Origin of the sequence: Paenibacillus cellulosilyticus (assembly GCF_003182255.1) — a bacterium.
Classification (GTDB): Bacteria; Bacillota; Bacilli; order Paenibacillales; family Paenibacillaceae; genus Paenibacillus_T; species Paenibacillus_T cellulosilyticus.
This window is the reverse complement of sequence record NZ_QGTQ01000011.1, coordinates 1-57,671: the sequence shown is the minus strand read 5'-3', so window position 1 is coordinate 57,671 and position 57,671 is coordinate 1. Positions and strand designations below refer to the sequence as shown.

Genomic DNA, 57,671 nt, shown 5'->3' with positions numbered 1-57,671 from the left:
TTACAAATAGTCATTTACATGGGAACGAATGTGCGGTAATATTTGAATGTTACCCAGACGGGGTAGAGAGGAGAAAGCACGATGAGCGAGCAAGTTGTCGAGAAGAAGCAGCCTTTTCTTATGGATTTAATGACGTTGTATCTTCCAGCGAAAGACCCTTATACGACTGCGAAGTGGTATGTCGACATCTTTGGATTTGATCCGAATGCATCTCATCATTCACCACTCCAAGAAGGAGCGGGTTTAGTTGTGCTCCATACGGCGTCTGATCTGACATTGTTCTTCGTTCGATCCGAGGATAAGCTGCCACTTAGCTTCAATAACGATGAAGGGCATAATCACGCCGTACTGTTGTTCCGAGTGAAGGACGCTGAGATCGAGGAGCTGTATGCGCGATTGATTGAGCATGGAGTACCGCTGGCCACCGAAGAAATCGTGGACCGTGGCGGCTGCGGCAGAGAGCTCGCGTTCTATGATCCAGACGGACGTAAGATCGAGATCAACACATTCGATACTTAGTAGATGAAAAGGCTGGTCGTCGGTGGACTTTAATCCACGGATGACCAGCCTTCTTTTGTACGTTAGACAAATAAGAATGCTACTTCTCCGCCGCCGCTCGGCTCAGCGTCTCCATCGTCACATCGGTCATGCCGGTGTCCGAGAAGGCAGGGAGCTTGTGGCCTCCAGCGGCTTGGATCAGCCTCGATACGATCTGCGCGCCCCATTCCTGCTCATATTGGGAGACGGTGGCGGTCAGCTGGCCGTTGCGGATCGCGTCCTCGATCTCGGGCATCATGCCGAAGGTGAGGGCGTGGCGGTTCAGGCCCATCGCTTTCCAGACGAGTACAGCGGCCGACACGGACAACGGATCCAGCGCGATAAACGCGTCAAAATGCGGATGGTCATCGATCATCTGCTCCAAGTCGGTCTGCGCCGTCGCTTCACTGCCCTCGTTGTAGCGGACATCGAGTATTTGAATCTCGGTATAGGTCTCAAGGTAATAGCGCAGCCCCTCGAGCCGCTTGTTCAAGCTGTCCATATGAGAAGCGCCTGTCTCGACCAAAATCATGCCGCGTCCGCCAAGCAGTCCGTCGAGCAATCCGCCCATCCGCTGCCCGGCGAGCCGGTTGTCGGCGCCGATGAACGACAGCCGCTGGCTGCCCGGCGCATCGGACTCGAAGCAGATAACGGGGATGCCCGCGGCAATGGCTTTGTCGATTACCGGCTGCATCGCTGTGGCATCGATCGGATCGACGGCGATGCCGTCGACATGGCGGTTGATCATATTTTCCATCATCCGAATTTGCTGCTCCGCATTCGCCTCATCCGGCGCCTGGACGAGCAGTGAGACCTGCTGCGGTCCGGCCGCCGCCTTGGCTTGTTCTGTGATCGTCTCGTAGAACATATGGGCGAAAGGATACAAAATGCCGAACGTCAACGTTCGTCCATTATGGCTAACCGCTTTGTCCTGAACGACGTTTGCTTTCACTTCTTTCGTAGAAACGCCGCCAATAGGATCGGTTAATCCACTAATCGTTGCCATGTCGCTGCCATCCTCATCGCTGTGCCCGCCCCAGCAGCCTGTCGTAAACAGCATAACGAGCATTACGGCAAGCAAACCATGCAAGCTGCGCCGCAGAGCAAGCCGATCAAGAACTCCACGCCGTTGCCTCCTGCGGCGATGCTCTACAGCCACAGCTCGCTGTCCTTCGTTAGCGTTCAACATGCTGCTCACGACCCGTCACGCCTCTCTTTCGGAAGTCGCGCGGCGTCATGCCGGTTGCTTTGCGGAACACGCCCGAGAAATAGTGGGCATCGTTATAGCCGACCTTGAACGCCACTTCGTACGTTTTATCGTTCGTCGACAGCAGCAGCTCCATCGCTTTGCGAATGCGCATCTGCATGACGTACTCGATAAATGTCTCGCCCGTTTCCTGCGCGAATACCTTGCTCAGATGGGAGGGGCTCATGCGAACATGCGCTGCCGCATCCTGAAGCGACAGCTTGTCATTGCCGATGTGCGCGTCGATGAATGATTTGATTTCCCGCAGCTGATCGCTGTAACGACCAGCCGCCTGGGAACGCCATGTCCAGAACTGTTCGGCTACGAGCAGCAGATACCGAACGGCATCCTCCGATGACCGAACTTCCGCCAGCGCTTGCGTGAACCGTTGGTTCTCCTCCGTCGTCAGCTCGGGGCTTCGCAGCAGCTCGCGAGCTGCCTGCCAGCATTCGACCGTCAGGTCGTTTAATACATAACGTCCGTAGCTTGCTGCTGACCAGTCGATGCGGTGAAGCGGGGAGAGGTATTCGCGGATGAATGAATCCGCCTCGGCCGGAACGCCGACTTTCAAGAAGGAGATGAACCGCTGGCGGTCCATATGCACATGAGAGGGAGCCACAACAGCTGCCGCGGTTCCGGCAACACCGGTCCCACCATCCATAGCAACCCCAGCGCTAACCGTCCGCTCAGCGCCTCCAGCCGAACCTCCTGACCCATCGCGCTGTGCAGCCAGCCGATTCGCCAGCTTCTCCAGCCGCTCGCGCTCTTGGCGCTGCCGATCGATCTTGCAGCTCACCTCGTGCAGCAGCTTTATAATGTCAGCGGCGCTGACCGGCTTCAGGCAGTAGTCCTCGACGCCAAGCCGGAGCGCCTCGCGCGCATATTCGAATTCATCGTGACCGCTCAAGATGATGATCTTCATCTCGGGGTATTTGTCCCGCACGATTCGGCTTAGCTCCAGGCCGTTCATGAACGGCATCTTAATATCGGTAATGAGGATGTCCGGCACATGCTGATCAATTAGCGGAAGTGCGACCTCGCCGTCCGGCGCGTCCCCGCAATAGGCGAATCCTTCTTGTTCCCACGGAATGCAGTCGCGGATGTTCTCGCGGATGAGAATCTCGTCATCAACCAGCATCACTTTTTTCATAAATCGATCCTCCCATGCGGTGCGGAATCTTCAGGATGACGCGGGTGCCAGCCTGCGCTTCGCTGTACAGCTCGACGCCGTATGCCTCGCCATAGTACAGCCGTATGCGCTGATGTACGTTATGGAGGCCGAAGCCTCCCGATACTTCTTCGCCGGTCTTCTCCGGCAGACGACCCTTCGCCAGCAGCTCGCGAAGCTCGACGAGCCGCTGTTCGCTCATACCGCTGCCGTCGTCTTCGACGGCAAGCAGCAGGTTGCCGCTCGCATCAACGGAAGCGGCGATCGTAATCGTGCCGCGTCCGCGTTTGTTCTTAATGCCGTGATACAACGCGTTCTCGACGAGCGGCTGGAGCGTCATTTTGAGCAGGCGAATGTTCAGCAGGGAATCTGGCACGACAATCTCGTAGTCGAGAATATCGCGGTAACGCATCTGTTGGATAATGAGATAGCTGCGCACATGATCGAGCTCCTCCTTCAGCGTCACCCATTCCATTCCCTTGTTCAAGCCGATTCGGAAGAACCGAGCCAGCGCCTGCACGAGCCGGATAACCTGCTCATTCTTGCCTGCCTCGGCCATCCAAATGATTGAATCGAGCGTGTTATAGAGGAAATGCGGATTGATCTGCGCCTGCAGGGCGCGGAGCTCCGCCTTCTGAATGTTCTCGCGTTCCTTGATGCTCTGATCGAGCAGCTCGCGGATTTTGCCAAGCATAATGTTAAAGCTGTTGCCAAGGTCCGCGATTTCATCCGAACCGGTTGGCTTTACCTTCGCTTCGAGGTAGCCGCCTGCAGCCTGCCGCATTTTGTTCATGAGCACTTGGACAGGGCGGGTGAGACGAGTCGTAACGAAGAAGTACAGCGATATCGTAAAAGCTAGACTAAGCGTAAAGCTTAATATAATGAGCTGCCGAATCTCATCGGCGTCCTTCATAATTTCTTGCAGCGGGACCTGGCCGACGATCTTCCAGCCGGTCATCTGAGAGGTGGAGTACATGACGAATAAAGGCTTGCCAACCCCTCGCTCGACGAAGCCTTCTCGATCGTCTGCGAGCCGTGGACCAAGGTCGGCTGGTTTGATCGGCAGGGCATCGGACTTCACCGCGGACGGCATGAAGATTGGATTGCCAGCGGAGCTGGCGACATAGAAGTAGCCGGACTTGCCGATCAGGCTGTCATCGCAAAACTTGCGGACGATGCTGTCATCCAGGTCGATGACGATGAAGCCGATCACTTCCTTCGTAATACGCTGCTTGATCGTTGCCATGATGGAGATGACGTTGCGGTCTTCATATTCGAAGCCGTCGACGCGATCCAGCAGCAGCGCTTCCGAAGGCGGTACATTGAGCACCTGATCGGGCTCGCTCAGCAGCTTTACAAAATGCGGATTGCGCAGCGGGTTGCGCTCCAGCTGGAACACGCCACGGCGTTCGCTGATGCCCCGCCCATATAAATTGACCATCGATATGTTCAATACGTCCTCATATTTGTACGTTTCGCGGTACAGCTCGAACGTTCGCAGTATCGATTTGGCATCCTCGTAGGTGTCGCTCTGAGTGAAGAGGAAGCGCAGCACCTGCGGGTTCTCCTCCAGCTCCAGCAGCTTGCCGGTATCCTGGAATAAGCCGTCGATATCTCGAGCGAGCCGATCGGCTTCGAGCAGGGCGGACGCTTTGCTGTGACCGGATATGGTCGCGAACGATTTCTGATAGGAGACGAGGCCGACTACAGTCATCGGAACCGACGAGATCAGAACGAACATGACGAGCAGCTTCGCGCGAAGACTGGACCATCGCCATCGGATCAGCTTCATAGATGGTGTCGTCCCTTCTGTATAGATCAGCCAACTAGAAAACTTTTTGAACTCGCACTAATGATAACAAATTTGGGTAGGATATAGGTTGTAAACGCAATCATTTTTACCTAAAATCACAAAAAATCCCCCATTCCGGTCCATTGACCGAATGTCCGAACAAGAAACTCAGGTTATTGCACAAAATAATCGGGTTTTTCTCTCCGAGTCGTCCGGTCAACTCCATAAAATAACGAACGAAACTCGCGTGAACCTCCGTATAATCCATTCGTGTAAGCGTTTTATAATGACCTCACACCGACAAGGTGATCGATATTTAAGGGGGATTATGAACGTGAAGAGAAGAACCAAAATGTGGACACTGCTTTCGCTGACGCTGCTCGTGCTGGTCGCTGCGGCGTGCGGCAAGAGCGAAGATAAGAAAACGTCGGGCAGCACAAGCGACATCTCGCTCGGCTTCGCGCAGGTAGGAGCAGAGAGCGGCTGGCGTACGGCGAACACGAACTCGATCAAGGATTCGGCTTCGGAGGCAGGCTTCGATCTGAAGTTCTCTGACGCGCAGCAGAAGCAGGAGAACCAAATCAAGGCGATCCGTACGTTCATTCAGCAAAAGGTCGACGTTATCGCATTCTCGCCAGTCGTCGAGTCTGGTTGGGATACGGTACTGAAGGAAGCGAAGGACGCTGGCATTCCGGTCATCCTGACGGACCGTGCGGTAGATTCGAAGGACGAATCGCTGTACGTAACGTTCATCGGCTCCGACTTCGTGGAAGAAGGCAAGAAAGCGGGCCAATGGCTCTCTGACCAATACAAGGACGCGTCGGCAGACGTGAACATCGTCGAGCTGCAAGGCACGACGGGCTCCGCTCCGGCGATCGACCGCAAAGCGGGCTTCGAAGAAGCGATCAAAGGCAACTCCCATCTGAAAATCATCGCTTCGCAAACGGGCGACTTCACGCGTGCGAAAGGCAAAGAGGTTATGCAGGCGTTCCTGAAAGCGAATCCGAAGATCGACGTGCTGTATGCACATAACGACGACATGGCGCTCGGCGCGATCCAAGCAATCGAAGCGGCTGGTCTGAAGCCAGGCGTGGATATCAAAATCATCTCCGTCGACGCTGTACATGACGGCATGCAAGCAGCAAGCGAAGGCAAAATCAACTACATCGTCGAGTGCAATCCGCTCCTCGGACCACAGCTGATGGACGCTGTGCGCGACGTCCTCGCCGGCAAAACGATCGAGAAACGGATCGTAACGAAGGAAGGCACGTTCACATCCGAAGAAGCGAAGGCCGCGCTGCCTGATCGCAAATACTAATCATTAACAGCCACATGCGCAAGCCGCTTCGGCACGAGCGATCGGACGAAGCGGCTTTTGTTTGCGGCAGAGGGGAGGAGCATGGATGGCACAGCAAACGGGAGCAGAGCCTGTTCTGAAGCTGACGAATATTCACAAGGGCTTTCCTGGCGTACGGGCGTTGTCCGGCGTTGATTTTCGATTATTTCCCGGGGAAGTACATGCGCTCATGGGCGAGAATGGGGCAGGCAAGTCCACGCTCATCAAGGTGCTGACCGGCGTTTATTCGATTGACGAGGGCACGGTCGAGATGGAAGGGAAGCGGCTTGTCGTGCACAGCCCGCAGGAGGCGCAGGGGGCTGGCATCAGCACCGTGTATCAAGAGGTCAATCTATGTACGAACCTGTCCGTTGCGGAAAATATCTATATCGGCCGCGAGCCGCGCCGCTTCGGCCGGATTCAGTGGAAGGAAATGAACCGCCGCGCCGCGCAGCTGCTCGAAGAGCGGCTTCATCTTCGCGTCGACGTGACGCTGCCGCTCAGCGAATACCCCGTCGCGATCCAGCAGCTTGTCGCGATCGCGAGAGCCATTGATATTAAGGCGAAGGTGCTCATTCTCGATGAGCCGACCTCCAGCCTCGATCGGGGCGAGGTTGCCCGGTTGTTCGAGGTCGTGCGCAAGCTTCGCGGCGAAGGGATGGCGATTCTGTTCGTGACGCACTTTATCGACCAAGTGTATGAAATCTCGGACCGAATTACGATTCTTCGCGGCGGAGAACTGATCGCAGAGTACAAGGCGTCGGAGCTGCCAAGGCTGGAGCTCGTCTCCCGCATGATCGGCAAGGAGCTGACGATGCTAGACGAGCTGCCGAAGACGGCTGGCGACTCGCGTATGTCGGATGATCATGCTGCGATCGTGGCAGCGAGCGGGCTTGGCCGCAAAGGCGCGATTGAGCCGTTCAATCTGTCGATCGGCCGCGGCGAAGTCATTGGACTCGCGGGGCTGCTTGGCTCTGGCCGGACGGAGCTTGCGCGTCTGCTGTACGGCGCGGATCGTGCCGACCAAGGCAAGCTGCACGTTGAGGGCGCAGGCAAGGGCGGCGTTCATTCGCCGCGTGGGGCGATTGATGCAGGCTTGGCCTTTTGCCCAGAGAACCGGAAGACGGAAGGCATTATCGAGGACCTCACCGTTCGCGAGAACATTGTCGTGGCGCTCCAGGCGACGCGGGGCTGGTTCAAGACGATTTCGCGCAAGCGGCAGAACGAGATTGCTGAGAAATACATTAAGACGCTCAACATTCACCCGCCGAACCCGGAACAGCTCGTGAAGAACTTGAGCGGCGGCAATCAGCAGAAGGTCATTCTCGGAAGGTGGCTGCTGACCCAGCCGAAGCTGCTCATTCTCGACGAGCCAACGCGCGGCATCGACATCGGCGCCAAGGCTGAGATTCAGCGGCTGGTCATGACGTTGTCGCGCGAGGAAGGGATGTCGGTGCTGTACGTATCGTCGGAGCTCGAAGAAGTGCTTCGCGTCAGCGATCGAATCGCGGTACTGCGCGATCGGGTGAAGGTCGAAGAGATCGGCAAGGAAGAGATGGATGAGCAGCGCATCATGAAGGCAATCGCAGGAGGTGGGGGAGCATGACGGGGGATACGAAGGGGCGCTACGCAACAGGCAAACCAACAAGCTGGCTGAACCGTACGTATAAGCATCATTTGTTCTGGCCGATGGCACTGTGGATGGCGCTGCTATTGTTCAATTTGTTTTATTCGCCATCGTTCTTCAAGGTCGTAGTCCGGGAAGGGCATCTGTATGGCAGCTTAATCGATATTCTGAACTTCGGGGCGCCGCTCATGCTAGTAGCGATCGGCATGACGACGGTTATCGCAACGCGGGGCATCGACTTATCGGTTGGTTCGGTCGTGGCGATCGCAGGTGCGCTTGCGTGCCAGATGATTAGCAAAGGAAGCGATCAGAACGCCGTATCCTTAGTCATCTACGCTGTTGTGATGGCGCTCGTGCTGTCGATAGCACTTGGCTTATGGAACGGGCTGCTCGTCTCCATTACCGGCATTCAGCCGATTATCGCAACGCTCATTCTGATGGTAGCGGGACGCGGCATTGCACAGCTCATAACAGACGGGCAAATCATTACGGTGTCGAGCACGCCGTATCAATATATCGGAGCGGGCTCGCTCGCGGGGCTGCCTTTCTCGATATTCCTCGTGGCGATCGTATTCGCGATCTCCGCGCTGCTGACTCGCCGTACGGCGCTTGGCCTGTATATCGAGTCGGTTGGCTGCAACCCGGAGGCGAGCCGTCTGGCCGGCATTCGGGCGAAAACCGTTATGATCATCGTCTATATGTTTTGCGGTCTGTGCGCAGGCGTTGCGGGATTGATCCTTAGCGGCAACGTTGCGAGCGCGGACGGCAATAACGCCGGTTTATGGATCGAGCTCGATGCGATTCTTGCCGTTGTTATCGGCGGCACCTCGTTGACAGGCGGACGTTTCTACTTGACGGGTACGATTGTTGGCGCACTGATGATCCAGACGTTGACAACGACGATCTATTCCGTTGGCGTAAAGCCGGAAGTGACGCTCGTCGTCAAGGCTGTCGTTGTAATGGCGGTATGCCTCATTCAGTCGGAGCCGTTCCGCAAGGCGATCATCAGCCGCTGGAAGACTCGCCGTTATCCAGCCGAGCGGGAGGTGACGCGTCATGCTTAAACGGCAGCATCTGCCGGTAGCGGCTACGATTGCGCTGTTCATTCTCATGTTTATGACGGGTTCATTCCGCTATACTGGCTTTTTCTCTGCACAAGTGTTGTTCAATCTGTTGATCGATAACGCATTCCTGCTTATCGTCGCGATCGGCATGACGTTCGTAATCGTGTCCGGCGGCATTGATCTGTCGGTCGGCTCGATGGTCGCTCTGACGACGATGCTGTCCGCAGGCTTATTGCAGCAGGGCGGATGGCCCGCATGGGCAGTTATTCCGTTCGTGCTCGCAGTCGGAGCACTGTTCGGAGCGGCGATGGGGGCGCTCATTCATTACTTCAAAATCCAGCCGTTCATCGTCACCTTAGCCGGAATGTTTCTTGCGCGCGGCTTATGCTACTTAATCAGCATCAACACGATTACGATCGATAACGGCTTCTACACGGATATGGCACAGACGAAAATTCGATTCGGCGACTACTTCGTCTCGCCAAGCGTCATTATCGCGCTCGTCGTGCTTGTGCTGGCCATCTACATCGCGCATTATACGCGCTTCGGCCGGACGACGTATGCGATTGGCGGCAGTGAGCAGTCGGCGCTGCTGATGGGTTTGCCGGTCGCTCGGACGAAAATCATGGTGTATATGTTCAGCGGCTTCTGCTCGGCGCTGGGCGGTGTCGTCTTCACGTTCTACATGCTGTCCGGTTACGGCCTTCACGCCGTTGGACTGGAGCTCGACGCGATTGCAGCTACGGTCATTGGCGGTACGCTGCTGACGGGCGGAGTCGGTTATGTATTCGGTACGTTCGCCGGCGTTATGATCTACGGCGTTATCCAGACGCTCATCGTCTTCCAGGGAACGCTTAGCTCGTGGTGGACGCGTATCATTATCGGCATTCTGCTGTTCGCGTTCATTGTGCTGCAGCGTTTGTTCACGATGCGCAGCGACCGCAAAACAGGCAGCGTCGAGAAGATGGCGTAAGTCCGAGAACCGAACTTTACGATCATGTAATAGAAGTGCAGGAATATACAGAGAGAGAAGCGAACGATATAGGCAGTGGTTATACGGCGGACGGTGCCTGGCATCGTCCGCCGCTGGAGTGTAATAGGATAGGTTTACGAAGCGGCAAATTGCTAAGCGAATGCTTACAAAGCAAGCAATTTGCCTTCAGGTAGTAGTATCGAAGATGAAGGCAAATTGCTAAGCGTATGCTTACGAAGCAAGCAATTTGCCTTCAGGTAGTAGTATCGAAGATGAAGGCAAATTGCTTTTAGGAGGATTCATCCGTGAGGGTCGGGTCGAAGCTTGCGCGGCGCGCGCATTTTTCTATAGGGATGATTATTACGTTGTTCCTTCTGCTGCCTGTGTTGGCGGGCTGCCAAGGAGGCGATCCGAAGGCCAGCACCGATACTGGTAGTGTAACTTCGGATACGGCTGTGCTGCAGACGGACGGTTTATCGGATACGGGAGATGCGACACCGCCGGCTGCACAGCGGCCGCTCGTGCTCGGCTTCTCGCAATTGGGGACGGAGAGCGATTGGCGGAATGCGAATACGAGGTCGATTAAGGAAGCGGCGACTGAGGCGGGCATTGATCTGCTGTTCGACAATGCGGACCAATCCCAACAGAAGCAGATCGAAGCCGTCCGCTCGTTCATCCAGCGCAAGGTGGATGTGATTGCGATTGCGCCGGTCATTGAGACGGGCTGGGAGCCGGTGCTGAAGGAAGCGAAGGACGCAGGCATTCCTGTCATCATCTCGGACCGTAGTGCGAATGTGAGTGACCCGTCCTTATATGTGTCGTTCATCGGCTCGGACTTCTATGAGGAAGGGCAGAAGGCTGGCAAATATCTCGTGGACAAAATACGCGGCATGTCCGGTCCCGTCGGTCTTGTGGAGCTGAGAGGGACAGAAGGCTCGTCCCCATCGATCGAGCGGGGCAAAGGCTTCCGCGATCAACTGGAGAAAAAGAAAGCGAATGTCGTCCTGCTGCGAAGCGAGGCGGCAGACTTTACGTTCGAGAAGGGCAAGGAGACGATGCGCCGCTTCCTCGAGGAGGAAGGCGCGAACATCAAGGTGCTGTACGCGCACAATGACGATATGGCGCTTGGCGCAGTCGAAGCGATCGAAGAGTATGGCCTTCGTCCTGGGAAGGACATCATTATTATATCGGTGGATGGTACGAAGGCGGGCTTCGAGATGATGGCCGCAGGCAAAATCAACTGCATCGTCGAATGCAACCCGCTGCTTGGTCCGATTCTGATGCAGGCCGTCAAGGAGCTGGCCGAAGGCCGGCAGCTGCCGAAGCGGATCTCGACGCCGGAGAGCGTCTACACCGAGACGATGGCCAAAGATGAAGTGGGAAAGCGGCAGTATTAGGTGTAATGCGGGAAATCGTAGAGGAGTGATTCCTATCATGAAGGAAATGATTCAAACCATCACAGCTCAGTGTGAAAAGCTTTCTGAGGATGAGATGAAATCTGTAGCCGATGCCCTGTCATCCTATTTTGAAAAACCAATACAAAGTTTAATTCCAGAACTCATAACATTTAATCGAGATGAGCTAGTTGTCATTAATAAAATTGTAGCAGGAGTGATTCTTACTAAAGAATATGTACCTGACATTAAGGGAGCTTATGAACGATTAGCGGGCACTGATTTGCCTAGCACAATCTCCTTTGGTAGGGCTAATGGTGAATAGTTATCTCCATTTTGTTTCGACCGGCTTGAGCGTTGATTACGGAGGAAGGTAACGTGGTTGCAGTGAGCCCGTTTAATATCGAGCGGATCATGTCCGAGTATATGGCGTACGGGTAAAATGATACCAAAAAGCCCAGCGCTCAGTCTGGCGTTCCCGACGCATTTGACCCGAGGGCGGAGACGGTTCCCGACTTAGGTCGGGTTTTGCCCTAGAAGCATTTACATGGTCAAGTGTCGGTGGTAACCTAGCGTCAGTGAAGTTCCATTCAACATTCAAGCGTCTGTTTACGTCAGGTAAGCAGAATACAGATGCAAGCAAATTACTTAGCGTATGCTTACGAAGCAAGCAATTTGCTCTCAGGAAGTAGTAAAGAAGAAGCAAGCAAATTACTTTAAGGGGGATATCTTCATGACGATGCGGCGCAATTACGGTGTGATCGCCGTTGCGGCGGGCATTATTTGGCTGCTCATTCAGGCGCAGTCTTCAGATGGCCGCTCATATGCCGACGGTGCCAGCATTATCACCTACTTCTGGCCGACGCTGTTCATTCTACCGCTGGGCATCTTCTTCCACGTGGCGTATTTGTACAAAAGATCAAAGCCCGCAGCAGGCCTCCTCATTCCGGGCGGCATTCTCCTCGTCACCGGCTTGACATGTCAAGCAGGCATGCTGTTTGACGCGTGGGCAACCGTATGGCCGGGCTTCCTGCTCGCAGTTGCCTTTGGTTTGTTCGAGTTCTACCTGTTCGGCTATCGCGGCTTCTGGCTGCTGCTTCCGGTATTCGTGCTCGGCGGCGCTGCGGTGATCTTCTTCGCTCTTCTGTCGATTACCGCGATCGCGCCGTTCAATGGTCTGCAAGGACTGACGGCTTCGCTTATCGTATTGGGCGGACTAATGGTATTGCTGCAGAGGTCGTCAGGCGACGAGGACGATTATCGCAAATATTAAGAAATGAAAACCCTGATGCCAATGCGGCGTCAGGGTTTTTGTTTGTCCATGTCAAATTATCAAAAGTAAATCCGCAACATCCCTATACCTTTTAACGTTTCACTTTATATACGAATGGATATTTTTCCCTTAAAATGAAAGCGAGGATTAATCATGAAACAAAGACAGCTTCTCTTTTCCTTAATCATTCTGATTTCTATCGTCTTAGTAAGCGGCTGCACGAACGATAATAAGGAATCGAACCAATCACCTACAACTGAGCAGTTCGATCCTTCCTTGTACTTTAACAATGAGACCACAGGTAAGTTGGACGATAACGATAATAAATTCTCATGGCGTTCGGATTCGGATGACATCATAGTAACTGCCGATAAACATAAAGAAGGCGAAGGACCAGACTCGCTATCTCTGCAAAATATTACGATTGCGGCAGGAGGCAAATCCTATTCGATCAAACCTGCTTTGAACGTCTCTAAAGTCCAATCCATCTCACTGTCCGCTGATAAAAAGATGTTAGCTGTCAGCTTCTTTTACGGTCCGGGATCTAATGTGTTTATGATTAATTTAAGCAATGGCGACAGTGTCGATCTGAATAAAGAAATTGAAGCGCAAGGTAATGGGTTTGTAGAATCCGTGCAGGCCTATAATTGGTCACCCAAAAATGCTTCTTTAGCTGTAGCTTACGGCGATACGAGCTCAAGCAAGATCGCAATTGTTAGTGGCAGCGATAACAAAGTACACAATCTTTCAACCGATAGCTATATATCCACAGCCTATGTGCTTTGGTCCCTTGATGGCAGCGCAATTGATTGCGTCAGCGAGAAACCATCCGACCAATATAAATTGTACCGTATGAATATAAACGAAAAATCAGCCCATGAAGTTGTAGAAATCTCGCGGGACGACTTATCTAAACTCACCGAATATGGCCCGACTTATTTTAAATCAAGTAACGATGCAACTTCTTAGTTGGCCAAGGTCAAGGGGGATGCTAATTGAAACAGAAGCTGCCATTGTTTATTGTGACAGGTGCAAGCGGATCAGGGAAAACGTATGTCATTGACGCGCTGCGTGAGATCCTGCCGGAGTTTGATATTTTTGACCTGGACGATCTTGTGGAGTTTATTGGCCACGATTGGGAGAAAATGCGGAACATTTGGCTTCGTGTTGCCCGAAATGTGGCGCAGAGCGGACGTATGACGATTCTATGCGGCACGATGATGCCTTGGGATATTGCGAAATGTGCCGACTATTCTTCGTTCGAGCATGTGTATTACTTAAACCTGCACTGTAATGCCGAGACGCGCGAGCAGCGTCTGCGTGCCCGGAATTGGTCCGAGGAGATGATTGAGACGCACAGGGACTTCGCGGAGAAGCTGCTTGAAATTTCACATACAGCGTATGATCCGCCGATGCCGACGATTGATACAACCGAAACGGATGTCACCGTTGTGGCGTCTCGGATTAAAGAGTGGATTCATCAATATGTTTGAACAGTAGAACATGATCGGTATGCACAAATAAACGTGGTTCATCCACGTTTATTTGTGTTTAACATCCACGCGGGGTCCATTAGGTGTGGGATATTCACATCTCATGACTCGCCAATGTTTCGTTAGCGCTCTCCATTCACATATAGGCGTGACTTAACCACACCTAACTGTGCGTAACCCTTGTTCATAGACCATTGAGTGTGTTGTCCACACTTAATAACTTCGCCATTCATCCGTTACTTCACCATACCCCGGCGCAGCGCGTTTACGACGACTTGCGTGCGGTCTTCGCAGCCGAACTTCTGCAGAATGCGATGGACATGAGATTTGACCGTACCCTCGCTGATGAACAACTTTTGTGCGATGCGGTCATTGCGCAGTCCGTAGGCCATCTCCTGCAAAATCTCCATCTCGCGTTCGGTCAACGGTTCCAGCAGCGGTGTGTCACTGCCTGCTGGATCGGAGATGATGTAGGTCGACGAGATTGCACGGGACAGCGCGCCGGCTGCCAAGTCTGTCCGATACACGGCTTCGCCGCGATAGGCGGACCGTACCGCCTCCAGCATATCCTCTACATCCGCATCCTTGAGCAGGTAGCCGACTGCGCCAGATCGGATGACCTCATAAATATAGTCGGGATCGTTGAACGTCGTCAGGATGACGATTCGAACGTCGGGAAGCTGCTTGATGATCGCTTGTGACGCTTCAATGCCTGTCATGTTCGGCATCTGAATGTCCATCAGAATGATGTCGGGGCGGAGCGCAAGCGCCTGTTTGACGGCTTCTCTGCCATCCGCTGCTTCGCCGACAATTTCCATATCATCCTGCAAGCCGATGACATAGCTGAACCCTTGTCGGATCATCTTCTGATCATCGACGAGCAGCACTTTGATTTTATCGATCGATGTTGTCATCGTTGTCATGTTCCCTCATTTCCGTGTCGGCAGCGCCGATCGGCAGCTCCGCTGTAATCTCCAAACCGTGCGGTTCACCTGCTCCAACCTTCAAGATCCCGCCGCCTTCCTCGAGTCTTGCCCGCATCATTTTTAGCCCAAAACCTTCCTGGATGGGTTCGTCTGCAACAGCATGGCCGTTATCTCGAATATGCAGCACGATGCGCCCAGCCTTTTGGCTAATCCGCACCCTGACATGAGTCGCTCTGGCATGGCGCACGATATTGGTGATCGCCTCCTGCATAATGCTGAAGAGCAGCGTGGAATCTGCGGCATCGACGTCTTCCTCGGTCAGCGCATCGGCTTGAAAATCATACGTAATCGCTGTCGTTGCCTCCATGCGAGCGAGCAAGGCGCGGAGCGGCGCGAGACCGGATACGGACCGATCGTCTGCAAGCGCGTGAACGGACGTTCGAATGTCCTGCAAGCCTTGGCGAGCGACCTCCAGCATGCCGGTAAGCGACTGCTCCGCCTGCGCAGGGTCTTTGGCGATCATATAGCGGAGCGCCTGCATTTGCACAATAAGTGAGGTGAGACTGTGTCCGACAGCGTCGTGAATGTCACGGGCAATGCGCGTCCGTTCATCCAGCACGGCATTATGCATCGACGTAACGGAAGCTTCCTGTAGGTGCGTATACGCTTCCTGCAGCTCAACTAAGTTGCGTTTGTTTTCTTCGAAGATCGCGTCGCGTTGGCGTCGGCTTTGGACGTTGATATAGAAGAAAATGGTGATAATAACGAAGGAAGTGAAGCTGAGCACATTGACATGACCGAAGGCCGCATATACGCCGGCAACCGTGATCATGGTAGCGAGAAGCGGGACACGCCTCGGCCCAAGAGACAGCCGGATCGCTGTCGTCACGATAATAACGGCGAGAAAGTAAATAAGTACTTTTTCTTCAAACCAGATGATGCCCGCCGCTGTCTCCAAAGCTGCCAGCACAACGAATACAATCGACATTCGCGGCGTTCGCCAGAAATCCCGTAATAAGAAGCGGCTGACGAACGTTGCATAGATGAGGATGTTCAGTGCGATGCGAATAGGAGCGCCTGTGAAGAAATCATTCATATGCATCAATATGGCGATAAGTATCGCCCCTACAGCTGCGCGGATGTTGGTGCGCCGATCATTATTTTGATCCATCCTATATCCTCCGACCTTGTGCCCTAGTACGTTCATTGTAGCTGTGCGATGCGGCGCAGTGCAATGCAGTTGAGGCGTGGGCCAATCATATCTACCTACAGGTATAGAGAGGTGGCGATAAGGTTCTATCCTAGGTTGGTCGAAGGGACAAGCGGTTTCGCGCTATGATGGTTTCAGTTGAGATGGAGGCCAATAACGATGAACGATGACATGAAAGGGAGGCATCATAGATGCAGCAAATCATTATTATTTTGCTAGTATGCTTAGTAGGTTTTCGCATTGTTCGGCGGGTACAGAGAAATTTCTCGTGGAGCGAGCTGCGTTCCAATCGACTGACGTTTCGAATTGTGCTGCTGGCGGTGATTGGTATTATTTTTATGACGCAGAGCGGGTTCAGTATCGTCAGCATGATCTCGGATATAATCGGCATTCTAATTGGCGCGGCGCTGGGGATTGCGGGGGCGACGATGACGGTGTTTGAACGGCGCGGTGCAGAGCTGTATTACAAAGCAAACGTGTGGATCGGCACTATTGTGACGGTTTTGTTCGTTGGACGGTTCGCATACCGAATGTATGAGATGATGACGATGTCGCGAGATCGTGGTCAGAACTTCAACTTCGCAGCAGGGGGCAGCCACTGGACGTCCGGCCTTATGCTTATCATGTTTGCTTACTATGTCGTTTATTATGTGCTCTTAATGAGACAAGGCAAGCAAGTGCTTGCGCGTTCGTAAAATAAAACAGCCCCGTCCCTCTGCCGGCAAGCAGGAGGGATGGGGCTTTGTCGTAGGTGCATGTTTGCGTTAGCTACGACGACTATTCATCGAATACGAGCGCAAGCGCTGCGTATGGGTCAAGCTCGGCTGCGCCTTTGACGTACCGTTTGCCAGTCAGCAGGTCGGTTGCGCCGCAGCGAACCTTGATGGATGCGGATTGTCCGCTATAGTTCAGCAGGAAGTGGATACGAAGTCCGCTGTCCTGTCCTTCAAATATCGGCTTGTCATGGCTGCGCACCGTCAGCTCGATGCATTCAGGCAGCTCCAACAAATCCGATGCAGGTGATGTGATGCCGAGACGGTCGATCAGCTGATCGACAAGCGGATCCGAGAATACGCCGCCGAAGTAGATCGTGCGGCCTTCGCCGCTGCTGTTCTCGACGAGCGCAGGCTCACCAAACATATAGCTGCTGTTATCGTAACGGCCAAGAACGATAGCATCCGGCGACGTTACGGCCAGCGTCTCGGCGAAGCCGTTGGAAGTGAACGTTGCGAACGTATCGAATGCCTGCGACGAAAGCGTGAAGCTTGGGCTGCTGCCGTCTGGTTCTTCTCGTGTAAAGTCCTCGACTGTAACGCCGCACAGCGGTGCGAGCGGTCCAGGCATCGGGGTCATCCGGCAGCGTCCCGTCTCGTCCTTATAACCGCTGCGGCAGCCGATAATAAGCGTTCCGCCGCCCTGCACATAAGCTTCCAACAGCTTGGCTGTCTCTTCGCGAATGATCGTCGGATGCGGGTAGATTAGCGTCTGATAGCGGTTCAGTTGATCAAGCGTTGTCTGTTCATTGACGAACAGCATATCATTCGGGATATGGCGGCGCTGCAGACGCTTGAACCACGACAATGTGCTTGTCCATTCGTAGCCGCCGTGCCACTTATCGAACTCGCCATCCCATTCGTTATCGTAGTCGCGAAGGATGGCAACCTCCGCTTCATAGCGGCTGCCTGCAATGGCTTGTCCTGCGCGGCGAAGCTCCTCCGCGATCCGCTCGACCTCGCGAGTGCGGCGGTTCGGACGGTTATCCCAATTGTGCAGACCATGCCAATACATCTCCGTCCCGAACGTAGCCGTGCGCCAACGGAAATAGACGACCAGATCCGCGCCATGCGCAATCGATTGATACGTCCACAGTCGGAGCTGGCCTGGCTTCGGCGACGGCTGTTCAATGCGGTTAACCCAGCCGCCTGGACCGGACTGCTGCTCCATGATGCAGAAGTTCGGCGAGATCGACCGGACATTCGACAGCGACATGCTGAATCGGCGGTCGAGCAGCGGATTTTCACCACCGTCCGGGAACATGCGGCCGAACATGGGATAGCTGTCATACGAGATGAAATCAAGCATATCGTTAGTCAGTTTATGCGTGTCGAGATGGCCGAACAGGCCGTTCGTCGTCACCCAATGGCGCGGTGCGGCTGCACGGACAATGTCCGCCTGCATTTGCGCATAGGAGATAACGCTATCGGAGAAGAAACGCTTCTCATCCAGCTTGAGATGTGGATTCGGACTGTCGCTCGGCACGTTCCGCGTCAGATGCACCTGCTCCCAATCGGTATACGTTTGACTCCAAAATACGGTGCCCCATGCCTCATTAAGTGCGGCCAACGAGCCGTACTTCGCCTTCAGCCATTCACGGAATGCCGTATGATCGGCTGCCGAATAGAATTCGAACACCTCGCAGTTGAACTCGTTGTCGAGCTGCCAGCCGACGATGCCTGGGTGTTCTGCGAAATGCTCCGCCATCCGTTGGACGATCCGTGCGGACAACTCGCGGAATTTGGGCGAATTGTATGTATAATGCCGGCGCGACCCGTGCTCATAGGAAATGCCGTTCGCCTGCGCATTAAGCGTCTCGGGATAACGATGAGTCAGCCATGCGGGCGGTGTTGCCGTCGGTGTGCCGATAATGATGTTAAGGCCATGACGGTGCGCAAGCGCAAAAGCACGGTCGAATAGCGAGAAGTCGAATACGCCCTCCTCCGGTTCCATCAGCGCCCAGCCGAATTCCGCCATGCGAACATATTCAAGACCAAGCTCCTTCATGCGGCGGAAGTCGTCCTCCCACATCGTCTCTGGCCAATGCTCTGGGTAGTAGCAGACGCCCAGCAGCACATCGCGCGAATGCAGCGCTTTCTCCATGATGAGTTATCCTCCTAAAAGTAATTTGCTTCATCCTTGAACCTACTGCCTGTAAGCAAATTACTTGCTTCGTAAGCATAAGCTAAGTAATTTGCTTCATTCTTGCTCCAACTTTGGGCAAATTGTTTGCTTCGGTAAACATACGCTTAAGATGTTCCGTATTATTATTTTGCTATTGAGATGCGTTTAACTTTATTATAGAAATTGACGATGAACGATGGAATAGTACGATTTTGATATCTATATAACGATGTTGATAACGCCGTAACTGAAGGTTACGGCCAACGATAGTTGAAGGAATAACTCCGCAATCGAAGATTGCGGCTCAACGATAGTTGAAGGCGAGAAGGAGAGGAGACCGACATGATCTGGGAGCATCTGTTCATGCGCCGACCGTTTCAGCCGAGTTATGTATGCTATCCAGAGTCGGTTGGGCATTATGCGGAAGCGCCGCATCATACATGTGAACGCCAAGGCGGACAGTTCGGCTATTACAACCTTCACCTTGTATTTAGCGGCGAAGGCTGGTTGGATTATCGGGGCAAACGATATACGCTGCGCGAAGGAGACGGCTTTCTATACCGTCCCGGCGCTGCTCAACAATATGGAGCATCTGCGAGTAATCCATGGGATATTCATTGGGTGCATTATGAGGCGATGCCTTGGGCGGACCTGATGCGAGATGGGGAGGACGTGTGGCTGTTCTCGTTCACGGCGGCAGAGAAGCTCAGGCAGTTGTTCGATCAACTGAAAGAGGCGTGCAAGGAGTCGACGAAGGAGGACGAGGCGCACATCTCGGCGCTGCTGTATGAACTGCTGCTTACGATCCGAGAGCATGGCGTCAGTCTCGATAATCCGCTGCTGCGAAGCGCGCAGGAGCGGATTCGCGCTGCGGCAGAGCTCATTCGCACACGCTGCGTTGAGCCGCTGACCATAGCGGAGCTGGCGGAAACCTCCGGCTACAGCACGGCACATTTCTGCCGGTTGTTCCGCCAGACGACGGGGAAGACGCCAGTGGAGTTTCTGACGGAGAGCCGCGTCACGGAAGCGAAGCGAATGCTGCTTTCCACGAGCCGACCCGTTAAGCAGATTGCAATCGAAGCCGGCTTCGGCCAGAGCAGCTACTTCATTCGCAAGTTTCGCGAAGCGGAAAGCATGACGCCGGATCAGTATCGGAGGCTGTTCGATAGTGGCCGGTGATTGAAATCGGTGATTGAAATAATCTGGTTGAGTAGATGATTCGAACACTGGTTGCTGATTCGAACGCTCCGATGGCAGATCATTCTTCCGATCGCTGTTGTGTCCAGATTGTTCTGATTAGGTAAGATCAGAAGTGGTAACAATCCGGACACAAAGGCGAGCTAAAAGCTTTCCGGAGGAAAGCTGCATCGGAAGCATAAGCTTTGCTTCTACAGAATGATACTGCCCTCTCCGCTGGAGCCGTTGCTCATTCATTCCCTTTATATAGGGGGGATTAGTCGTTCGCGTCAGACTTCCGCTCACGGAATATAGAACAAGATAACAAAAACAGAAAGAAGCGCTGCTGAGCAGCGCTTCTTTCTGTTTGGAACACATCTTCTAGCACTGAAAGTTAACCCCCATAAGGTAAACGCGAAGTTCCAGGGTTCCGCACCAAAAGCCAAAAGTAAGCTTGCCCCATAGGGGCACGCGACTCTTAGCACTCAGTAATGTTACCCGCGCCCCTGCTCATCCCACGTTTCTCCTTCCGGGGTCCAGGGGACGGGAGTCCCATGGGGTCCTCCCTAGCAGGGAGGATTTAGGTGGGTAGAATTCTTCATTATCAGAAAACCATCGGGGTCAAAAGGGGCGAAGCCCCTATTCTCACAGATATCCGCGCTCATACGCCTTCGGCGCGGCTGGCTTCGTGCCAGTCGCCTGCAGTGCATGCAGCGCCCAATATGGATCGCGCAGCATGCCGCGTCCGACTGCGACGAGGTCGCAATCACCGTTTACGAGCGCGGCGTGCGCGAGTTTCGGCTCATCGAGGAGGCCGACGGCGATGACCGGGAGGCCGATTGCCTGTTTCACTGCGCGGGCAACCGGGAGCTGGTAGCCCGGGCCGATGTTGGGTGGCAGTGCATTGACGGACACGCCGCCGCCAGTCGAGATGTCGAGCAGATCGACGCCTGCGGCCGCATACTTTTGGCAAACCTCGATTCCGTAATTCACATCATATCCGCCGACGCCATAGTCGACCGCCGATACGCGGATCTGAAGGTTCATGCCAGAAGGAATAGCACTCCGTACAGCCTGAATGACTTCAACGCCGAAGCGGGTTGGATCATCGCCGTACTCGTCCGTTCGGTTGTTGATGCTTGGCGAGTGGAATTGGTGAATGAGATAGCCGTGTGCACCGTGCAGCTGAATGGAGTTTACGCCGGCTTTGACTGCGCGGACTGCTGCGTCGCGGTATTGCTCAACCATCCGCTTCACCTCGTCCGTCGTCAATGCGCGAGGTTGTTTATATTGATCGCTGAATGCTTGATTCGAAGAACTGACGGGAACTTCCGCACAAGTCGATTTGCGTCCGGCATGCGCGATTTGAATCGATACCTTGGAGCCGTGCTGCTGCATGCCTTCGACCATCCGGGCGAAAGCTGGGATATGCTCGTCAGACCAGAGGCCAAGACATTGATCCGAAATCCGGCCATCCGGCTCGATGTTGGTCATCTCGATAATAATAAGGCCGGTACCGCCAACTGCGCGGGATACGTAGTGAACGTAGTGCCAGTCCGTTGGCATGCCATCTTTGCCGATTGCGGAATATTGGCACATGGGCGGCATAACAATACGATTGTTCAGCTTCAATCCGCCTAGCTCGTAAGGCGTTGCAAGAGAAAGGGTCATTGTATAGAATACCTCCGCTTCTTTTTGCCACATTTTCAATTCCATTATGACCGATAAACTTTTGGGTGTATATACCATTTACTTTCTTTTATATAGTTGTCATCACCCCATACCTGTGGTATCGTCCAATAGCATAGGAACCGTACGAACGAACCCTGTTACAATCCAGTTCTGGAACTGAAAAGAAGGAGATGCTGCACATGTCACACGCCGCCGATGCCGGCCGAATAAGGACGATTGGCACAGCTACGATCTATTCGATTTTGTTCGCAATCAGCGCGTCCCATCTGTTGAACGATGCGATGCAAGCTGTCGTAACGGCATTATTCCCTGTTATTAAGGATTCGCTCACGCTCAATGATGTCCAGCTTGGCTGGATCGTCTTTACGCTTAATATGACGTCATCCGTCATGCAGCCGCTCGTCGGCCAATTCTCGGACCGCAGGCCGATGCCATTCATGCTGCCTGTGGCCATGGGGCTTAGCTTTATTGGCATGATCATCCTTGCGTATGCGCCAAGCTTCTGGACGCTTCTCGGTGGCGTCGTACTCATTGGCTTAGGTTCTGCTGTATTTCATCCCGAAGGGTCGAGGGTTGTGCATTTTGCAGCTGGCGGCCGTAAAGGGTTAGCGCAGTCGATCTATCAGGTCGGCGGCAACTTCGGCCAGATGCTAGCGCCGCTCATGACGATCTTCATCTTCATACCGCTCGGACAGCATGGCGCAATATGGGGCACCATTATTGCTGCTATAGCGATTGTGCTGTTGGCACGCGTCGCACCGTGGTACCGTACGCAGTTGCGGACGCAAGGTAGGCCGCAGCGTAGAGGTGGCGGGGCGGCCGATTCGACTGTTTCCACGATTGCACCTACGAAACGGATGGTTGCTTGGGCACTGACGCTGCTTGTGTTGATCGTATTCGCACGTTCCTGGTATTTCTCGGGCGTCACAACGTTCTACCAGTTCTTCGCGGAGGATGAGTATGGCTTGTCCAAGAAGGCGGCGCAAATTCCGGTCTTCCTGTACATGGCGGCTGGCGTTATTGGCACGTTCTTCGGTGGAGTACTGGCAGACAAGATTGGTCTGAAAAAAATGATTGTGCTGTCCGTCGCCGGAGCTGCACCGTTCGCACTTATTTTGCCGCATTTGCCTCAGTTCTGGATTTATCCGGTTATCTTCTTAACAGGACTTATTCTGCAGTCCGGTTTCTCCGTCACCGTTGTATACGCGCAGCAGCTGCTGCCAGGTAATATCGGCATGGCATCCGGTCTAATTACAGGTCTTGCTTTCGGCATGGGCGCCGTTGGCGCCGTTGCGCTCGGCAAGCTGTCGCTTATGATGGGCCGCGCGGACATGATGACGTTCGCGAGCTTCCTGCCGCTGCTCGGCTTCCTGGCGTTCTTGCTGCCGAGAGATCGGAGCAAAGCAGGCAAATAATTTTTATACACAAACAAAACGACCGCACACAGCTTACTCAAGCTGCATGCGGTCGTTTTTCTGCTTATCGGGAAAACCCATTTCTTACTGCGCCGTCTTCGGCTTCGCGAATTTATGAATGGTACTGAATTTCTTGCCGCCATCAGCTGTCGTGTACAGGACGGAGGACGAAGAGAAGTCGTTCGTGATCAGCCACAAATGCTTCGCATCAGTTGCAGCAATGACCTGATTGCCGTACCCTGTGAATTGGTCTTTGCGAACCGCCCATGTTTTGCCGCCGTCCGTCGTCTCCATAATCGTGTTGGCATTGTCACAAGCCATGCAGCGTCCACCCATGTAGGCGATTTGCGAATTGACGACGTACAGCTCGCCTGGGGTGCTGCCCGTACCGCCGAAGTAGCTCGTGTCATTATTGGTGAAGCCTGGAGCTGGACCTGCACCGGCGGTGTTATGGACAACGGCTGGCAGCCAGTTTTTGCCGCCATCTGTTGTATGGAACAGCACATAAGACGTCTGCGTCATGCCAGATTCGCCTTTCAGCTCAATCCAAGCGTCGTTTGCGCCAGCAGAGCGGATGACGCTGCCTGTTACTGAAGCTTCTGTTGTGCGGGACATGACGGTTGTCCACGTAACTCCGCCGTCTGATGTATGAAGGAAATTATATTTGCCATTGTCAAACTGCACGGCCCAGCCATTAGCGGCGTCATGGTAATAAGCTTCACCGACGATATTGGCTGGTTCGGCAAACTCTTTCCAAGTAGCTCCGCCATCCTCCGTCATATAGCTGCCTGAGAAACCAACCTTATCACTTGTAAAGTGCAGGAATGACCCGCCCGGTACAGTGCCTGCATTCTTCCAGTGAGCGCCGCCATCCGTCGAGCTGATCAAATTCCAAGATGCGCTCGATTCACTGCCGAGGACAGCCCATACCTTCGATGCGTTGAGCGCGAAAATCTGGTGAATATCAACTGACCCCCGATATTGAACCTTCCATGTCTTGCCCCCGTCTTTCGTAAACGCGATCTGACCGCTGCCGCCAAGCCAGCCGGAATTCGCATCGACAAGGCGGAGAGCCGTCACATTCGTTATCGTCGAAGCGGAAGTCGAGATCGGAGTAGCTGCAGCGTCAGACCCGGAACCAGAACTAGACCCAGACCCAGTGGAAGCGCCATTGTTTGTCCCAGTCGATGGGGAAGAGGTATCCGTCGTTCCAGACGGCTGACCGTTATCAACGGAACCAGATGAGCCATTACCCGTTGCTGAGCCTGACTGGTCGTCGGACGGCGTAGTGACTACCGTGCCAGGGTTGTCACTGGTAGAAGGATTAGAATTAGCGGTTCCTCCTTGGCTGGAGCAAGCCGATAAGATCAGAGACAGAGCGATGGTCAACGACAGCAGGGAAGTGCTGAGTGTTCGTTTGTTTTTCATCATACCTACCACCTTTTCCATAAAAGCTTTTCATGCACAATAGACGAGATCACGGCATGTAGGGTTGCGGCAATCAGAATAAAATAGGTAAAGTACGGTCGTCCAGATTTTGGAGTATAGCAAAAAGGAGCAGCGCGGCCGCTGCTCCTCCGATATAAAAGATTAAATAAATAAGTTCGTTCCCGCCTTATTGGCTTGGCCGAGATAATAACCAACGCCGCCGACCGTAATGCCGTCGATCAGCTCCTCGCGTTTGATGCCCATGACGTCCATCGACATTTGGCAGGCGACGATTTCGACGCCTTGGCGCTTCGCCGATTCCATCAGTTCCTCGAGCGAGGCAATGTTTTTACTTTTCATGACGGCACGAATCATCTTGGGACCGATCCCCATCATCTGCATCGTAGACAGCGGCAGCTTCTTGGAACCGCGCGGCATCATCCAGCCGAACATTCGCTCAACGACTGACTTTTGTACCGATGGCGGCGACGATTTGCGCAGCATGTTCAGCCCCCAGAAGGTGAAGAACATTGTGACAGGTTTGCCGGCAGCAGCTGCGCCGTTCGCGAGAATGAAGGAGGCGATCGCTTTATCCAGACTGCCATCGAAGACGATGAATGTTGCACCGTCCTTGGGAGGTGCTGCAGCAGCCGGTAAGCCCGAAGCTGTGGATTGAGCCACAGCCACTTCAGCAGCAGCACCAGCTGACGCCAGCCCTTTGCGAATCGAAGCGCGAATCGTACCGGCTTCCTTCTGAATGTTGACGAGCTCATTGCCCGTCATTTCGCACCATGCGCGAATGTCCTCGTAGAAGCCTGGATCGGTTGCACTCACCTCAAGCGTACTGCCATCCGTGAGCCGATCGATCCGCTCCTTCACCTGAATGAGTGGACCAGGGCAGCACAGCCCGCATGCATCCAGCTTCTCAATCGTATTCGTGCCAGCTGTCTTCGCAGCTGGCGTTCCGTTCACCATGCTGATCACTGCACCTTTCTCTTCTGCATTGCTCTTGCTGCTTGGCGTAATGGTTGTTTGGCTAACGGAGCCGTTAGGGTTTGCTGCGTCTGAATCAGCACGTTGTTGTCCCGGCTTCTGCGGTTTGAACATCGTCGCCTTGTACGTTCGGTAGCCGCCGGACAGATTGCGCACATGGAAGCCGCGTTGTGCCAGAATACGAGAAGCTGTATAACCACGCAGGCCCACTTGGCAAAATACCCATATCGTCTTGCTCGCATCAAGCTCGCCGAGCCGATCGCGAAGCTCGTCCACAGGGATGTTGACTGCGCCTGGAATCGAGACGTTGCCGAATTCCAGCGGTGTCCGCACGTCAATCAGCATCGTCGTTGCCGGGTCGCGCTCCGGCAAGTTATCGGTATGATAAACATCGGTCATGCCGGTCAAAATATTTTCCGCCATATAGCCAGCCATATTAACCGGATCCTTCGCCGATGAGTACGGTGGCGCGTACGCAAGCTCCAGCTCCGTCAGATCCGATACCGTACCGCCGAGACGGATAATGGTCGCGATCACGTCAATCCGTTTATCGACACCGCCGTAACCGACCGCCTGGGCGCCGAGCACTCGGCCGTCCTGCCGGAACAGCAGCTTCAGCGACATGGGCGAGCCGCCAGGGTAGTAGGAAGCATGCGGCTGCGGATGCAGATGAACCGCATGGAACGGAATGCCAAGCTTGTTCAGCTCACGTGCATTAAGACCGGTCGATGCGCCGGTTAGCTCGAACACTTTGACGATAGACGTGCCTTGCGTACCTTTATAAGTCGTCTTTAATCCTGCGATGACGTCAGCAACAATCCGGCCTTGCTTGTTAGCAGGACCCGCGAGTGGGATCGCTGTACGCTGTCCCGAAATCCGGTGCGTCGTCATAACCGCATCACCAACGGCGTACACATTCGCAGCGCTCGTGCGCATCTGATGATCGACGATGATATGCCCGTCCGCGCCTACGTTAATGCCGCTTCCTGCGAGGAAGCCTGTATCTGGCTTAACGCCAGTGGCCATCAGGATGATACCCGCGCGAAGCTCCGTACCATCATTCAGCGTAACAACGGTTTCGCCGCTGCTTGCTTCACGCATGCGCGTAACGGATGCATTCAGCGCCAGTGCTACGCCGCGATGCTCCAGTTCTTGCTCCAACAGCACCGCCATCTCCGAGTCAAAAGGCGCTAGGATATGTGGTCCCGACTGCACGATCGTCACGTCGAGGCCGCGTTCGCGAAGATTTTCGGCCGTCTCGACACCGATAAAGCCGCCGCCGATCACAACTGCGTGCTGGGTAGGATTCAATTCCATATGGCTCATAATCCGGTCCATATCACGCAGGCTGCGAAGCGAGTAGACGCTGCGGCAGTTGTGGAGACCTTCAATCGCAGGGCGACGCGGTTTAGCGCCTGGCGACAGCACCAGCGAATCATAGCTCAATATGTAGGTTGAGCCATCCGCTTGGCGTACTGTCACTTCACTTTTCGCCGTATTAATCGCCGTCGCTTCGCTTTCCGTTCGAACGTCGATGCCGAATCGCTGACGCATCGCTTCAGGCGTCTGTACGAGCAGCTTGCCGCGGTCTTGAATCGTACCACCGATATGGTACGGCAGACCGCAGTTCGCGAACGAGATATGTTCACCTTTCTCCAGCATAATAATTTCGGCATGCTCATCTAGACGACGCAGCCGGGCAGCAGCCGAAGCGCCTCCTGCAACGCCGCCTACGATAACAACACGTTGTTTTTTTGTCATGATGTCCTCCTGATGTATGTGTTGAGTAATGTCATTGATGTGTTTGGTGAGATTGGTGAAAATAATGCGGGTCAAACGAGTATGTGTGATATTCGTCGTTACGCTCCAGTTGATGGAATCGCGAGCGCTTCAATCAGCTTCTTGATTCGGTCATTCTTAATGCGATAGTGGACCTCGAGTCCTGCTCGTTCCGCTTCAATAATGCCTGCAGTGCGCAGTTTTCCTAGATGCTGCGAGATCGTCGATTGCGGCAGGGACAAGCACTGCTGCATGTAGGAAACATTGCACAGCCCTTTCTCGAGTAAACCATGTACAATACACAGCCTGACGGGGTGCGCCAACGCTTTGAGCAGCTCAGCCTTGTCGTAGTACTGCTGAAAATCTGGTTCCATTGTAATCATCGCCTCCTGAGCGAGATGTGATAAAAATGGTCTTACGTTTTACATCGTGCATCAATCGCTATATCGCAATATTACGATATAGCGATATAGATGGCAACTCTTTTGTATGAGCTGCCAAATGTTACAATTAGCCGCGGGATTTGAATACGGGGACAAGTATGCTTGGCCAAATTGTTGTAAATGGCATAACATTCCGCTTAATGCGGTGAAATCATGCCATAATCGAATGTTTAGAGGTGAGGAAGCGGTCATACGGCCGGATATGCGGCAATATGCCTTGCTGCAGCCGTTCGGCGCCATTTACAGTCGGCATCGATTCCCATACGATTAGTTCTGGTTTCCTAACTTGAAATAATGTGCCTGTACATCCATGCAATGTGCAGAGGAAAGGATAGATGCATCGTGAGTAAAATGGCAGCAGCAAATCCGGCTGCACCAACCGTCGATTATGAGCATACGTTCGAAGCTGCAGCGAAAGAGCAGAGCCAGAGTCCGCTTCGCTTTCTGCTGACGTTGTACAAAGGCAATTTGCATTACCTTGCAATTTCGCTCGTCTTCTTCATGATCAAGCATTCACCGGTGTTCGTCCTGCCGATCGTTACGGCGAACATGATCAACATTGCAACGAATCCGTCGGCGCACTCGACGAGAGAGCTGTGGATTAACTTTATTGTGCTCGGAATTTCCATCATTCAAAACATTCCAACGCAGCATTACTACATATCGTTCATGAGCCGCGCGGTCCGGCATGTTGAAGCGGGTCTGCGAAGCGCGCTCGTGCGCAAGCTGCAGCAGCTGTCGATTAACTATCACCGCGAGCTACAGGCAGGAAAGCTGCAGTCGAAGGTGCTTCGTGACGCGGAAGCGATCGAGGGCTTGTCGAAGCAGCTGATGCTTTCTTTTCTCCCGTCGATCATTAACGTCATCGTTGCCTTTGTGTTGACGGCGCGCAACAGCTGGACGGTGTCGATGTTCTTCCTGATGACGATCCCAGCATCGGTGCTGATCATTTACTTATTCCGCCGCAAAATCCGCAGCACGAACAAAGACTTCCGCCGAGAAATCGAGCAAATGTCCTCGCGAGTATCCGAGATGGTCGAGATGATTCCGGTAACTCGCGCACACGGTCTGGAGAAGATCGAGATCGATCGCATGGATTCTACGCTCCGCAAGCTGCAGGGCAAAGGCTACCGACTCGATATTACGGAGGCGTTCTTCGGGTCGTCGAACTGGGTGCTGTTCCAGCTGTTCCAAGTGTGCTGCTTGCTGTTCACGATTTATCTCGCTTACAAAGGTGACATTCCAGTTGGCGACGTCGTTATGTATCAGGGCTTTTTCAGCATGATTCTTAGTTCGATTACGGCGCTGCTGAACGTGTATCCGAACATTGCGAAGGGCTTCGAGTCTATCCATTCCATTCGCGAAATTCTTCGTTCGCCTGAGATCGAGGACAACACGGGCAAAATGAAGCTTCCCGACGTCGATGGTTCCTTCTCGTTCCGTGATGTAAAGCTCGTTTATCCGGGCAATGAGCATCATGTGCTCGACGGCGTAACGCTTGATGTTCGGGCAGGCGAATGTATCGCCTTCGTCGGCGAGTCGGGTGCAGGCAAGTCGACGGTGCTCAATCTCGTCACTGGCTTCTTGACGCCAACGGCGGGACAGGTGCTTGTTGATGGGGTCGACCTGTCTGCCGTTGACCTGACGACATATCGGAAACGGCTGTCGGTCGTGCCGCAGACGACGATCCTGTTCTCAGGCTCGATTCGGGACAACATTACGTATGGCTTGCGCGATATTACCGACGAACAGGTGCGGCACGTTGTTGAGATGGCAAACTTGACCGAAATGATCGAGCGGCTGCCCGACGGCCTCGATACGATGGTGGGCGAGCACGGCGGCAAGCTGTCCGGCGGTCAGCGCCAGCGCATCGCGATCGCTCGCGCACTCATCCGCGACCCGCGCGTCATCATTCTCGATGAAGCGACTTCCGCGCTCGATAACCAATCGGAGCATCATGTGCAAAAGGCGATGCAGCAGCTCATCAAAGGCCGGACGACGTTCATCGTCGCCCACCGCCTCTCCACGATTCGCGACGCCGACCGCATCGCCGTCATGAAGCAGGGCCGCATCGTCGAAGTCGGCACCTTCGACGAGTTGATGGCCAGCAAAGGCGAGTTCTACAACCTGAAGCAGCTGCAGTTGTAGGAGGGTTGGGGGGACCGCGGTGGACACATCGTATGGCGTGCGTGTCTTTAGAGGCGATAAATCACCTCTAAAGTTCGTCCAAGTAGCTTAGGGCTTTGTTAGGGGTGAAAAACCACCTCTAAGTGGGAGTAAGTTACCGAGTGCTAGGGATAGGGGCGAATAATCGCCTTTAAATCCCGACTTGCTATCGAGCGCAAGGTTTAGAGGCGATAAATCGCCCTTAAATCTCGGCCAGCTGGTTAGTGGCTTTGCTAGAGGCGGAAAATCGCCCTTAAGCGGGAGTAAGTTACCGAGTGCTAGAGATAGGGGCGAATAATCGCCTCTAAGTCCCGACTTGCTATCGAGCGCGAGGTTTAGAGGCGATAAATCGCCCTTAAATCTCGGCCAGCCGGTTAGTGGCTTTGTTAGAGGTGAAAAACCACCTCTAAGCGGGAGTAAGTTACCGAGTGCTAGAGATAGGGGCGAATAATCGCCTCTAAACATATGCCCATGCTTATCGCTTCTCTCAAACTCTCACTCTTTTAACTGCCCATGTAACCATTCATTTGTTTTATTATTCAATTTGTTATTTACAACAGCAACCGCTACGACTACGATAGATGCATAGTCTATATTCATAAGGTTTATTATGCGCGTAAAGCATACGCCGTCTGCTCCGTTTATTACGGGGAAGGCGGCGTTTTTAGTTTGTCTGAAGAGAGAGGAGAATGGATGATGAGTGTGGACCAACGTCGGATGCAGCATTCGGATGCGGCACAGGAAAGCCATAAGTTGTGGATAGAGGAACATTTGAAAAGAAGGAAGGGTGAGGAGAAGCGTAGGCTGGAGGAGGGGCACCAGTATGCGGAGCAGTTGTTTGCTACACAGATTTGGTTGCCAGCGGTAGGACACTTGGAGTACTTGCATCCGGAGTATGCGCTAACTGACTTTCGCGATAAGCAGCGGTTTTTAGACTTTGCTTACATACGGCCGCCGTATCGGATCTGCTTTGAGATTGATGGATATAGCTCACACGCACAACAAATCAGCCGTCGCTCGTTCGCTGATGGACTGATGCGCCAGAACCAGCTCATCCTCGACGACTGGCTCGTCTTCCGTTTCGCAGTCGATGACCTTGAACAGCAGCAACGTCGCTGTCAACAAATGATTCTGCACATACTCGGTAAATTGTACGGGGGCATTCCTAAGCAATCAACTCCACTTACTCCACGTGAGGCTCAAATGTACCAGCTAATTGTAGAGCTAGGCGCTCCAGTAACTCCAGGAATGGTGGCGGAGAGGTTGGGAATGGAGCATACGTATGTGAGAAAACTGCTTAGAAGCATGTTTACGAAAGGTTACATCGTCTCTGCAAGTAAGCGTGCCAGTAATCAACGTATTCGCTACTATCTACCATCGGAAAAGAAGCGCATATAGGAGTGAAAAACCGCCTCTAACTAGCTGCCGGGTGCTGGGAGAGCGATATAGGAGCGAAAAATCACCCCTAACTAGCTGCTAGGTGCAGGAGGAGCGATATAGGAGTGAAAAACCGCCTCTAACTAGCTGCCGGGTGCTGGGAGAGCGATGTAGGAGCGGAAAATCGCCGCTAACTGGCTGCTGGGCGCCGGAGGAGCGATGTAGGAGCGAAAAATCGCCTCTAACTAACTGCTGGGTGCAGGAGGAGCGATGTAGGAGCGAAAAATCGCCGCTAACTGGCTGCTCGGTGCTGGGAGAGCGATGTAGGAGCGAAAAATCGCCTCTAACTAACTGCTGGGTGCAGGAGGAGCGATGTAGGAGCGAAAAATCGCCGCTAACTGGCTGCTGGGCGCCGGAGGAGCGATATAGGAGCGAAAAACCACCCCTAACTGGCTGCTGGGTGCCGGGAGGAGCGATGTAGGAGCGAAAAATCGCCTCTTACTGGCTGCCGGGTGCAGGAGGAGCGATGTAGGAGCGAAAAATCGCCGCTAACTGGCTGCTGGGCGCCGGAGGAGCGATATAGGAGCGAAAAACCACCCCTAACTGGCTGCTGGGTGCTGGGAGAGCGATGTAGGAGCGAAAAACCACCCCTAACTGGCTGCTGAGTGCCGGGAGAGCGATGTAGGAGTGAAAAATCGCCTCTACCCGCCGTCCCCACCCGCATCCACCACCCGCACCCGCACAGACCACCCCCACACAAAAAAATCCAGCCCGCGCATTCCCGCGCGGGCTGGCCCCTAAACCCCTAAACCCCTAAACCCCTAAACCCCTAAACCCCTAAACCCCTAAACCCCTAAACCCCTAAACCCCTAAACCCCTAAACCCCTAAACCACAAACTGCTTCAACTGGCCGCGCAGCTTGTGCGCGGTCTCGTTGAGCTCCTCCGCCGTGGCGGAGATGTCCTGCACGGAGGCGAGCTGCTCCTCGATGGAGGCGGCGACCTCCTCGGCGTTCGCCGACGTTTGCTCGGAGATGACGGCGTTGTGCTGCACCGCCTTTACGATGTCGGCCGTCGCGGTCTGCACCTGCTTGGTGATCGCCGCCGTATCAAGCGACAGCGATTGCATGTGCGCGATCATCTGCATGATGTCCTCAAATGCGGTACCTGTCTGTTCAGCTGTCGACCGGCATTCAACTGCAAGCCCCGAGCTGGTCTGAATGACCGCGACCGACTCAGCGACCTCCGCTTGCATGCTGCCGATGAGCGTCCGCACATGCTCGGCGGAGACGGAGGTTTGCTCGGCAAGCTTCTTGATTTCACCTGCGACTACCGCGAAGCCGCGGCCATGCTCGCCTGCGCGAGCAGCCTCGATGCCGGCATTGAGCGACAGCAGGTTCGTCTGCGTCGAGATCGCGGTTATCGTATTGATAATGCTGCCGATCTCGGCAGATTTCGCATCGAGACTGGAGATGACGCCAGATGCGGCCTCCAGATTATTGCTAATTCCTACAATGTGCGAGACGGTATCGCCGAGCAGTTGTCCACCTTCAACTGCTTTGTCGTTCGTTGAACCCGCGTAAGCAGTGAACGATTCTACCGATTCAGTCACTCGATCGACTGCGTTCGTGATTGATTCAGCGGTCTGGTTCGTACGCTGCATCGAGGAGGTCTGTTCTGCGCTTCCCGAAGCAACCTCGTCGATTGCCATCGTAATCTGTTCAATGGAGCTTCGCGTCGTTGATGCCCCTTCGTTAAGCGTGTCGGCAGAAGATACAACGGTCTCCGATACCTCCGTAATCTGCTTCAGCAGATCACGCGTATTGTTTTGCATCAGATTGACCGATTGGGTAAGAACGCCGATTTCATCCTTCGATCCAACCTTCAGCGGTTCCCCAGCATAACTACCATCAGCCATCGCATTAACGCGCAGCATGACAGCGCGAACAGGTCTTACGATCCAATTCGTGGTGACGAATAAACTAAATGCAGCACCGAGCACAATCGTTACAATCGTCGTAATGAGCATCACTTGGACGTTGTGACTGCCTTCATCGATTAGTTGATCTTCAAGGAGCAGCATCTCTTTCTCGCGATGCTCCGCAAGCTGCTTGAAGCCCTCGCTCACCTCGCGTCCGACAGGCGTTACCTGGTCTTTCATCAGCTTTAATGCTTCATCTTGACGGCCTTGATCTATCATAGGAATTAATTCGTCCGTTATGGTTGTCCGCCATGCAATGCTTTCATCGATTAGCGTCTTCGCTTCTACAGAAACCGTCAGGGCAAGCGCCTTATCTTGTATCAGCGTGCTGTCCTCCGTTACTTTCAGGAATCTCTCCTTATAGTCTGCGTCCCCGAACAGCATATACCCACGAATGAGCGCAATTCGCTCCTGAATGTTGGCGTGAAGGGATTCATCATACATAAGTAAATCCGTTTGTTCTCTTAACGTAATCTTAATGCTCTTGTTGAAGCTGGCTTGCTGACTGATGCTGATCGCTGCGAGTGCGATAAGGCCAATGATCGTAATGGAGAAAGCAAGTAACATCCTAGTACGCAAGCTCTTCATTTCCAACCTCCGGTTTGTAAGAAAATTCATGCCTAAATGTATTATATTGTTTGGACAGACAAGGCAGAAAACTGACAAAATGAATAAAAACACTAATCATTAACGATTAATGTTCATGTTAACTATGGAATGATAGGTCTGTCGTGATGAAGTTTATAAAGATAAACTTTTATTAAATATTATAGAATAGGACAATAGAACCGTTATGGAGGCTAATAGTGGAAGAGATAGATCGATTGCAATTGATGCAGCTCATTCGAATTCCTTTTTGTAAAGTTGATTTGATCAACGGAGGTTGGGTGATCAGGCAGAGCAATGATGAATTCAAATATCTGACGGGCTATCAGCCGAATGAACTAATCGGGAGAGAATTTAACGAAATATTAACCGAACAATCGTATGCCAAATTCGTCCGTTTGCAGCGCCGGATGATGCAGCAGAGCAATGCTTTTACGGAGCTTGTTTATACTGCGCAATCGGGCAGAAAGGTGTATACCGAGGCACATGTGTCGACTTTCCAAATGGGCAGCACGATGAGTTGGTTAATTACGAATCGTGACCGAACGATTGAACATTGGATCGAAAATAAGCTAATGGCGACGACATTCGTCGGCTGCTTCATCCTAACGAGCCGTTACGATATTAAGAAGGTAATCCCATATGGGCCGGGAGTTGAAGGCACATACGAGCATCACTATGAGGAAATGAACCTGTTGGAGCTGATACAGCCGAAGTCGATTCCGGCGCTCATTCAAGCGTTCGATGCGTGCAGACGGCTTGAACGACAGCGCACCATTATCGTCGGAACGATTAATTACGCTGCGCTCAAGGTGACCATTTACCCATTTTTCGATGCACGGGGATTGTTAAATCATTATGTGTTTGCTATACATGAAATCCAAGAGAAGCAAAATGCGGGCACGAGAACATTCACTGAATCCGCTGCCACATTGCGCAGCTTAATGCTCCGCAGCCGGGTCAGCGCGAAGCGCTTGTCTGAGCAGACGGGCATATCCAAGACGACGATCTCCAAGCTGCTGAATGGTAAAATAACAAAGCCCCGCCGGCTGACAGCTGAGCTGATTGCGCGCGAGCTTGGCGTGCGGCCGAATGCGATTTGGCAATCATTTCGGAGTATATAGTTAACTTACATCCTTAAGGACCCGATAGGGGTCCTTTTCTTCATGAAACTTAAACACCAAATCAAGAAACATATCCCATGTTTGAAACGTCTAAATTTGGTACGATGTAGGAATGTCTCTCGCGCACGTATAACGGCGGATGGTGCGTGTGACGACGCTTGTTTTGGGAAAAGATAACCATGTAAAAGGTTTAGGAGGATGCTACGAGTGTTTACGCTAAAAGACATACCACTTGCCACGCGACGGACGCTCCATGGCATCGCAATCGCTGTACTGCTCATCTCAGTCATTATCGTGCTTGCATACGGCAATTATTTTTTACTCGGGGATTTGCAGAAACCGAATAACGATGACGTCAAATACGTCCGCAGCGCACAAATTTTATTGGAGCAGGGAACGCTCGCCTATAACAGTGGGACCGATCCAACGTTGTTCATTATGCCTGGTATTGTATTGATCCTATCCGGCTTCATGTGGCTGTTCGGCCATGATGGAGGCATGATCGCCTTTCGTTTGTTCCAATGCGTTCAGCAAGCGGCCTCTATTTATCTCGTCTTCTTCATCGTCCGATACATGTTCAACCAGCGTGCGGCTATTATTGCATGCGTCATCAGTGCGCTCTATTGGCCCGATTATTTCTCGTCTGGCGAAATCCTGACAGAGACAACGTTCAAAACCATTATACTGCTGCTCATCTGCGCGACTATCGCTGCTGTTGAGAGCAAACGATGGGGGACGTACCTAGCAGTGGGTCTGCTTGTCGCGGCAGCGGCATACTTCAAACCACACGCTTCGCTCTACCCAGGTATCTTCCTCCTACTGTGGATCAGACGCAAATACACCTTTATGCAAATGGTCAAATTCGGCGCCATCATGGTAGGAGCGTACGCAGCGCTGCTGCTGCCATGGTGGATACGCAACCTGATTACGTTCGATCGATTCGTCTTATTCACGAACTCGGCTGGCAGCCCGTTCCTGCTCGGAACACGCATCTTGGGCGCTTTGCCGCCGGCAGGCTTCTTCGAAGCCTATCCGGAGTATTCGCCTAAGACGGTGTTCCAAGGCTCCGACAGCAACGCGATACATAAAGGGCTCGATATTATCCGCTATGGCTTCACTCACGAGCCGCTTCGATACAGCTACTGGTTCACCCTTGGCAAAATGGCAGAGCTCTACTTGAATCCTTACTACTGGCGTCCGATTTGGCCGATCGGCCGCGATGCGATGAAATGGATTCAACAGGCGCTCGTTACGGTCAGCCTGGTTGGCTTGGTCTGGGCGCTTATTCGCCGCCCGCTTGTTCGTCAGCTGCCGGTGCTGCTGACACTTATTTATTTTACAGCCATCTATCTGCCGTTCGTTGCTTTCTCGCGTTATGGCTATCCGAATATGGTGCTGTTCACCTTGTTCGCAGCGTTCCTAATCGAACGGATCTATACATTCGTCAGCGACCGTCGTCGCAATCGGCAAGCCGCTAGCGGCAAGCAGCACACGCTGCAAAAGGGGGAGACCGCCTAATGAGGATGAGGACGCTCATTATTATCCCGGCCTATAATGAAGAAGGAAGCATTGCGCAGGTGATCGGTGACATTCGTGAGCATGCGCCCTACGTCGATATCGTCGTCGTGAATGACGGTTCGAAGGATCGAACCGAAGCGATTGCGCGTGCGGCAGGAGCTGAAGTGATCACGATGCCGTTTAATGTTGGAATCGGTGGCGGCATGCAGACGGGTTACTTGTATGCGTATCAGAACGATTATGATGTAGCCGTCCAGATGGATGCGGATGGCCAGCACCGAGCGGAGGATTTGCCACGATTGCTCGCCGCGATCCAGCACAGCGATCTCGTCATCGGATCGCGATATGTGGAGCAGACGGCGTATCGCTCATCGGCTTCACGGCGAGTCGGGATTCTATTTTTCTCGCAGCTCGTCAGCTTCGTTACCGGGCAGCGGTTCACCGATACGACAAGCGGCTTTCGCGCTGCCAATCGGAAGGTGATCGCACTTTATGCGAGCTATTATCCGGCGGATTACCCCGAAGTCGAATCCATTGTTTATTTGAAACGCAGAGGCTGCCGTCTTACCGAAGTGCCGGCCCAGATGCGCAGCCGTGAGGCGGGACGTTCGTCCATTACGCCGCTGAAGTCGGTCTATTACATGCTGAAGGTGACGCTGTCGGTCCTCATGAGCGCGTCGCGCGTGCGGGTTCGCGGGGTGAAGACGAGCGGATGAGCATTTATATTTTATCGATTGCATTCTCGGTTCTGTTCCTCGTCGCGGTATTGGAGCTCGTACGCCGTCAGCGGCTGAAGGAGCAGTATTCGCTATTGTGGATTCTATTCGGCGTGCTGCTGCTCGTCGTCTCGTTCAACGTGCACTTCCTGGAACGGGTTGCGGAGTGGCTGGATGTCAAATATGCGCCTGCGCTGTTATTCCTCTTCGGCTTGTTGTTCTGCTTCGCGTTCATCCTCCACTTGACGCTCGTCGTATCCAAGTTGACCGGTCAAGTGCTTCGGCTCTCGCAGGAGCTCGCGATCATGAAGGGCAAGCATCGAGAAGGCGAAGGTGGTACACTGTGAGCAAGACGATCAGCTATTTGCTGCTATTCGGCAACGTAATGCTGCTGGTAGCGGGACAGATTTTATTCAAATTCGGGCTGCAGCGGGCAGGCGGGCTTCAGTGGCTGCGCATCGCGCAGTCGCCTGCGATCTGGTCGGGACTCGTGCTATACGGCATCGCGACGCTGCTCTGGTTCGCCGTGCTGACGCGGCTTCCGCTCAGCATTGCTTACCCGATGCAGAGCATGGCCTACGTGCTTGGCCTGCTCGCAGCATGGTTCATATTCGATGAGACGCTGTCAGCGACGAAGATCGCTGGCTGCGTTGTTATTTTGATCGGGGTATATCTCATAGCGAAGTAGAGAGGGGCCATATCTGCAATGAGTAGAATCATAGATTTGACGCATCTGATTCAGAACGGACTGCCGCCGTTCCCGGGCGATTCGGAGACGGTGCTGGAGCAGAGCCGCTTCTATGCGGTGGATGAGTTCAACAATCATCAGTTGTCGATTAATATGCATGCAGGGACGCATATCGACGGTCCGATGCATTTGCTCGATATACATACGTACCTGCATGAAATCCCGATCGATCGGTTCATCGGAGATGCATGTCTCTTAGATGTGTCAGGTCAGGACGAGATTGACTACAAGGAACAATACGAGACACAGATTCAAGAGGGGCAGATTGTCGTCCTCCATACGGGATGGGGCAAGTCGTTTGGGCAGCCGGACTATTTTACCGCGTATCCGGTGTTGACGCTGGCATTCGGTGAGCTGCTCGTTCGTAAGAAAGTCCCGATGGTATGCATGGACATGCCTTCTCCCGACAAAGCGCCGCACGCCGTACATAAGCTGCTGTTCACCCATCAGATTCTGATTGCGGAGAACTTGAACAACGTCGATCAGCTGCTGGAGGTCAGCTCGTTCGAGATTATTGCGCTGCCGCTGCGCATTCAGGCGGACTCTTCTATTGCTCGCATTGTTGCGAGGGTGAGAGCGTAGATTTGGGTGATTCTGTGCAAAAACAGGAGGAACTGATTAAGGCGTGTGGTGTCAGAATTGGTGAGACTGTTTTCATAATTGTGTAGATATATTCTCATAATTATCAATAATATATATAATTTAGTGAATATGAAGATGGTTGAAAGTTGATTTTTGATCTTTTTACTAGTTATTTCAATAAGAAGAGCCTATCCAAATGGGCAGATCAAGAAAACTAATTAACATAACGAATAAGATGGCGATATCGAAAGCAAGGTGGCTAAAAAGGATCGTGCCTTTGTTCAACTAACAGGCAGGTTAACTCAATTTTAGTCTACTTCCACATGTTATATTAGTCCGGTTATGTAGGAGTTAAGCTCGCTGAACTGATTATGAAGGGTGGATTTTCATGATGGTCGTAAAGATATGAACAACTTGTGGAATCTAACTCTGAAGGTTCATTATTATGTGTCGTTTGTGTCAAATCGCTAACAATGTTGATTATATATACCCGTAAAAAATGGTTGTAGTACAAGCATAGCGATCACACGTTATTCCAGTATGGTCGTGAAGCATCAAGCAAGGGCAAACTGTATTTACTTTACATTATTTAATTCCATAAAACACTTATAATGCCCATCGGTTTCATGATAAATATCGATCCGTTGGACCGATCTTATTAACATCTATAAATCTTCCTGCTTCTGCATAACCGCTTATGATTGGAGTCGCAGTGTCGTATTTGTCGTGGCCTACTACTGCCATAGTAAGAGTTGGACTAGGAGAGGAGTTAACGATTTAGATTCACAAGTAGACAGGTTTACAGAAGTGCAAACTTCAATTGTTAGATAAGCATAGGGCAGCCGTCCCATTTAGTTGGTTTAAAGTTTTATACATAAATTTCCATGGTAATTGGCCTTGTTAACCACCCTCTTTGTGAAAACTGGAACCCCGACTTTCAGAACATGATAACTATATGAGCTTACGCTCAGGTCCAAGGTTGATGTGCTAGAACTAGGCGCGGGTCCATTCTGAATGAGACGATAAGCTAAGGGGTAGCTGGGGCACTGGAGCTAACGTAGGTACTTCGACTGGTGATTGTGTACTGGCGCTACTTACAATGGAAGACATTAATAGGGCAGGCAGTTGTAGCAATTTTTTATACTTTTCATATAATTCCCATTATCTCTAATATTGTAAAAATATATTGTTCTGATAAGTAAAAAACATATATTTTGTGTAAACGAAAGCTGGTTTGACATATCCCGCAAAAAAAGTGCGCGACTATTACATTAAGTTTATATGATTCTATATTTACATACAGGTAGAAACTTGATAGATTGGGATATGTAATTTAAATTATCCTTTTTATAGGAGTTAACATTTTAATGAAGTTGAAAAAGATTTTGATTAGTACAGCTTTATCTTCAGCGGTACTTGTCGTTGGAGCAGCGACAGCGTTTGCAGCAGTTAGTTACAGTTATGAATTCGAAATTTCGTACCAAGTATTCGGTTCGAACTCGCATGCCTTGACCAACTCCAGCACTTCGACGACGGTTAAAGCAGATTCCTACGACTTCTATGACTGGATTATCACCACTAAAGACAACTACAAAGTTGAGATCGAGAAGGGCCTTACGTCTTACTCCACCTCCAATATTTTGGCGGACGGGATATCTTATACGAAAAACTTCGGTGTGGTTAGCGCAGGTAGCTATACCGTAAACGTATATAAGGTCGGTGGTAATGCGGATCACATTGAAGGTAAGGGCACAATCAATCAATAATCATACATTGCTAAAAAACAAACCTCTGATGAGGTTTGTTTTTTAGCTGCAAATTAATGGTTAAGGAGCACGATATGTATGATCAAATCCACGGATATGATAACGTTGGTTATTCCATGCGTATTGATATATGTAGTCATAAGAATGTTTCTATTCTGGAAATACCCAATCTCTTACACGAGAGATCTTCTGAAAGTCACATTCGTCGCTTATTTGTCTACTTTGATCTTAATCGTATGGGTTAAAGGGAGTAGTATTCATACAACGAGATTATTGTATAACTTTGTTCCTTTTCGTACGATCGCAAACTATGCTGATTTTAGTTCTACACGCATTGCAATGAATAACCTGCTAGGGAATTTTCTCCTAACGGCGCCGCTTGGCTTTTATTCAGTATTCGGTATTCGACTATTGCCACGATCGGTGAACATTGTAATATACGCCATCCTATTGCCCATTATTATTGAGGGTGTACAATTATTACTATTTACAGCGGGTATTGGAATGAGATCTGTCGATATTGATGATGTAATATTAAATGCATTAGGCTGTATGCTCGGTTATTCTTTGACGAAGATTATACGTGGCATGCTTACCTCTGCCGTCCCCTTGCAAAAAGAAAAAGGAGAGCTATGAAGATGACCGAGTTAATGAAAGCTGTGAATATATGTAAAAAGTATGTGCCGTCTAGCGATTCTATGGAATTAAGACCGCAAAGCCTTTCGCTGGAAAAAGAGAAGATTTATGTGATAAAAGGAAAGAGCGGATCCGGAAAATCGACTTTATTGAACATATTGGGAGGGATTGATAGGCCAACCTTGGGGAGTGTGTACTATAATGGACAATCATTGTATGACTTACCGGATAAAGAACAATCGAGAATAAGAAATGAAAATTTCGGTTTCGTATTCCAGTCCTTTAATTTGATACCTGAATTTACGGTCAAAGAAAATATTATTCTACCCAAATATTTTAATCGATATAGCAACATAACCCCTGCAAGCATCTCCAGAATGGCCGAGGAAATGGGGATCGGTTCCTTGCTTAACCGCAAAGTCTATCAGTTATCTGGTGGTGAACAACAACGGGTAGCAATAGCACGAGCTCTTATCACGGATCCCGAAATTCTTTTCGCAGACGAACCGACAGGGAATTTGGATTCCGAAACTAGTAAAGTTATTGTCAACCTGCTTACGAGAACGGTAACTAGCAGACGTGCAACCTTAGTCGTTGTGACGCACGAAGAAAAACTAATTGACTGTGAACATACCGACTTAACGATAAGTGATGGAAAGATAAAGGTGGAGGATAGGGATAATGGCGTATCTGGCATTTAAAAGCTTGGCAGCACGAAAGAACTGGCTCATCCTTTTACTGATAAGCTTTGCCCTGATCATATCCTCAATCGCTTCCATTTTTTCCTCTACGGAGTCCATCAAGATCAATCTTAAACAATCTGCCTATGATCAATATGGTCAATTCTCTGCGGTCTTATTGAATCAGAGTGAAAACCTTCGTGACGCTGAATCCTACGGTCAGTTCCGTATCAAGGGAACTGTAGAAATTCGGGGAGAACTCACGGCAACCGCGGGTTGGGCAGATGAGAAGTTTATCGGTCTAGGACGGTTGCGTTTGCAATCGGGAGGGTTTCCAGTCGCGGCGAACGAGGTTGCAATTGAATCCTATTATTTAAAGCAAATCGATTCAAACTGGCAACTTGGAGAAACCAAGGAACTGCGCATAGGAGACGAGTTGAGAAAGTATAAGCTAACGGGCATCGTTGAGAACTATTCTGCAAATTGGTCGGTATATGCGCGAAAAACTCCTTTTCCCAATATATTTGTATCCAGAATGACGGTAGACAGTGATTCCATAACCCAATACCTACTTCCATATGATGATAATAAAAGCAGTCGATCCAATTATTCTGATACTTACGCTATAATTGCAAAAAACGATGGCCAAGGTTTTATGAATGAACATCTGTATAATAATGGACTCAAGGACCTGCGAGGCATCGGTATCATATCTTGGTTCCTTGAAGGTATTATGTTAATTATTTCCACTGTAAGCATTGTGACGTTAATTTCCTTTTTTAATGCGAATAGAAGCTATAAATATGGGGTTCTAAAGTCATTGGGGAGTACTGATCGGCATCTTATCCGTCTCCAATTGTATCAAACCTCATATCTGTTTATATTCGGAACACTTGCAGCGATTCCAATGACGGTCATCATGCATTTTGGTATTATCGCAAAAAGTTATGGCACAGGCGGCATCCTGTATGATAGCAGCATGACAGTCTTAAAAGAAACGCTATTATGGGTCATGTTTTTATATATTGTCATAACAGGCGCGTCTCTCTTTGCGATAAAAGCTCATAAAAATAAAAGTTTGGGAGAGATTTTCAATTCGAACAGAGGGCAGCACTCTGGTAGGGTCGAACAATGGGTGGATGAGTTTCAATCGTTTGAAGTTAAACAACTTCTGCGGCAAGCTTTTCTTTTCCCTAAAAGAACGATCCTTTCCTATATTACAATGGGTGCCGCGATTCTTGTAATTCTAATTGCTGGAACCTATGCCAAAGAAGCAAGCGGTATTTGGACTACGGACATTGATTATTATTTATCTTCCCAGGAAGATATTCTCAGTAAGGAGATAAATCAGCATCCCGTGTTGGTTTCGAAAGACGTTACGTATCCTACCGTGGATGTACAGCAATTGCAATCAATAAAAGAGATTGCTTTAATTGATAAAGTGCCGTCTATGCTAGATGTGTTACCGATAATGAAACAGAGCGATGTACCTTCGACATTGCGTTCGCGGGTTGGAGATGGCCGACTGGACATTTCAGGTAATAACGATGTTGTCATAAAAAACGTTAATTACGTATTAGATTCGGATGATGATTGGAAAGGTGAGATTCAAAGTCGTTCATTTGTAGAAAATCTTCCGCTCATCGTCCTATATTGTCCGGATATTAAATCGGATGAAATAGAGGCGTTGATTGGAAAAAAGGTTACATTGTCTAAATCAACACTTAAAGAATCGGGCGATGTGTCGGAGGAGAACTGGGATTTCATTATCGCTCGTGTCATAAATAAACCCTATGAAAAGTCGGCGGGCGGTGCAAAAATTCAAAAACAGGATGTAACGTTTGTGTTGCAAGAACAGTATGCCTTACAGAATGGAATTACAAAGGGGTACAGGGATTTAACTATATACACCTTGAATAACTTAACCGAAACCGAGAAACAAAACGTGTATGAACGTGTATTATCTTTGGCAACAGGTACGCCTGGCGGAGTGTTTCAATACATCCCAAACGTTATTCATGATGAAAGACGTATCTCTAATCTCCTGAACTTGCTTTCTTATTTGACATTTTTTGTGTCTACCTGCTTGTCTTTTATAAGCATTTACATTGTTATCTATGGTAAATACCAATTGCATCGGAGATATTGGGGGATTTACCGCTCGCTAGGCATGCGCCTAAACAGAGTGCATCGTATGATGTCTTATGAGATTGTAGGGTACTTTTTTGGAGCAGCATTGTTAAGCTCAGTTCTATATACCTTCTTTCTTTTCATGATTCGGCCTTCATATCCTCTAACGATTTACTTCAGGTTTCTGGGTGTTGCTTTGGTTGTAGTTTTGCTTCTGCTCTTGTTAGTTACTATGCTTATTAAGAACAAAATTGGCAAAGATTCAATCGCTGCACTACTGAAGTTGGATGAATAGTACAGTAATAGGAATCCCGAGCACAGCCTAGCGACAAGGGACAAGGAATAGAGTTGGAAGTAATCGTGATCGGCCGTCTAATACAGCACTGATCTGAGAACGTTCTAAGCGAAAGAAAAGCGTTGTAACACCACTTGCAGGTTGTTACGACGCTTTTTTTTGTACTGAATGATGGTTTGCCGCTGCCTTGCATGTCTGAAGTCAAGGAACTTATATCGTTAGCCAAATAGTGACAGGAACAGTGATGATGTTGCTTTTTGTAGCATCTGATGAAATGATAAAGTTTTAATCTTTTTCTTTGGAATTGGATTCTAAGTAAGGTTTAAAGAATTAAAGATTTTTTCTAACTTCGAACATAATCAAGGGGTATTATTTTCAATGTCATTAAGATAAAGGCAATAGGCCAAAAATTAAGAACAAGAGCAGGTTATCGAAAAGATAGCCCGCTCTTTTTGTGCGCCCAGCATGGGCGCTATCTCTAGGGTTCAAGTCCCGAATGGTGAAGGCAGTAGTAGCCATAGCTCAAGGCAAGGGTGTCCACCGTGAGGTGGAATCTGAAGGAAGCCGGCGGCAAATCTCCGGTCTGAGGAACACGAACTTCATATAAGGCTAGCGTTTGTTGGACGAGGTTGCAAAACAAACCAAAATTCGTACTGCCAAAGGCAAGCGAGAGTAAATGAAGCAGATAGATGGAGAGGAAGATAGCGCTCTTACCTGGGGAGATCTGTACAATAGGCGACTGAAAGTCGTAAGCATGTCCGAGAGTACATGTTGAATGTACAGAAGTCAGCAGAAGCCATAGTACGCAAGCTGTTGCAAGGGTCTGCGGAAGGGCTGAACATAGAATAGGAATGGAACGAATTGGCGTTCGAGGATGGGCGTTGAAAGCAGACAATCCCAAATTTTTTTTTTTGAAGGGACCTATCTGAGGAAAGTAGTGGTGAATACGCGAGGGTATTCAGAAGGGCAGAGTCCACCGACGCCACAAAGAGAAGAACCATTCACGCAAGGAGTGTATCGAAAGATGATTGAGGAAGTGCTGTCACGAGCAAACATGCTGTCGGCTCTGGCGAGAGTCGAAGCGAATAAAGGAAGCCATGGCGTAGATGGCATGTCGGTAAAATCGTTACGCGGACACCTCGTACAAAACTGGCCAACCATTCGTGAATGCATACGCAACGGAACCTATGAGCCAAGTCCAGCCCGTCGGGTCGAAATCCCGAAACCGAACGGCGGAACGAGGTCGCTAGGCATCCCAACCTTGACAGATCGACTCATTCAACAAGCGATCACGCAAGTATTAACATCTGTGTTTGACCCTACCTTTTCCGAACACAGCTATGGATTTCGTCCACAAAGACGAGGACATGATGCAGTAAGGAAAGCAAGAGGCTTTATGCAAGAGGGACACCGAATCGTAGTCGACATCGACCTTGAGAAGTTCTTCGACCGCGTTCACCATGACCGCCTGATGGCAAGGTTAGCGGAACGAGTGAAGGACAAGATGCTACTGAAGCTCATCCGTGCATACTTGCAAGCAGGAGTATTGGAGAACGGACTCGTCCGAGCAACAGAAGAAGGAACACCGCAAGGCGGACCGCTAAGTCCATTGTTATCTAACATTGTTTTAGACGAGTTAGATAAAGAACTGGAGAAGCGTAATCTTCGGTTCGTCCGGTATGCCGACGACTGCAACATCTAGTGAAGACATGGAAGGCAGGACAACGGGTCATGAACTCCATAAGTTCGTTCATTGAGCGAAAGCTGAAATTGAAGGTTAACAAAGCGAAGAGTGCGGTAGATCGTCCGTGGAAACGAAAATTCCTCGGGTTTACTTTCGGCATGGAGAAAGAGAAACCGCAGATTAGGACTGCAACACAATCCTTGCAACGAGTAAAAGCGAAGATAAAAGCAAAGACATCGCGGAGACGCTCACCCCCAATGGAGATACGGATAAGGGAGCTTAACCAGTACCTGATGGGCTGGTGCGGCTACTACGCATTAGCGGAAACGAAAAGTGTGTTCCAAGAGCTGGACGCATGGACGAGAAGAAGACTGCGAATGTGTAAGTGGAAGCAGTGGAACTTGCCGAGAACGAAAACAAGAGAACTAATCTCACTAGGGATCCCAAAGCATAAAGCATATGAGTGGGGAAATTCGAGGAAGAAATACTGGCGAATAGCGCTCAGTCCAGTCCTAAGCCGTGCGTTGGGTAACCAATACTGGGCTACCAATGGACTACAGAGTCTGACTGATCGATACAAGCTATTGCGGAATATGACATGAACCGCCGTATATTGAACGGTACGTACGGTGGTGTGAGAGGACGGGAGCTTGCCGCTCCCTCCTACTCGATTTACGATCAAGAGATATAGGACTTGACATGCAGTTGAAAATGTGTGGCGAAGCCCCTTGAGAAAACGAGGGGGTTTCGCCAATGATTGAGTATGCAGTCTCACTAAAAGAAACGCTGACATCCCTCACACGAGAAATGTCAGCCGCACCAGCACCCTATGTCAAACACCCTAATAAAGATTTTACCCGAAAGAAAAACTACCCTTTGAAACCGTTATGCAACTTCTGATCACAATGGGTGGAAACAGCCTGTATAAGGAACTTCTGGAATCAGAAGGCTACGACGTAAACACCGCAACCGCTTCTGCTTTTGTCCAACAGAGGAATAAGATCCTGCCGTCTGCTGTAGAATCCTTATTTCACATCTTTACGCAATCGTATACGGATATTAAGGATTATCGAGGGTATCGATTACTTGCCGTTGATGGATCAGATTTACAGATCGCAACTGACCCTACGGAAATGAACACCTATTACCTAAATCAACCGAAAACGAAAGGTTACAACCTTCTGCATTTGAACGCCGTCTATGACCTCTGTAACAGACTTTACATAGATCATTGTTCAGCCGCGAAGGGTATGCAGCGAGGGAAGGGCGCTGGCTACTATGGTTGACCGTTCCCCGATCAAAGGCAAAACCATTGTTTACTGCCGATAGAGGTCATGAAAGCTACAACAATTTCGCACATATTGAATGTAAAGGCTGGAACTATGTTATACGGGTAAAGGATCTGGATTCCAGTGGTATTCTATCGGGTGTGCATTTGCCGTCTAGCGAAGCGTTTGATAAGGACATTCATCTAATACTCACCCGAAAGCAAACGAAAGAGGTCAAGGCTCATCCTGAGATTTATAGATTTGTCTCTATCTCGTCTACCTTTGATTTTTGGATTTACATAAGAATTTATTTTACCCAATTTCCTTTCGGGTTGTTCGTTTCGTCCTGCCTAATGGCGCTTATGAAACCGTCACCACGAATCTTCCGGTTGCGGATTTTCCACCTGATGAGCTCAAGTCCATTTATAACATGCATTGAGGTATTGAAACCTCATTCCGGGCATTAAAATACACGGTTGGTTTGACAAGTTTTCACGCAAAGAAACAAGCGTTCATCTTACAAGAGGGTTTCGCAAGAATGATCAAGTACAATTTTGCTGAAATGATTACCTCTCACGTAGTCATTTCTCAAATTGATACTCGACATGAATACCATGTCAACTTCACAGTCGCCGTATACGTTTGTAGACATTTCCTGCGCTCAAGGGAGGATGAACCCCCGCCCGATGTTGAAGCACTGATTCGCAAAAACATTTTGCCGATTCGACCCATTCGCCCAGGGAATAAGAAGACGCGAAAAGTCCGTTGGAAGTCAGCTATTAGCCTCAAAAACAAACGGCACAGGACTATTTCATGTTGGTTTTCCGATGGTAGGCATTCTTTTGTTTGACGGTTGTCAAGCTAAGTGCGACAGCCTCGTGAGCAGAGCTTCAACCGAGACATTTACGAGGGTGGTGGTCGATGAGCCGAATTACTTACGCCAACTCCTCAATCTTTTTATCATCCTAGCTTTATCCAATTTTTTAATTGAACTCTACTAACGATATACATAAAATGGTTGAGTGTACCAATTAAATCGACGGGTCGAAAAGGGTGGAATGGATGCGCAAACGAACCAATCGGACAGCAGCGGCGTTGATGCTGATTATGGCGCTGTTGGTAAGTGCAATCGGGCCTGCGTCGGCAGCCGAAGCAGCATCGACACAGACACAACTAACCGAAGTTAAGCTTGTCATTGACGGCATAACATCTACAGCCAAGGAGAAGGCCTATGTAGCGGATGGGAGAACGATGGTCCCTATTGCACCGGTAGCGAAGGCGGTCGGGGCGAAGCTGGAGACCGTGCAGCGGGGCGTGAAGGTGACGATCGGTGGCATCGTCATTGTGTTAGCAGCAGGCTCCAAGCAAGCGACGGTTAATGGACAACCGCTCCTGCTGTCGGCCGCGCCATTGAAGAAGGGAACGAGTCTGTACATACCGTTTGCGCTGCTGGGCAATCTTCTAGGACTTGATGCGGTGTATAACAATAGTAAGAAGTCGGTGGAAATCAAGACTTCTCATAGCCAGGCTATCGTCTACGGCTATGTGGTAGACAAGAACGATCAACCCTTGAAGCAGGGAACGGTGGACGTCTGGAGCAACGACTCTACTAACATGTATACGGCATCGATCGTGAATGGCTATTATCGTCTGAATCTGCCAGAGGGACGATATAAGCAAATTCTTATACATAGCGGAGGCTCGTCCAGCTGGGATGAAGATGTGAGCCGTGACAGCTTCGAGGTGAAGAAGGAAGATCGATTGTTCATGCGTCTGGCACAGCCACAGCCGAACCTGACGATTCATGTGCAGTACGAGGATGGAACACCTGTGAAGAGCGGCAAGCTCAATGTGATCGGCAAAGTGTATGCGCCATGGGTAGAGATCGTGAATGGAACGGCATTGTATACCGTCAAGCAGCAGGAATACTTATTTATCGATCAAATTATGATTGAGGACGCGTCGGCTGGACAATGGGACGTGTACGAGCGGTTCAATGCAGATCCGGCACGTACGCACGATACGATGACGGTGACCGTGCATAAGCCGAATGTGCACTTGAAGGTGCAAGACGGGGGAAGTCCGGTCCAGAGCGGCACAATTACGATTCTAGATTCGACAAACCCAACCGTGCAGAAGTATCAGCATTGGATCGATAACGGAGAAGATGCCTTGTACTTGCCAGATGGGGATTACCAATGGATTGACTATTCAATGATGAACGATACAGGTGAAGTCTACGATATCCATCTCGCTATTACGATTCGTAAAGGTACAGCAGCCAATCCGACGCTGATTCATCAATTGCCTCTCCATACTGTGAAGGGAAATTTAATAGCTAATAACGGCACCTCGCTTGCTAATGGGTTTGTATCGTTTACACCTGTAGGCACAGTAGGCGTACCTATTGCTTCCTGCCGAGTGAATGCGGATGGACAGTTCTCCTTAAGACTGGGTGATGGAGCGTATACCGTCAGCTATACAGACAGTACAGGCATTGAAAGGCAGTTGAATGATATATTCGTCGTATCAAGAGGGCAAGGTAAGCCAGCAGGCATGATCGTCTATTTGTCTTAATCACTCCTCCAGCTCCCATTTCCGCTATAGGAAACGGTGCTGGAGGTTTTTTCATGCCGTAGAGTCGGTTGATAGCGGTTTCACAGGCTCGAATCCCGTGATAGAATAGGATTCGCAGCATTGCAGCGGGTAATAGAGGAGGGCGAACATGATCGCCGCATATCGTTTCTATCAGAACTGGAGCGTAAGGAAGAAGTTCGTCACGATCTATATGTCCATTCTGCTCGTATCGCTGAGCGTTACGGGCTTCATTCTTTATGTGCAGGCATCGAAATCGGCGATCTCGCAGGCGCAGACCGTCATGGAGCAGAACCTGCTGCAGACGAAGAACAGTGTATCTGAGAAAATGAACATGATCGAGAACATTTCGCAAATTATTGCGTTTGATTCACGAATCCAGACGTTTCTAGGCAGCGCTTTCATTAAGGAGAGCTTCCAGCTTGAGGATTACCGCTACAATATCGCGCCTGTCGTCGATAACATCATGCGGCAGAATCCATATATTCATTCGGTCTATGTGTACATGGACAATGCGACGATTCCTGAGCTCTACGAGCCGCACAACGGCTTTTTCAATATGGATCGGATTCGGAAGCTGGAAGGATATAGTGGCTTCCTGACGGACCGGCAGCTAAAGACAGAGTGGCGCGACCTGCATGAAGAAAACTTGCAGACAAAGCGGCTTGGGGTAGTGACGCTGGAGGATGTGTTCTCTTATAATCGTAAAATCTATTCGATCCGCAACAATGATGTAGCGGGGTTAGTGGAGATAGAAGTCACTCAAGACGAGCTGTTCCGATCGATTAAGGATTCGATTTCCGGCAGTTTTGGGAGCGTATTCGTCGTTGACTCGGGCGGTATGGTGGTGTCGAGCAATGAGCCGACGTTATATAAGAAGACGGTAGAAGGACTAGACATTGCGGCGCTTCCGATGCATGAGCGGGTGAACAAGGTTGAGAAAGTGAAGGGGGTATCTTCAATCGTCATCTCGATTCCGCTCGAAGGTCCGGGCTTGCGTGTCGTTGGCATTTTCCCTGTCAGCCACTTCAATGGTGAGGTGAAGCATTCGATCGGCTGGATGCTGATCGTGCTGCTGGCTGCGCTCATCCTGCTCTGCTTGCTTGTGTACTATGTGACGACGAAGCTGCTGTCACGGATGAAGTCGCTGCATCGGGCGATGAAGCAGGTGCGCGAAGGCTCGCTCGACGTATCGCTTCCTGTCGTCGGCAATGATGAGTTCTCGCAGATGGCATTCAGCTTCAATATGATGACCGGGCGGCTGCATGAGCTCGTCGAGACGGTGTACAAGTCCGAGCTGCTGGAGCGGGAGGCGGAGCTGAAGGCGCTGGAGTCGCAAATTAATCCGCACTTCCTGTACAACACGCTTGCGACGATCTCATGGGTGGCGCGCAAGGCGAAGGTGCCGGATGTAACGCGTATCTCGGACTCGCTTGCGAAGTTTTACCGGCTTGTCCTCAATCAGGGCAGCTCGGAAACGCTCGTGGAGCGCGAGATTCATATGGTGAAGGCGTATTTGCAAATTCAGAAATTCCGGTTTGAGGATCGGTTTGACGTTATTTTTGATTTGGATGAAGCGATCTATGAATATACGACAGTCAAAAATATTTTGCAGCCGATCGTTGAGAATGCACTCAATCACGGCATTGAGCCGAAGCGTTCGCACGGAACGATCATTATCCGAGGCGAGCTCGTAGATGATCGCGTCCGTTTAAGCGTCATCGATGACGGCGTTGGCATGAAGATGAGTACGGCGCGCGATGTGCTGGAGGGCCGCGTCGAGCGGACAAGCGGCAGCGGCTATGCGGTACGCAACATTAAAGAGCGGCTGAAGACGTATTACGGCGATCAGCAGCACAGCTTCGATATATACAGCAGACCGGGAATCGGGACGGTAGTCACGATATCTTTTGCAGCAAGGTGAAACGGTTGTCGTCTTCCATTGTAGGCGCAGTGCGTTTCATTCCGGAGAGAGGGGGGGCGTGTGACCATGTACAAAATGCTCATTGTAGAGGATGAACGTTGGGAGCGCGAAGGGTTGGTTGATTTTCTCGATTGGGGCGGTATGGGCATTAGCGAAATTGATACGGCGGTAGATGGAATCGACGGTTTCGAGAAAGCGATGCAAGGGCAGCCGGACATTGTAATCACCGATATTCAGATGCCTGGCATGAACGGAATCGAGATGGCGAATCGGATCAAGGATCGGCTGCCAGCGGTTCGTATCGTCGTGCTGACGGGCTATGACGATTTCAACTTTGCTCGTGATGCGCTGCGTTTCGGTGCGGTGGATTATGTGCTGAAGCCAGTCGAGGAAGAAGAAATGCTCAGTACGATGGCGAGAGTCATTCAGAGCTGTGACAAGGAACGGTTGAAGCGGGAAGAGGAATCGCAGCTGCAGCAGCGATTGCTAGTCGGGGAGCGAGCGGTGCTCCGTGAGATGGTCGCCGATGTATTGAACGGGAATGGTGCGCCGCATGGCGAGGCGGAGCAGCGGCTCATCTTTAGCGAAGGATTGGCGAGTGATGCGTATGCGATATATGCGATCCGACTGCCGATTTCGATCATAAGGGATGCGGCGGTGACCGAGCAGTGGATCGGACAGGCGATGGAGCGTCAGATCCTTGTTCTTACCCTTGATACAGAAACCGCTGGTGTGAATGCCTTGGCTGTACTGCTGCCGTTGGCCATTCGCGAGCTTGGATCGATTCGTGAGTTAGCAGACCGATTGCGCTCAGCACTGCTCGTACGATTGGGTGAAGAGACGGCATCATCGCAGCTATTCATCGGCATCGCCGATGAAGCTGCTGCTTGGAGCGAGCTGGGGGCAGCCTGCCAACAGGCAGTTAGCGCGCTGCAGTATGGCTTGTTCGCTAATGCGGGCGGCAAGTTGATCGGGTACCGAGAGGCAGAGACGGCGCGCACTGCATTTGCGACGGAGCGGGAGTCATTCATGCGTGCAGGTCAGGAGCATGTAAGGGCGATTCGCCTGCATGCGGCTGCGTTGGAGGAAGCGAAGGCGGAAGAGGCATTACGCGATCTGTTTGGGCTGTTCCGCTCACATCGGGGCGCTGGACATGTGTATGCCGGCTCGCTGCTCGACAGCGTGCTGAACGAACTAGCTCTGCTGGATGAACAGCTCGCGGAGCATAAGGCGCAGCGGCTGCAAGAGCTGCTGGCCATTCGACCGCTCTCTGAGCTGCATCACGATACTATGGGGATGATTCGCGACGTCATGGAGCGGCTGCGCGGGAAGCGGTCTAACAAGGACGACTATATCATCGGCAAGGTGATCGCGCTGATCGAGAAGAGCTATGGCTCGACGGAATTGAATCTGACAATGGCATCGCAGGAAGTATTCGTTTCGCCGAATCATCTGGGCATGCTGTTCAAGAAATCGACCGGACGATCGCTGGGTGAGTACTTACAGGAATATCGTTTGAATAAGGCCGAGGAGCTGCTGCGAACGACGAAGCAGAAGGTGGCTTCGATCGCGGAGCGGGTCGGCATACCGAATACGTCGTATTTCGGCACATTGTTCAAGCAGGCATACGGCATGACACCAAGCGAATATCAGGAGCTGGCGCAGCGGCGGTAAGCTGCTGCGCTTTTGCAGGTATTGTGCTATTTCGCGCGGGCCTTATGAACAATGCCTGCACAATTGCAGCTTTACTCGAGTTAGGAATTACACGCTGCGACGTGCCGACCTGGCACGTCTTTTTGCGGCTGATAATGGCTGCGAATTGTTATCGATAACCCTGTATGGAGCCAAGAAACAAGACAGCGCTTTCAAACATCGTTGGATTTTGAGAGCTGCGTTGTTTTTTTGCATATCGGGTGAATGTATGCGCTTTATATAATGAGCTTACAAACAAATGAAGTGCGTACCTCAAACCGTTTACGAAAGAAAGGAAGGTTGGTCATGAGCAGTGTGCCTGCCAAGCGCAACAGTCTGGGACGCAAGTTTTGGACGCAGCGATATTTGATGCTTCTGACATTGCCTGCCGTGTTGTGGATTATCGTTTTTAACTATATTCCGATGTACGGCATTATTATCGCATTCCAGGAATATACGCCGTTCCACGGCGTTATCCATAGTCCATGGGTCGGGTTCGACAATTTCCGAGAGCTCTTCAACGATCCGACGTTCCGTGAATCGCTAAACAATACGTTCGTCATTAGTATCGTGAAGCTCGTATTCGGATTCCCAGCACCGATTCTTCTGGCGCTGATGCTTAATGAACTCGTGTTCAAACGGTTCAAGCGCATCGTACAGTCGCTGTCGTACTTGCCGTACTTCGTATCTTGGGTACTCGTCGTAGGCCTCATGTACACGCTGCTCGATCCAGAGACGGGCGTTGTGAGCAAGCTGCTCGTTCATCTGCACCTCATCGGAAGCGATACGATGCTGATGGGCAGCGAGAAATCGTTCTTGACGCTAGTCGTGTTTACAGAGATCTGGAAGAGCATCGGCTGGAACTCCATTATCTATCTAGCAGCAATCGCCGGTGTCGACCCGCAGCTGTATGAAGCGGCTACCGTGGATGGTGCGAACCGGTTTAGACGTGTATGGCACATTACGCTGCCAGCGCTGAAGCCAACGATTATCATTTTGCTTATCCTATCGGTCGGCGGTTTGATTAACTCGAACTTCGATCAGCTGTACCTGATGCAGAACTCGATGACGCAGGATGCGGCGAACGTGTTATCCGTCTACTCCTACAAAACAGGTCTAGTCTCTGGACGGTTCTCTTACGCAACGGCGATCGGATTGTTCCAATCTGTAGTAGCCTTCGTCCTTATGTACGCTGCGAACTACTCATCACGCAAAATTACAAAAGAAAGTCTGTTCTAAGGGGGCCGCTGTATGATTGCTTCAAAAAGCTGGGCGGGAAGAAGCTTCGATATAGCCAACGTCTTGCTATTGCTATGCTTAGCGATCGTGACGCTCTATCCGTTCTACAATATCGTCATTACTTCGTTCAATGATCCGACAGACGCGGCGCGAGGCGGCATTAATTTCTGGCCCCGTCAGTTCTCGTTTGAGAATTACAGGATGGTGTTCCGTGATGACAACATCATCCACGCCTTCGGCGTTACGGTTGCCCGTACGCTGATCGGTACCGCTACGGCGGTGTTGTTCACTGGCGCATTCGCTTACGGCGTATCGAAGCCGGAGCTGCTGGGCCGTAGATTTTTCCTCATGCTGGCGATCGTCACGATGTACTTCAGCGGGGGCATTATCCCGTACTACCTCGTGGTTGCGAAATATTTGCACCTGAAAGGACATTTTCTCGTCTACATCATTCCGAACCTGTTCAGCGTGTTCAATGCGATTCTGATGCTGACGTTCTTTCGTGGACTGCCGAAGGAGATGGAGGAGTCGGCCAAAATCGACGGCGCTAACGATCTGCGGATTTTCTTCCAGCTCGTGCTGCCGGTCTCGAAGCCGGTACTGGCAACGATCGCGCTGTATAACGCAGTTGCTCACTGGAACGCCTGGTACGACGCGATGCTGTTCGGCAACGAGAGCCTTCAGACGCTGCAGCAAATTCTGATGCAGATCATCAGCTCCAACAGCAACGTCAGCATCATTGCGAGCAGCCTTGGCTTCGGCTCCGTAACGGCGCAATCGCTGAAGCTTGCAACGATGGTTATTACGACACTGCCGATCGTATTCGTTTACCCGTTCGTGCAGAAATATTTTGTCCAAGGCGTTATGATCGGTTCGGTCAAAGGCTAAAGGACGGAGCAACCGTGTGGGTTGGGCCAGGCGGCTATTAGTAAGGCTTTAACAGCGGAAGCTGTTTAAAGTAGATACAGGCTACAGAGAATACCATTCATTAGGAGGTCTTTAGATGAAAGGCACTAGCTTGAAGGTACTGACTACAGCAGCACTTTCGCTTACGCTGCTCGCGGGCTGCGGCTCCAATAGCGACTCGGGCTCGACTGACAACAAAGCGAGCGACACGGGCACATCGACTGATACTGCACAGACGCAGACGGCTGATGGTCCATCGTGGAAAATCGATACGTCGCCATTCACGTTCTCGCAATATTTCTACGGTAACTGGGCATCCAACTATCTCTGGAAAGACCAATATGCAATGAAGCTCGCAACAGAGAAGACGGGCGTTACGATCGACCGTAAGCTTGCAACCGGCAATGATGAAGATTATCTCAATACGATGATCGCTTCCGGCGATCTGCCGGATACGATCATGCTTGACTGGAACAATCCGGCGGTAACGAAGCTGATCAACAACGGCATGGTGTACTCGATGGACGAGTTGATGGACAAATACGCGCCTGAGCTGAAGGAAATGCTTGATCCCGACATGGTGAAATATCATTCGATCGACGGCAAGCTCTGGTACCTGCCGAACAACTATGAGACGGCTGATCGTCTGACGAGCGGCGTTCCGATTACGCCAATTCGTCCGTGGTTCATTCGTTCCGACATCTACACGGCTATCGGTTCTCCGAAGATTGAATCGACGGACGATTTGATGAACGCGCTGAAGGCAGCGAAAGAGAAATTCCCGGATGTCAATCCAGTTGGCGTTGAGTTCTTCGACGTCGCGAAGAACGGCTTCCAAGGCAGCTTGTCGATGGACTTCCTGATCGACTCCTTCTCGCCGCATCTGCTCGAAGAGCAAGTGAAGGATGATCAACAAATTCTGACATACCCAATGCGCAACAAGGGCTTCATCGATGCATTCCGTTACATGAGCCAGCTGAGCCGCAACGGTCTGTTCGATCCGCAGCTGCTCATCTACAAGCAAGAGCAATACCAAGAGAAGCTGTACGGCGCGCAATACGCAGTCGCTTCCAACTACATGAACAATATTTACGCAGACTTCAATCCGAAGATCGAGAGCACGGTTGGCGCAGATAAGAAATACCAAGTTATCGGCGGTCTGAAGGCGAACGGTCAAGATCCTCGCTATCCGGCATCCCGTCTGATGGGCTGGCAGGGCTTCTTCATCACGAAATCGGCGAAGAACCCAGAGCGCATCATTCGTTGGGCAGAATACGCTTGGTCGGATGAAGGTCAAATGGACTTCCGTTATGGTAAAGAAGGCGAAACGTACGATTTGGTTGATGGCATTCCGACGTTCAAACCAGAAATCCGTGATATGATGCTGAAGGACAACAGCGGCTGGTATGCGAAATACGGCTTCCAAGCTTCGACGCTTATGTGGCGTTCGGGCAAGCTGTGGGATGCAGCGGCAGCACGTGACTTCAAAGAGGACCAACCAGAGCAATATGCGGCTGCGCAGCTGCTCGAGAAATACAACTACGACAAATACTCGCTCGGCATGGATAACCTTGAGCCAGACGGTTCGTCCGCAGAGGGCGTAATCAACGCGAAGGTCAAAGATCTGTGGAACAAAACGATTCCGAAGCTGATCCTGTCCAAAGACGATGCAGAGTTCGACAGCATCTACAACGACTTCGTTGGCCAAATGGATCAAGTTGGCGCAGAGAAGGTTGAGAAGGTTATGTACCAACGTCACCTTGCTGACCTCGAGAAGAAGGGCGTCAAGTAATTTAGCAGTGAGCACCGTGGGCCCTAGGCTCACGGTGTTTTTGTGTGTGCGTTGTGAAGGGAGCTTATGCGGTGCGCGAGCGTGTAACGGTTGCAGCAGAGGCTAATGGGGTGAATTTACGTTGATTTCTTCGCTAACAGTTGCCAGAGAGCCTATTGGTGCGCCAAAGGGTGTTTTCGACTCAAAAGTAATCAATAAGTGCAATAGCAACCGTCCCTCGTATTTAAGGGTTTCTCTCACGAATGCTCAACCATTCGCAGGATTTCAACTATTAAGATGTCGGATGAAGCGATGGAATTAGGGCTGACAGTTGTTGATGACACAGTCGGGGTATGCAGGAACAGAAGTTGCGTTGATGCGCACTTCTCTTTAAGTTCTACTGCA

At 51.2% G+C, this 57,671-nt stretch carries 42 protein-coding genes and 1 pseudogene; 32 read left to right on the top strand and 11 right to left on the bottom strand.

What is annotated here, in order from left to right; all coding sequences use genetic code 11:
* Nucleotides 1–81 precede the first annotated feature (81 nt).
* Complete coding sequence (locus tag DFQ01_RS15450; RefSeq protein ID WP_110044795.1) at nucleotides 82–519, top strand: VOC family protein; 438 nt, start codon at nucleotides 82–84, stop codon at nucleotides 517–519.
* Between the two features lie 79 nt (nucleotides 520–598).
* Here the strand turns inward: DFQ01_RS15450 and DFQ01_RS15445 are convergent, their stop codons facing one another.
* Genes DFQ01_RS15445 through DFQ01_RS15435 form a run of 3 tightly spaced genes read right to left on the bottom strand, consistent with a single transcriptional unit; the run spans nucleotide 599 to nucleotide 4,743 of the window.
* Complete coding sequence (locus tag DFQ01_RS15445) at nucleotides 599–1,726, bottom strand: sugar ABC transporter substrate-binding protein (RefSeq protein WP_245946719.1); 1,128 nt, start codon at nucleotides 1,724–1,726, stop codon at nucleotides 599–601.
* Complete coding sequence (locus DFQ01_RS15440; RefSeq protein ID WP_110044793.1) at nucleotides 1,713–2,933, bottom strand: response regulator; 1,221 nt, start codon at nucleotides 2,931–2,933, stop codon at nucleotides 1,713–1,715. The genes DFQ01_RS15445 and DFQ01_RS15440 overlap by 14 nt, the downstream gene beginning before the upstream one ends.
* On the bottom strand, nucleotides 2,911–4,743 hold the full coding sequence (locus tag DFQ01_RS15435; RefSeq protein ID WP_110044792.1) for a cache domain-containing sensor histidine kinase: 1,833 nt from the start codon (nucleotides 4,741–4,743) through the stop codon (nucleotides 2,911–2,913). Before DFQ01_RS15435 ends, DFQ01_RS15440 begins: the two co-directional genes overlap by 23 nt.
* A 334-nt stretch (nucleotides 4,744–5,077) precedes the next feature.
* Between DFQ01_RS15435 and DFQ01_RS15430 the strand changes: the two genes are divergently transcribed.
* From DFQ01_RS15430 to DFQ01_RS15390, 9 genes are all read left to right on the top strand, one after another.
* Nucleotides 5,078–6,061, top strand: a complete 984-nt coding sequence (locus tag DFQ01_RS15430; RefSeq protein ID WP_425452403.1) for an ABC transporter substrate-binding protein — start codon at nucleotides 5,078–5,080, stop codon at nucleotides 6,059–6,061.
* Nucleotides 6,062–6,146: 85 nt separating this feature from the next.
* Complete coding sequence (locus tag DFQ01_RS15425; RefSeq protein ID WP_110044790.1) at nucleotides 6,147–7,685, top strand: sugar ABC transporter ATP-binding protein; 1,539 nt, start codon at nucleotides 6,147–6,149, stop codon at nucleotides 7,683–7,685.
* Nucleotides 7,682–8,770, top strand: a complete 1,089-nt coding sequence (locus DFQ01_RS15420) for an ABC transporter permease (RefSeq protein ID WP_174812840.1) — start codon at nucleotides 7,682–7,684, stop codon at nucleotides 8,768–8,770. The genes DFQ01_RS15425 and DFQ01_RS15420 overlap by 4 nt, the downstream gene beginning before the upstream one ends.
* Entirely contained in the window at nucleotides 8,763–9,743 is a 981-nt protein-coding gene (gene yjfF, locus DFQ01_RS15415; protein ID WP_110044789.1) for a galactofuranose ABC transporter, permease protein YjfF, read from the top strand. The genes DFQ01_RS15420 and yjfF overlap by 8 nt, the downstream gene beginning before the upstream one ends.
* A gap of 305 nt (nucleotides 9,744–10,048) precedes the next feature.
* Nucleotides 10,049–11,140 (top strand): ABC transporter substrate-binding protein, encoded by a 1,092-nt coding sequence (locus DFQ01_RS15410; protein ID WP_245946706.1) that lies wholly within the window; start codon nucleotides 10,049–10,051, stop codon nucleotides 11,138–11,140.
* A 37-nt stretch (nucleotides 11,141–11,177) separates the two neighbouring features.
* Nucleotides 11,178–11,462: a hypothetical protein gene (locus DFQ01_RS15405; RefSeq protein ID WP_110044788.1), complete on the top strand. Its 285-nt coding sequence runs from the start codon at nucleotides 11,178–11,180 to the stop codon at nucleotides 11,460–11,462.
* Nucleotides 11,463–11,870: 408 nt separating this feature from the next.
* Nucleotides 11,871–12,410, top strand: coding sequence for a hypothetical protein (locus DFQ01_RS15400; protein WP_110044787.1), 540 nt, complete (start codon nucleotides 11,871–11,873; stop codon nucleotides 12,408–12,410).
* 153 nt (nucleotides 12,411–12,563) lie between these two features.
* Nucleotides 12,564–13,379 (top strand): hypothetical protein, encoded by an 816-nt coding sequence (locus DFQ01_RS15395; protein WP_110044786.1) that lies wholly within the window; start codon nucleotides 12,564–12,566, stop codon nucleotides 13,377–13,379.
* A 26-nt stretch (nucleotides 13,380–13,405) separates the two neighbouring features.
* The gene (locus tag DFQ01_RS15390; RefSeq protein ID WP_110044785.1) at nucleotides 13,406–13,903 is read left to right on the top strand and encodes a P-loop nucleotide/nucleoside kinase family protein; all 498 of its coding nucleotides are present in this window, start codon (nucleotides 13,406–13,408) and stop codon (nucleotides 13,901–13,903) included.
* A gap of 236 nt (nucleotides 13,904–14,139) precedes the next feature.
* Here the strand turns inward: DFQ01_RS15390 and DFQ01_RS15385 are convergent, their stop codons facing one another.
* Together DFQ01_RS15385 and DFQ01_RS15380 are read right to left on the bottom strand one after the other, a co-directional pair.
* A complete protein-coding gene (locus DFQ01_RS15385) occupies nucleotides 14,140–14,817 on the bottom strand; it encodes a response regulator (RefSeq protein ID WP_110044784.1) in 678 nt (225 codons plus the stop codon).
* Nucleotides 14,798–16,000 (bottom strand): sensor histidine kinase, encoded by a 1,203-nt coding sequence (locus DFQ01_RS15380; protein ID WP_174812839.1) that lies wholly within the window; start codon nucleotides 15,998–16,000, stop codon nucleotides 14,798–14,800. Before DFQ01_RS15380 ends, DFQ01_RS15385 begins: the two co-directional genes overlap by 20 nt.
* A 230-nt stretch (nucleotides 16,001–16,230) precedes the next feature.
* Between DFQ01_RS15380 and DFQ01_RS15375 the strand changes: the two genes are divergently transcribed.
* Entirely contained in the window at nucleotides 16,231–16,734 is a 504-nt protein-coding gene (locus DFQ01_RS15375; RefSeq protein WP_110044782.1) for a CcdC protein domain-containing protein, read from the top strand.
* An 82-nt stretch (nucleotides 16,735–16,816) separates the two neighbouring features.
* Here DFQ01_RS15375 and DFQ01_RS15370 read toward each other — a convergent pair whose 3' ends face one another.
* Nucleotides 16,817–18,916 (bottom strand): beta-galactosidase, encoded by a 2,100-nt coding sequence (locus DFQ01_RS15370; RefSeq protein ID WP_110044781.1) that lies wholly within the window; start codon nucleotides 18,914–18,916, stop codon nucleotides 16,817–16,819.
* Nucleotides 18,917–19,279: 363 nt separating this feature from the next.
* On the opposite strand from DFQ01_RS15370, the gene DFQ01_RS15365 reads away from it, so the two are divergent.
* Nucleotides 19,280–20,116, top strand: a complete 837-nt coding sequence (locus tag DFQ01_RS15365) for an AraC family transcriptional regulator (RefSeq protein ID WP_110044780.1) — start codon at nucleotides 19,280–19,282, stop codon at nucleotides 20,114–20,116.
* Between the two features lie 642 nt (nucleotides 20,117–20,758).
* Here the strand turns inward: DFQ01_RS15365 and DFQ01_RS15360 are convergent.
* Entirely contained in the window at nucleotides 20,759–21,784 is a 1,026-nt protein-coding gene (locus DFQ01_RS15360; protein ID WP_110044779.1) for an NADH:flavin oxidoreductase/NADH oxidase, read from the bottom strand.
* Between the two features lie 200 nt (nucleotides 21,785–21,984).
* Between DFQ01_RS15360 and DFQ01_RS15355 the strand changes: the two genes are divergently transcribed.
* A complete protein-coding gene (locus DFQ01_RS15355) occupies nucleotides 21,985–23,220 on the top strand; it encodes an MFS transporter (protein ID WP_110044778.1) in 1,236 nt (411 codons plus the stop codon).
* 84 nt (nucleotides 23,221–23,304) lie between these two features.
* On the opposite strand, the gene DFQ01_RS15350 is transcribed toward DFQ01_RS15355, so the two are convergent.
* The 3 genes from DFQ01_RS15350 to DFQ01_RS15340 form a co-directional block, all read right to left on the bottom strand.
* Entirely contained in the window at nucleotides 23,305–24,651 is a 1,347-nt protein-coding gene (locus DFQ01_RS15350) for a WD40/YVTN/BNR-like repeat-containing protein (protein WP_146216887.1), read from the bottom strand.
* Between the two features lie 159 nt (nucleotides 24,652–24,810).
* Nucleotides 24,811–27,402 (bottom strand): DsrE/DsrF/DrsH-like family protein, encoded by a 2,592-nt coding sequence (locus DFQ01_RS15345; protein ID WP_110044776.1) that lies wholly within the window; start codon nucleotides 27,400–27,402, stop codon nucleotides 24,811–24,813.
* A gap of 98 nt (nucleotides 27,403–27,500) precedes the next feature.
* The gene (locus DFQ01_RS15340; RefSeq protein WP_110044775.1) at nucleotides 27,501–27,794 is read right to left on the bottom strand and encodes an ArsR/SmtB family transcription factor; all 294 of its coding nucleotides are present in this window, start codon (nucleotides 27,792–27,794) and stop codon (nucleotides 27,501–27,503) included.
* A 420-nt stretch (nucleotides 27,795–28,214) separates the two neighbouring features.
* Here DFQ01_RS15340 and DFQ01_RS15335 point away from each other — a divergent pair, with 420 nt between their 5' ends.
* Together DFQ01_RS15335 and DFQ01_RS15330 are read left to right on the top strand one after the other, a co-directional pair.
* The gene (locus DFQ01_RS15335; RefSeq protein ID WP_245946717.1) at nucleotides 28,215–30,011 is read left to right on the top strand and encodes an ABC transporter ATP-binding protein; all 1,797 of its coding nucleotides are present in this window, start codon (nucleotides 28,215–28,217) and stop codon (nucleotides 30,009–30,011) included.
* Between the two features lie 687 nt (nucleotides 30,012–30,698).
* Complete coding sequence (locus tag DFQ01_RS15330; RefSeq protein ID WP_146216886.1) at nucleotides 30,699–31,427, top strand: helix-turn-helix domain-containing protein; 729 nt, start codon at nucleotides 30,699–30,701, stop codon at nucleotides 31,425–31,427.
* An 864-nt stretch (nucleotides 31,428–32,291) separates the two neighbouring features.
* Here DFQ01_RS15330 and DFQ01_RS15325 read toward each other — a convergent pair.
* Complete coding sequence (locus DFQ01_RS15325; protein WP_174812838.1) at nucleotides 32,292–33,974, bottom strand: methyl-accepting chemotaxis protein; 1,683 nt, start codon at nucleotides 33,972–33,974, stop codon at nucleotides 32,292–32,294.
* A 218-nt stretch (nucleotides 33,975–34,192) separates the two neighbouring features.
* Here DFQ01_RS15325 and DFQ01_RS15320 point away from each other — a divergent pair, with 218 nt between their 5' ends.
* From DFQ01_RS15320 to DFQ01_RS15230, 17 genes and pseudogenes are all read left to right on the top strand, one after another.
* Nucleotides 34,193–35,116: a helix-turn-helix domain-containing protein gene (locus DFQ01_RS15320; RefSeq protein ID WP_110044771.1), complete on the top strand. Its 924-nt coding sequence runs from the start codon at nucleotides 34,193–34,195 to the stop codon at nucleotides 35,114–35,116.
* Nucleotides 35,117–35,323: 207 nt separating this feature from the next.
* Complete coding sequence (locus DFQ01_RS15315; RefSeq protein WP_110044770.1) at nucleotides 35,324–36,634, top strand: glycosyltransferase family 39 protein; 1,311 nt, start codon at nucleotides 35,324–35,326, stop codon at nucleotides 36,632–36,634.
* A 5-nt stretch (nucleotides 36,635–36,639) separates the two neighbouring features.
* The gene (locus DFQ01_RS15310) at nucleotides 36,640–37,350 is read left to right on the top strand and encodes a glycosyltransferase family 2 protein (RefSeq protein ID WP_110044867.1); all 711 of its coding nucleotides are present in this window, start codon (nucleotides 36,640–36,642) and stop codon (nucleotides 37,348–37,350) included.
* On the top strand, nucleotides 37,347–37,697 hold the full coding sequence (locus tag DFQ01_RS15305) for a DUF2304 domain-containing protein (RefSeq protein WP_110044769.1): 351 nt from the start codon (nucleotides 37,347–37,349) through the stop codon (nucleotides 37,695–37,697). Before DFQ01_RS15310 ends, DFQ01_RS15305 begins: the two co-directional genes overlap by 4 nt.
* Complete coding sequence (locus tag DFQ01_RS15300) at nucleotides 37,694–38,038, top strand: EamA family transporter (protein ID WP_245946704.1); 345 nt, start codon at nucleotides 37,694–37,696, stop codon at nucleotides 38,036–38,038. The genes DFQ01_RS15305 and DFQ01_RS15300 overlap by 4 nt, the downstream gene beginning before the upstream one ends.
* Nucleotides 38,039–38,056: 18 nt before the next feature.
* Entirely contained in the window at nucleotides 38,057–38,680 is a 624-nt protein-coding gene (locus DFQ01_RS15295; protein ID WP_110044768.1) for a cyclase family protein, read from the top strand.
* A 1,367-nt stretch (nucleotides 38,681–40,047) separates the two neighbouring features.
* Nucleotides 40,048–40,446, top strand: coding sequence for a hypothetical protein (locus DFQ01_RS15290; protein ID WP_110044767.1), 399 nt, complete (start codon nucleotides 40,048–40,050; stop codon nucleotides 40,444–40,446).
* Nucleotides 40,447–40,524: 78 nt separating this feature from the next.
* Nucleotides 40,525–41,082, top strand: a complete 558-nt coding sequence (locus DFQ01_RS15285; protein ID WP_110044766.1) for a VanZ family protein — start codon at nucleotides 40,525–40,527, stop codon at nucleotides 41,080–41,082.
* Nucleotides 41,083–41,084: 2 nt separating this feature from the next.
* Nucleotides 41,085–41,783, top strand: a complete 699-nt coding sequence (locus DFQ01_RS15280; RefSeq protein WP_110044765.1) for an ABC transporter ATP-binding protein — start codon at nucleotides 41,085–41,087, stop codon at nucleotides 41,781–41,783.
* Entirely contained in the window at nucleotides 41,764–44,187 is a 2,424-nt protein-coding gene (locus tag DFQ01_RS15275; RefSeq protein WP_110044764.1) for an ABC transporter permease family protein, read from the top strand. The genes DFQ01_RS15280 and DFQ01_RS15275 overlap by 20 nt, the downstream gene beginning before the upstream one ends.
* Nucleotides 44,188–45,211: 1,024 nt before the next feature.
* A pseudogene (gene ltrA, locus DFQ01_RS15270) lies at nucleotides 45,212–46,473 on the top strand (group II intron reverse transcriptase/maturase).
* 1,728 nt (nucleotides 46,474–48,201) lie between these two features.
* The gene (locus tag DFQ01_RS15255) at nucleotides 48,202–49,716 is read left to right on the top strand and encodes a copper amine oxidase N-terminal domain-containing protein (RefSeq protein ID WP_110044761.1); all 1,515 of its coding nucleotides are present in this window, start codon (nucleotides 48,202–48,204) and stop codon (nucleotides 49,714–49,716) included.
* 148 nt (nucleotides 49,717–49,864) lie between these two features.
* Complete coding sequence (locus tag DFQ01_RS15250) at nucleotides 49,865–51,658, top strand: cache domain-containing sensor histidine kinase (protein WP_110044760.1); 1,794 nt, start codon at nucleotides 49,865–49,867, stop codon at nucleotides 51,656–51,658.
* A gap of 66 nt (nucleotides 51,659–51,724) precedes the next feature.
* A complete protein-coding gene (locus DFQ01_RS15245) occupies nucleotides 51,725–53,332 on the top strand; it encodes a response regulator (protein WP_110044759.1) in 1,608 nt (535 codons plus the stop codon).
* A gap of 324 nt (nucleotides 53,333–53,656) precedes the next feature.
* A complete protein-coding gene (locus tag DFQ01_RS15240) occupies nucleotides 53,657–54,589 on the top strand; it encodes an ABC transporter permease (protein ID WP_110044758.1) in 933 nt (310 codons plus the stop codon).
* A 12-nt stretch (nucleotides 54,590–54,601) separates the two neighbouring features.
* The gene (locus DFQ01_RS15235; RefSeq protein ID WP_110044757.1) at nucleotides 54,602–55,477 is read left to right on the top strand and encodes a carbohydrate ABC transporter permease; all 876 of its coding nucleotides are present in this window, start codon (nucleotides 54,602–54,604) and stop codon (nucleotides 55,475–55,477) included.
* Nucleotides 55,478–55,592: 115 nt separating this feature from the next.
* On the top strand, nucleotides 55,593–57,287 hold the full coding sequence (locus DFQ01_RS15230; protein WP_110044756.1) for a type 2 periplasmic-binding domain-containing protein: 1,695 nt from the start codon (nucleotides 55,593–55,595) through the stop codon (nucleotides 57,285–57,287).
* The last annotated feature ends 384 nt before the right edge of the window (nucleotides 57,288–57,671 follow it).

Bases quoted from the DNA above. Each gene is read 5' to 3' on its own strand.
- DFQ01_RS15450 (WP_110044795.1), top strand. From the start codon at position 82: ATGAGCGAGCAAGTTGTCGAGAAGAAGCAGCCTTTTCTTATGGATTTA.
- DFQ01_RS15445 (WP_245946719.1), bottom strand. From the start codon at position 1,726: ATGTTGAACGCTAACGAAGGACAGCGAGCTGTGGCTGTAGAGCATCGC.
- DFQ01_RS15440 (WP_110044793.1), bottom strand. From the start codon at position 2,933: ATGAAAAAAGTGATGCTGGTTGATGACGAGATTCTCATCCGCGAGAAC.
- DFQ01_RS15435 (WP_110044792.1), bottom strand. From the start codon at position 4,743: ATGAAGCTGATCCGATGGCGATGGTCCAGTCTTCGCGCGAAGCTGCTC.
- DFQ01_RS15425 (WP_110044790.1), top strand. From the start codon at position 6,147: ATGGCACAGCAAACGGGAGCAGAGCCTGTTCTGAAGCTGACGAATATT.
- DFQ01_RS15420 (WP_174812840.1), top strand. From the start codon at position 7,682: ATGACGGGGGATACGAAGGGGCGCTACGCAACAGGCAAACCAACAAGC.
- yjfF (WP_110044789.1), top strand. From the start codon at position 8,763: ATGCTTAAACGGCAGCATCTGCCGGTAGCGGCTACGATTGCGCTGTTC.
- DFQ01_RS15405 (WP_110044788.1), top strand. From the start codon at position 11,178: ATGAAGGAAATGATTCAAACCATCACAGCTCAGTGTGAAAAGCTTTCT.
- DFQ01_RS15400 (WP_110044787.1), top strand. From the start codon at position 11,871: ATGACGATGCGGCGCAATTACGGTGTGATCGCCGTTGCGGCGGGCATT.
- DFQ01_RS15395 (WP_110044786.1), top strand. From the start codon at position 12,564: ATGAAACAAAGACAGCTTCTCTTTTCCTTAATCATTCTGATTTCTATC.
- DFQ01_RS15385 (WP_110044784.1), bottom strand. From the start codon at position 14,817: ATGACAACATCGATCGATAAAATCAAAGTGCTGCTCGTCGATGATCAG.
- DFQ01_RS15380 (WP_174812839.1), bottom strand. From the start codon at position 16,000: ATGGATCAAAATAATGATCGGCGCACCAACATCCGCGCAGCTGTAGGG.
- DFQ01_RS15375 (WP_110044782.1), top strand. From the start codon at position 16,231: ATGCAGCAAATCATTATTATTTTGCTAGTATGCTTAGTAGGTTTTCGC.
- DFQ01_RS15370 (WP_110044781.1), bottom strand. From the start codon at position 18,916: ATGGAGAAAGCGCTGCATTCGCGCGATGTGCTGCTGGGCGTCTGCTAC.
- DFQ01_RS15365 (WP_110044780.1), top strand. From the start codon at position 19,280: ATGATCTGGGAGCATCTGTTCATGCGCCGACCGTTTCAGCCGAGTTAT.
- DFQ01_RS15360 (WP_110044779.1), bottom strand. From the start codon at position 21,784: ATGACCCTTTCTCTTGCAACGCCTTACGAGCTAGGCGGATTGAAGCTG.
- DFQ01_RS15355 (WP_110044778.1), top strand. From the start codon at position 21,985: ATGTCACACGCCGCCGATGCCGGCCGAATAAGGACGATTGGCACAGCT.
- DFQ01_RS15350 (WP_146216887.1), bottom strand. From the start codon at position 24,651: ATGATGAAAAACAAACGAACACTCAGCACTTCCCTGCTGTCGTTGACC.
- DFQ01_RS15345 (WP_110044776.1), bottom strand. From the start codon at position 27,402: ATGACAAAAAAACAACGTGTTGTTATCGTAGGCGGCGTTGCAGGAGGC.
- DFQ01_RS15340 (WP_110044775.1), bottom strand. From the start codon at position 27,794: ATGGAACCAGATTTTCAGCAGTACTACGACAAGGCTGAGCTGCTCAAA.
- DFQ01_RS15335 (WP_245946717.1), top strand. From the start codon at position 28,215: ATGGCAGCAGCAAATCCGGCTGCACCAACCGTCGATTATGAGCATACG.
- DFQ01_RS15325 (WP_174812838.1), bottom strand. From the start codon at position 33,974: ATGAAGAGCTTGCGTACTAGGATGTTACTTGCTTTCTCCATTACGATC.
- DFQ01_RS15310 (WP_110044867.1), top strand. From the start codon at position 36,640: ATGAGGACGCTCATTATTATCCCGGCCTATAATGAAGAAGGAAGCATT.
- DFQ01_RS15305 (WP_110044769.1), top strand. From the start codon at position 37,347: ATGAGCATTTATATTTTATCGATTGCATTCTCGGTTCTGTTCCTCGTC.
- DFQ01_RS15295 (WP_110044768.1), top strand. From the start codon at position 38,057: ATGAGTAGAATCATAGATTTGACGCATCTGATTCAGAACGGACTGCCG.
- DFQ01_RS15290 (WP_110044767.1), top strand. From the start codon at position 40,048: ATGAAGTTGAAAAAGATTTTGATTAGTACAGCTTTATCTTCAGCGGTA.
- DFQ01_RS15285 (WP_110044766.1), top strand. From the start codon at position 40,525: ATGATCAAATCCACGGATATGATAACGTTGGTTATTCCATGCGTATTG.
- DFQ01_RS15280 (WP_110044765.1), top strand. From the start codon at position 41,085: ATGACCGAGTTAATGAAAGCTGTGAATATATGTAAAAAGTATGTGCCG.
- DFQ01_RS15275 (WP_110044764.1), top strand. From the start codon at position 41,764: ATGGCGTATCTGGCATTTAAAAGCTTGGCAGCACGAAAGAACTGGCTC.
- DFQ01_RS15255 (WP_110044761.1), top strand. From the start codon at position 48,202: ATGCGCAAACGAACCAATCGGACAGCAGCGGCGTTGATGCTGATTATG.
- DFQ01_RS15250 (WP_110044760.1), top strand. From the start codon at position 49,865: ATGATCGCCGCATATCGTTTCTATCAGAACTGGAGCGTAAGGAAGAAG.
- DFQ01_RS15245 (WP_110044759.1), top strand. From the start codon at position 51,725: ATGTACAAAATGCTCATTGTAGAGGATGAACGTTGGGAGCGCGAAGGG.
- DFQ01_RS15240 (WP_110044758.1), top strand. From the start codon at position 53,657: ATGAGCAGTGTGCCTGCCAAGCGCAACAGTCTGGGACGCAAGTTTTGG.
- DFQ01_RS15235 (WP_110044757.1), top strand. From the start codon at position 54,602: ATGATTGCTTCAAAAAGCTGGGCGGGAAGAAGCTTCGATATAGCCAAC.
- DFQ01_RS15230 (WP_110044756.1), top strand. From the start codon at position 55,593: ATGAAAGGCACTAGCTTGAAGGTACTGACTACAGCAGCACTTTCGCTT.